This is a genomic window from Bartonella sp. AA86SXKL (assembly GCF_042196885.1).
This window is the reverse complement of sequence record NZ_JBHIRE010000011.1, coordinates 1-57671: the sequence shown is the minus strand read 5'-3', so window position 1 is coordinate 57671 and position 57671 is coordinate 1. Positions and strand designations below refer to the sequence as shown.

Genomic DNA, 57671 nt, shown 5'->3' with positions numbered 1-57671 from the left:
TTATTTAGGATGATATGAAGTTGAAGAATTTGGTGCACCCGACAGAATTCGAATCTGTGACCTCTGCCTTCGGAGGGCAGCGCTCTATCCAGCTGAGCTACGGGTGCTTCACACTGATTATTAAAATCAGTTATGGTCTTTTAACTAATCATACTCTTAGCTTCAATGCTAAATTATCATTCTAATAAAAAAATTACTCGTTTGTAATTTATCTAACAACGCATTCCTTTTACTTTTTAATGATACTTTACCTTGAAATAACTTCTCTTTATTCAATGCTCTTTTTATTATAAAAAGAGCTTTTATTACAACTTCAAAACTCTCAAAAATAAGTTACAACATAAATTATAAGTATCAGGATAATTTTTAAATGGCTACATTACCAAGTCGCTTTCATTTTATTTCCGCAGAAACTGAGGAGGCTATCAAAGCTACCCATAAATTAATTTCCGTTTATGGTCATTCTTCTCTGGAAGAAACTGATATTGTTGTTGCAATCGGTGGTGATGGGACAATGTTACAAACCGTACGAGATGTCATGAACACAGGCAAACCTATTTATGGTATGAATCAAGGTTCTGTAGGGTTTCTTATGAATGAATTTCATGAAAAAAAATTGCCCAATCGTATTGCTGCCGCACATAAAAAAGAAATCCATCCCCTGCGCATGATTGCAAAATCTGAATGTCAAGATTCTATCGAGGCGCTTGCAATTAATGAAGTATCCCTCTTTCGGCAATCTTATCAAGCGGCAAAAATTCGCATCACCATTGATAACAACGTACGCATGGAACAATTAAGTTGTGATGGTGTCCTCGTCGCTACACCAGCTGGATCAACCGCCTATAATTTATCAGCACAAGGACCTATCTTACCTCTTATGGCTCCCCTTATGGCCCTCACTCCCGTTAGCCCTTTTCGCCCTCGGCGTTGGCATGGAGCTTTGCTTCCCGATACAGTAACAGTGCGCTTTGATATGCTTGAACCTGACAAACGCCCTGTAAACGCTGCTGCAGATAATATTGAAGTTAAATCTGTCCATTCAGTTACTATTTCAATGGCAACAGAAGTAACAGCTTCAATCCTTTTTGACTCAAATCATTCATGGGATGAGCGCATTTTATCAGAACAATTTCGCTATTAATGATTGTATTATGCGTTTTATATGTATATGATTGTTATAGTTAGTTTTTTTGTGAAAACATCTTAACACTTTTAAAGAGTGTAGAATATTGGTTATAATCATCATTTAGATAGCGCAGTTAAAATCACAGAGCAGTTGATAAAAAAATGATACCATCTTTAAACAGTTTTGATGATTTAGGTCTTTCCGCAAAGGTTATTAATGCGGTGAAATCAGCGGGGTATACATCTCCGACACCTATTCAAAGTGAAACAATTCCGCATGTCCTTCAAAGAAAAGACGTTTTAGGAATCGCCCAAACGGGAACAGGTAAAACCGCCTCTTTCGTATTGCCTATGCTCACTCTCCTTGAAAAAGGTCGTGCAAGAGCACGCATGCCCCGTACGCTTATCTTAGAACCAACAAGAGAAATTGCAGCTCAAGTTGAAGAAAATTTCGATAAATACGGCATAAATCATCGTTTAAATGTTGCTCTTTTGATTGGTGGCGTTTCTTTTGAACTCCAAGATCGCAAACTTGAACGGGGAGCTGATGTTCTTATAGCAACACCAGGGCGCCTTCTTGATCATTGCGAGCGCGGTAAACTGCTCCTGATGGGCGTTGAAATCCTTGTGATTGATGAAGCTGATCGCATGTTGGATATGGGCTTTATTCCTGATATTGAACGCATCTGTAAACTAACCCCTTTTACGCGTCAAACTTTGTTCTTTTCTGCAACAATGGCGCCAGAAATTACAAAGCTAACGAAACAATTTTTACATTCTCCTGTATCTGTTGAAGTTACAAAAGCTTCCTCAACAGCTACCACAATTACACAACGGCTTGTCAAATCTGGAAATAAATCATGGGATAAAAGAGCGGTTTTACGAGAGCTGATCCAAAATGAAGGTGCAGAGCTTCAAAATGCAATCATTTTCTGTAATCGAAAGAGAGATATCTCTGAACTTTTTAGATCGCTCATCAAACATAACTTTAATGTAGGGGCACTTCATGGAGATATGGACCAATATTCGCGCATGAACACCCTAGCTGATTTTAAAAATAATAAACTTACACTTCTTGTTGCTTCTGATGTTGCTGCCCGCGGTCTCGATATTCCAGCTGTAAGTCATGTATTTAACTATGATGTTCCGACACATGCTGAAGACTATATCCATCGAATTGGTCGTACAGGGCGTGCAAATCGCAGCGGAAAAGCCTTTACAATCGTTACAAAAGCTGATCAAAAATATATCAATGCCATCGAGGAAATGAGTAATGAAAAAATTGAATGGCTCAATGGAGATCTTTCAACTTTAATAGCCGATGCTCAAACAGAAGATATTGTTGTAAAGAAAAAATCTTCAAAATCATCAAAGAAAACTGCTCCAAAAGAGCCTGTTGCTCACACTAAAAAATCTGTAGAAGAGAATAAAACAGAATATATCAAAAATGCAAATAATAAGAAGAAGCCATCTGAGCAACAACGCTCACGAAAAAATAAGAATTACACGCCCCTTGGATTTGGTGATGATATTCCTGCATTCATGCTCATAAAGACGCGTAGATAGACTCGTCCTTTACTCTCTGTAAGCATAAAGTAAATAAAAGATGCCTTTTAAAAGTTTCTCTTATTTCTTAGAGAGTCTTTCTATTACCTTTTCACGCCCTAAAAGCTGCAAAAGCTTTCCCATTTCAGGTCCATGATCCATGCCCGTAAGTGCTTGACGTAATGGCATAAATAAGAACTTTCCTTTCCGACCTGTTTTTTCTTTTAATGCTGTTGTCCAAATTTTCCAACTTTCCTCATTCAAAGCACCTTCAGGTAAGAAATCGAGTGATTGACGCACAAATACACGATCCTCTAGTGCCACTGTATCAAAATTCTGTTCATCATGAATGATTTTCCACCACAAAACAGCATCATTGACTTTATCAATATTGCGTCTTATCGCGTTCCAGAAATATTCCGCCTTATCTCCCTCAATAGAAAGTTTTTTAAGGCGCATTTTAACGTCCTCATAACTTAGTTCATGGACAAGATGACTATTCAAAGAAAGAAGATCAGCAATATCAAATTTTGCAACCGATTTTGATGTATCTTGTAAATTAAAATGCTCTAAAAGCGCTGCTTGATGGGGATAGGGATGTACATTTTGTGATGTCCCAATCAAAACGGCAAGGCATTGAACAGCTATAGATTCAAATCCTTTTTCCCGTAGAGAACGAATAGAAAGATCATTATTACGTTTTGAAAATCCTTTTCCTAAAACTGTCGCCAATAAATTGGTATGAGCAAAAACCGGTAATTCTGCATTAAGAGCTTTAAAAAGAGCAATTTGAGCGCCTGTATTTGTAATATGATCATCCCCACGAATAATATGCGTAATAGCCATATCTACATCATCAACAATAGACGGCAATGTATAAAGATAGCTTCCATCTTCACGAATAAGAACAGGATCTGAAAGAGAAGCCAAATCAATCGTCTGCTTTCCCTTTATTGCATCATTCCAGCAAACTTCTGTTCGCTTTGTTTGTAAAGGATCACTTTCAAAATTAGGAAGAAGAAAACGCCAATGGGGTTTACGACCTTGAGATTCAAAGTTTTTTTTCTCTTCTGCTGTCAATTTTAATGCTGCACGGTTATAAATAGGAGGCAATTTGCGTGAAAGCTGGATTTTACGACGCCGCTCTAATTCTTCTGCAGTCTCATAACAGGGATAAAGAAGCCCGCGTTGTTTGAGAATTTCTGCAACTTCATCATATCGATTAAATCGCTTAGATTGGTAATAAATTGAATCTGGTTGAATACCAAACCATTCAAGATCAACAGCAATAGCATCAATATATTCTTGTTTAGAACGTTCAACATCTGTATCATCATAGCGCAAAATAAATTCTCCTTTATGCGCTTGCGCATAAAGCCAATTGAAAAGCGCAATACGGATATTGCCAATATGAATATAACCTGTTGGAGAGGGAGCAAAACGAACTTTAACCATAACATAATACTCAATTTTTATCGCGAAAATGATTGACTATAGGATAGCGACGATCGCGTCCGAAATTCTTGTAACTGATTTTTACACCGGGTGCAGATTGTCGCCTTTTATATTCAGCACTATAAAGAAGCTGTTCAATTTTCTCAACAATTTCCCGTGAATACCCACGTTGAACAATATCACCAATACTCATGTCATTTTCTACAAGAGATTGCAAAATATCATCTAGAATAGGATAAGGTGGAAGTGAATCTTCATCTTTTTGATTTTCCCGCAGCTCTGCAGAAGGCGCTTTTTCTATAATATTGGATGGAATGACAATTCCTTCTGGTCCTCTCAAATTGTGCAAGTGATTTTTATTGCGCCACTCAGCTAATGCATAAACCTGCATTTTATAAATATCTTTAAGAGGATTAAACCCGCCATTCATATCCCCATACAATGTTGCATATCCCACAGCCATTTCTGACTTATTGCCTGTCGTTACCACCATTGAGCCGAATTTATTTGAAAGCGCCATTAAAAGTGTACCGCGTATACGACTTTGAAGATTTTCTTCTGTGACGTCAGAGGATAACCCTGAAAAAACAGGTGCCATTGTCTTTAAAAAAGCCTCAACAGGTTGTGCAATCGGTATGATTTCATAACAACATCCCAAAAGATCAGCACATTCTTTGGCATCTTTTAATGATTCTTGCGAAGTATAATGATAGGGCATCATAATGGTGCGAACCCTCTCAGCACCAAGAGCATCCACCGCCATTGCCGTACACAGGGCTGAATCAATTCCTCCTGAAAGACCAAGAATAACATCCTTAAAGCCGTTTTTATTAACGTAATCTTTCAAACCTAAAACACAAGCTTGATAATCGGCCGCTAATCCATTGAGAAGACTTTCTTTAGGACCTGAAATACAGTGCCATCCCGTCGTTGTTTTTTGCCAATGGCTTAAAGCAATATGGCTATCAAAGTGTTTCATTTGAAATATCTTTTTTCCTTCTCCATTCAAGGCAAAAGACCCGCCATCAAAAACGAATTCATCTTGACCACCAACTTGATTAGCATAAATAATTGGCACCCCAGATTGTAGAGCTTGCGTATGAACAACATCTATACGTCTTAAAGTTTTATTACGATAGTAGGGAGATCCGTTAGCGACAAGAATAATTTCCGCTCCTTTATCTTTAAGCTCTGTACTAAGAGAGGAATCATTCCAAATATCCTCACAAATGACTATTCCTAATTTAATTCCATGATAAACAATAGGCTGAGGACGTGGACCTGAAGAAAATAAACGCTTTTCATCAAATTCAGCATAATTAGGTAAATCAAACTTCAAACTTTCGGCAATGACTCTCCCTTCATCAAGAAGCATGACACCGTTGTAAATATTGCCATTGCGTCTTAATGGAAGTCCAATGACAATTCCTGGTCCGCCTACGGTTATCTTTGCTAATTTCTCAACAGTCTCTTCACATGTTTTTGTAAAAGCAGGTTTTAGAACAAGATCTTCCGGCGAATAAGCGCTTATAAAAAGTTCCGTGAATAAAACAAGATCTGCCCCCTCTTCTTTGGCCTTTTGATGCGCCATGACAGCTAAAGAAAAATTCCCCTCAATATCACCGACAATAGGATTTAATTGAGCAATTGATACCCGAAAATTATTTTTCATAAGCCTTTGTATCATTTCATCAGTTTAGTAACCACAACTTTATTCTTCATCATCGGAAATATCATTTTTAAAAATTCTCTTCTGCCATAATGACCTAAAAAATATTAGGCAAATTTTTGCCTACCCCCCAGCAGCAATTGCTAACGAGTCAGTCACGCGATTTTTTTTAAGGAGTTCAGCAACAAGAAAAGCCAATTCTAACGCTTGATCTGCATTTAACCGTGGATCACATTGCGTATGATAACGATCAGATAAATCGTCCACAGAAATGGCATGTGCCCCTCCTGTACATTCAGTAACATCACGACCTGTCATCTCAATATGAATGCCTCCTGGATAAGTTCCCTCTCCACGATGCACTGCAAAAAAATTCTCTACTTCTTTTAAAACATAATCAAAGGGACGCGTCTTATAACCATTGGCAGTAATTGTATTGCCATGCATTGGATCACATGACCATATAACCGCACGCTTCTCGCGTTCAACGGCACGGATGAGTTTAGGCAGATAACTTTCAACTTTATCATAACCAAAGCGCGTAATGAGAGTAAGCCGCCCCAGCTCGTTTTCAGGATTTAAAATATCAATTAATTTTAAAAGCTCATCAGACTCAATGGAAGGACCACATTTTAATCCTATAGGATTCTTAATGCCGCGACAATATTCAACGTGAGCATGGTCAATCTGACGCGTACGGTCACCAATCCATAACATATGACCAGATGTTGCATACCAATTTCCTGAAGTTGAATCAATCCGAGTCAAAGCCTCTTCATAACCAAGCAACAGTGCTTCATGACTGGTATAAAAAGATGTTTCACGCAATGAAGAATGTGTTTTGGATGTAATCCCTATAGAACGCATAAAATCAATTGCTTCAGAAATACGCTCTGCCAATAATTCATAACGTTCTCCCTGCGGACTGTTAGAAACAAAACTCAACATCCATGTGTGAACATTTTCTAAATTAGCATAGCCACCTTGTGAAAAAGCACGCAATAGATTAAGTGTTGCCGCAGATTGGCGATAAGCCATAGACATCCGTTGCGGATCTGGAATACGAGAACCTGCTTCAAATTCAATGCCATTAATAATATCCCCACGATAAGCAGGAAATTCAACTCCCTCTTTTCTTTCAATATCAGAAGAGCGAGGCTTTGCAAATTGACCAGCAATACGACCAATTTTAACAACCGGTTTAGAACTACCAAAGGTCAAAACAATCGCCATTTGCAAAAATACACGAAAAAAATCACGGATATTATCAGCTTCATGTTCTGCAAAGCTTTCGGCACAATCACCACCTTGCAATAAAAAAGCTTGTCCTTTTGCAACAGCTGCTAATTCATTTTTTAAATCACGTGCTTCACCGGCAAAAACTAAAGGAGGGTAACTTCTCAGTTTTCGTTCAACATCTTCTAACATAGACTTATCCGGATAAGTCGGAACTTGTTTAATTGGCCTTGTTCTCCAAGAGTCAGGTGCCCATTCTTTTATCATTACACTCTCTCTAAAGATTAATCTTACAGATTGGCATATCAAAAGCTTTTTACCGCAATATATGCTGTTTAACTTTCTATTTTCTTCCCATTTTCATATATATAACTTGGTTTATACATCGTTACCAATTCTTCTGCCATCGTTGGATGCACTGCCATCGTTTCATCAAAGATATCCTTCGTCAGCTTTCCTTTGAGAGCTATCCCAATAAGCTGTGCCATCTCACCAGCGTTTTCCCCTAAAATATGAGCGCCCACAACAATACGGCTTTCACCATCAACAATGAGTTTCATAAGCATTTTCTCTGAACTACCAGAAAGAACATTACGCATAGGACGAAAAACTGTACGATAAATTTCAAGACGCTTATAACGCTTTACCGCCTCCTCTTCTGAAAGACCAACCGTTCCAATCTCTGGCTGTGAAAAAACTGCTGTTGTAATTAAATCATAATCAGGTGTTGTTGGAATATTCTCAAATGCTGTCTTAACAAAACACATTGCATCATGAATCGCAACAGGTGTTAATTGAATATGACCTGTTACATCACCAACAGCCCAAATATGGGGGATATTTGTTGTCATTTTCTCATCAACAACAACTGCACCAAATTCATTCACCTTAACACCTGCCCGCTCAAGTCTTAAACCCATTGTATTTGGTACACGCCCCGTAGCCAACATAATCTGATCGGCTCTGATTATTTTCCCATTTGATAAAATAACTTCATAACAATTTTCTGCAGCCTGCACTTTAGAAATTGTTACACCATAGAGAATAGAAATCCCTTTTTCAGTCATTTCATCGCTGAGCAATTGCCGCAAATCATGATCAAAACCACGAAGGATTAAATCACCACGATGGAGCAGCGTTGTTTTTACACCTAATTCATGAAAAATATTAGCAAATTCAACACCAATATACCCTCCACCAACAATGACTATTGATTTTGGGAGTTGATCAAGGTCAAAAATCTCATTAGAAGTGAGGCAAAATCCACCGCCTTCTATGGACGTATTTGGTGCAACTTTTGCCCCTGTTGCAATCAAAATTTTTTCTGCACTGACCCGCTCACCCGTGGCAGAAAGCTCTAATGTGTTATCATCTACAAAAGTAGCACGACTTTCATAAATATGCACATTGTTATTCTCTAATCCCTTACGATACAGCCCTTCTAACCTTGATATTTCTTTATTTTTAGCTGCAACCAACTTTTCCCAACTAAAAATTGGATCCGCATATTTCCACCCAAAACCAACACTTTTCTTAAATTCTTTTACATATTGTGATGCATAAACATAAAGTTTTTTGGGAACACAGCCACGAATAACACAAGTGCCCCCTATACGATATTCCTCTGCTATAGCGACCCGCTTGCCAAGACCTCCAGCAAGCCGTGCTGCACGCACTCCACCAGAACCACTTCCAATAACAAATAAATCAAAGTCAAAAGAGCCCACGAATTATTCCTTCTTATACATCTGCAAGAGTAGGCTAAGATCTTTTATTATCAAATGAAAGTCTTTTTTTCTTTTGAAGAAGCCTTTTTTATAAAGCAGCATTCTAAAAGGACTTATTCTCATTAAAACATTTAAAACGGCGGGAAAACCGCCGCTATTTTAAAAATCAGAAATTGCCCATTGGTTGTCATGATATCAATCAAGCTATTTTTTATTTCCTGAAGATTCTGATTTTATAGGCACATTTGTAGGCATCGTAGAATTATTCAAATTAAGTGTTTCAGACATCTCTTTTCTCACATTTTCTACAAGATCCTGCATAAAAGCAGTACGCCATATATCAAATGCTGAGTAAGAATCACGTGCGATATTGGGAACTTCTGTCAAAAACTTTTTACCGGTATCAGAATTATAAAATGTTGTTATTGCATCAAGCTCTTTTTGAGTAAAATATTTTGCATATACATGAGCAATCTCTTTTTCTAGATCAGAGCGCCTTTTAATTAAAGCAAGTGCGTGCTTATCAACAATATCAGAAATATCCGCTGCCAAGTTTGGATCATCCCTCATCAGTACAGTTTTAAGATCTTCTACCGCATTTGGTAAAAAACTATCAAACTGATCCGTTGCGTGAATGGCACTTATAGCTTTTCTAGCTGAATCTAAATGTTGATCGCTCACACCTTGTGCATAAGCCATTCCAATATTCACAACAAAAACGACAACTACACCCAAATATACGACAAAACGCTGAAAAGAAAATATTATTTTCATTTAATGATTACCCCGATCGCTAATTATAATTTTAATTCGTTATTCTACCTAAAATCTTTAAGACCCTTTTTTACTGTGCTAACATATCGTCATGAAACTGTCTTCTCTAAAATCAAAAGATTCTAAAATTTTTGTTTGACCATCAGCCATAGCGACAATTGCACGTGAAGCCAACCCCAAAAAAAGTCCATGCTCAACAACACCAGGAATAGCAAGAAGTGCATCCGATAATGGTTTTGGTTGCAAAATGCAGCCCCAAAATGCATCAAGAATAAAATGGCCACCATCTGTTTCAAAAGGATTTTTTCCATTCATTCGCAATGCAATTTTTCCAGAAAGCCCTAAATCATCAGCAACTTTTTCAATGGCTCTGCATGTTGTGTGGATACCAAATGGATTAACTTCAATTGGTAGTGCAAAAGCACCAAGTCTTTTTACCACCTTTGTTTCATCCGCAATGACAAGCATTGCACGAGATGCCGACGCTACAATTTTTTCATACAACAATGCTCCCCCTCCCCCTTTAATGAGCATCATCTCAGGACCAATTTCATCTGCTCCGTCAATATCAAGATCCAGCTCAGGTATTTGTTCTAAAGTGCTAACAGGCACTCCAAACTTATGACAGAGTTGTTCAGAATATTTTGAAGTAGCAACACCAGTCACCCGCAAACCATCCGCAACACGCTCACCTAGAAGACGAATAAATTCATTGACTGTCGAACCAGATCCGATTCCAAGCCGCATACCATCTTCCACAAACTCAAGCGCTTTAATAGCTGCCATTTTTTTTAACTGCTGAACATTCATGAATGACTTTGCCTTCTATCCGTATAAGCAGCATTTATCACCCCTATTACCACCGATAATAATGATAATAAAAGATAACCTCTTGACGCAATCTATTTAAATTGACCATCATCTTTTGCTTGAAGAGATGTTACTCGTTATAGAAATATATGATAAGAATAAAATAGAATAATCAACAATTATCTTTTTTATTTCTTTGAGAATATTTGTTAGCATTTTTCTCATTCAATAAGAATTTTTGATTTATTTTGTGCTATCAATAGGATGCACAAAAATGCACATATCAATTTTTTTGAAAAAATTAAAATGATCAGATATAAAAAATCATCTATTTCTAGAAAACTGTAGATTATTATCTCATTTCAATGACGTTGATAAACTTACCAATTTAAATACCGTAAAATATTATGAGAAAAGTCTTCTGTTATTTTTTGTTTTGTCATTATCCAAATGTGAAGCAAAATATGACTGATTATATGTTTTTATGAACGCTGTCTGTGCATATTCCATGGTCTATGAAACCCTAGCGAAGACCAAATAATATCTCCACCTTTGGTCATCATAACGCTTCCTCGTGATAACAATTGTTGAGGTATAAATATTGTTTTTGCCTTCTTGTAACAAGTTGGATTATGCATCACAAATGTCTGAATGAGAATATCTGCCTCTACACATTGACCTGTTTCTCTCTGTAAAACGATCACTTTTAATCCATTATCCAATAAAGATGTACATACATGATAATCACAAATAAATTGTCCGTGCAACGAAGGACCATATTTTGTTGGTTTAATCGTTTCCTTCACACGAAATGACTTTTTCCATATGGATGTCGTGAACTTAGAAATATAGTAACGATCAATATATAACTTTTTATCATGGATAACGCCCACGAGACGCATATTATCTGCTATAATCAGTTGTACAGGTGAATGCATTACACAAATAGAAATACCTGCCAAAATAAACAAACTAAAAAAGAGCCGGATGGGTGTTTTGCAAAAAGTCAGTCCAACCAAGCCTATACTCAATAAAACTAACGCTGATAACGGCATAAAACCAGGATTCAAATCAGGAGAAATAGCCTTGATAGCATGTGCAATCTTTATTACAAGATCAACTCCAAAACCCATAATTTGAAGAGGAAGCCATTCGAATCCTCCTAACATTGCAAGAACTGCGATTAATCCAAAGGGAATGACAAAAATTGAGATGACAGGCAAAGCAAAAGCATTACTGATAATGCTCAACGATGCCATATTAGAAAAATGATAAGCAGCATAAATTCCACTTGCACTCCCTGCAACAAAGGAAGAAGCACATGTTGAAAGCATCGATAAGAAAACAAAATTTATCACTCCTCCTCCAACATAAGAGGGAGTTGTTTTTCTTTTACGAAAAAATGACCTTCCACTCCACCAATCAAAAAAAGCGATCAAAGCAGCAGTCGCAGAAAAGGACATTTGAAAGCTAGGACCTAATATTTCATGGGGTGTCATCGCTAGAGTTATCAACCCTGCAATGGAAAAATTACGCATTGTTATAGCAGAGCGATTACACAATATAGCAACCAACATAACAGCAATCATCACAAAACTTCTTTGCGCTGATATTGCTAAGCCCGACAATAACAAATAAAAAGCTGTTATCATAAAAGCAACGATAGCAGCAAATTTTTTACTGGAATAATAGGAAGAAAAAACTGGAAAAAATGCTAAAAAACTACGGATACTCAAAAGAACTATGCAGCTTAACAACGCCATATGTAAACCTGATATTGATAAAATATGAGCTAATCCAGCTGTACGTAATGCTTCATTTGTCTCATTTGAAATACCAGCACGCTGCCCTGTTATGAGGGCAGCTGCAACACTCCCCTTTTCTCCTTCAAGGGCTATACGGATTCTTTGTGTCATCTTCGTGCGTAAATTTTCAATTTTCTGTAGAATGATAGCGAATATTCCATCAGGCTGCGAAACGGATATTTTTCTTGGTTTTCCTAAATAAACGCCTTGTGCTCCAATTCTTTTAAAATAATTATGAAAACTAAAATCGTAGCCTCCTGGACGCACCGGCCCAGAGAATGCACGAATCTTAACTTTTCCATGCAATCCATCACCAATCGCTAAGCCAGATGGCAAATATCTTGCCGATAAACGAACACGATGAAGACTATGGCGTAATACGGGATTTTCTGTATTCAAAATATCCAAAACTAAACGAAATCCTCCTTTGGCACCTGACTCAATAGAAACAATTCTTCCCGTCAATGTAGTGACAATGTCACTGCTTAGCATGGGTGTTGCAATACGCCACGTTTCTATTTTTGCCGCTAAAACACCCAATATAATACAAAACAGAAACCCCACGGGAATCCATATTTTTCGATAAAAACGTGCAACATAGAATATTCCCAGAAAAATACTGACCAACGCCCCCAATTGTCCCCAACTTGGTTCCCACTCTAAATGAAAATAGAAAATGATTCCTAGGGCAAAAAAGACTAAAATCAGCGAAAAAAGGATACCAAAAGAAACTTCTTTATTAATACAATCTTCTAACCATTTGCGAAAAAAAATGATTACTTCTTTTAAGAGTGTCAATAAAAAAAGTTTTTGTTGATTATAGCTACCGTTCTTTGCATCATCATACCTAGAAAAAACACTCTGCCCTATCTGACATGGCTTTTTTCTTTCTGTAACAGATTTTTCGGATAAACCCTCTTTACTTTTATAAAACATCAGTCCCCCACTTTAACTCGCAATACGGCTATTGCACGCCCCATCACTTATGCTAACATGACTTTTCTATAAAATTCCATAAGTAATATCTTAGTTTAAAGGAAAATATTCGTGTCTGTTATTACTCGTTTTGCCCCTTCACCCACTGGCTTCCTTCACATTGGTGGTGCTCGTACTGCTCTTTTTAATTGGCTTTATGCAAAACATACCGGTGGAAAAATGCTTTTACGAATTGAAGATACAGACCGAGAGCGTTCAACAGAAGCAGCTGTAAAAGCCATTATAGATGGCTTGCACTGGATGGGTCTTAGTTATGATGGCGCCCCTATTTCGCAATTCGAACGTGCAGAACGTCACCGCCAAATCGCTGAACAGTTGGTCAAGAATGGCAAAGCATATTATTGTTATGCTTCACCTGAGGAGTTAGCTGAAATGCGTGAAAAAGCCCGTACAGAAAGGCGCCCACCCCGTTATGATGGACGTTGGCGGGACCGTGATAGTTCTGAAGCTCCTAAAGGTGTTAAGCCTGTTATTCGCATCAAAGCCCCTCAAGATGGAGAAACGATCATACATGACCGTGTTCAAGGTGATGTCCGTTTTCCTAATAAAGATCTCGATGACTTTGTTATTTTACGTTCTGATGGTTCGCCTACCTATATGCATGCTGTTGTCGTTGATGATCATGATATGGGCATCACACATATTATACGTGGTGACGATCATCTTACCAACGCAGCCCGACAAACGATTATCTTTAAAGCAATGGGATGGGACATTCCTGTTATGGCCCATATTCCTCTTATCCATGGTGAAAACGGTGCAAAATTATCAAAGCGACATGGTGCGCTCGGTGTTGATGCCTACCGAACAATGGGATATCTTCCTGCTGCTTTGCGCAATTACCTTGTCCGTTTAGGTTGGAGTCATGGTGATGACGAACTGATGTCACTTAAAGATATGATTTCTTGGTTTGATATTGAGGATATTAACAAAGGTGCTGCTCGTTTTGATCTCAAAAAACTCGATTCCATCAACGGACACTATATGCGTATGAGTAATGATCAAGAACTTTTTGATGCCGCTCTTAATATTCTACCAGAAACCGATAGGGGAGCACAAATTATTGAAAGACTTGATGAAAAACGCCGTGTTCAATTTTTAAAAGCAATCCCGCATTTGAAAGAACGTTCAAAAACACTGTGCGAACTGATTGACAATGCCTCCTTCATTTTTACGCAACGACCTTTACAACTTAATGAAAAAGCTCAAATACTCTTAGATAAAAATGGACGAACCATTTTAAACGATCTTTATCTTGCTCTGAAAGCTTGCCCCTCTTGGGATACAAAAACTCTAGATGAAACACTTCGCTCTTGTGTACAAACACAGAATCTCAAATTTGGATCTATCGCCCAACCACTTCGCGCAGCTCTTACAGGATGTGCAACATCACCAGGTGTTTTGGATGTTCTTATTTTATTAGGACGCGATGAATCCCTTCATCGCATCAAGGACCAACTTATCACAACAATATGCCCATGATGGACACTGAGTATATTTCCTCAAATAAGGATCTATACAGATATCTCAACGTGCCCTAAAAGAGTTTTTTATGTTATATCATTGAAATACATTTCTTATTGAGTAATAATGATCAATAAGGAAATATTTTTAGATTGCATGTACTCACTTTTAGAGGCAATCTACCCTTAAATAAGTAAGAAAAGCTTCAGTTATACATCCCCCACTCTGATGAAGCAGAGTCTTAATTTTTAGAAGTGAAGGATCTGAAAGGAATACCGAATGTCTGAGAATAACGCATATATTATTGTGAATGATAAAAAAGTAGAGCTTCCCTTGCGTAAAGGCACGAGTGGACCTGAAGTCATTGAAATTGCTTCTCTCTATAAAAAAACCGATATTTTTACTTATGATCCTGGTTTTACTTCAACAGCTTCTTGTGAATCAAAAATTACTTATATCGATGGTGATAAAGGCATATTGCTTTATCGTGGTTATCCTATTGATCAATTGGCTGAAAAAGGAGACTTTCTCGAAAGTTGTTATCTTTTACTTTATGGTGAACTCCCAACACAGCAAGAAAAAAATGAATTTGATCGATGTATTATGCAGCATACCATGGTCCACGAACAATTTGCACGCTTCTTCCATGGCTTCCGTCGTGATTCTCATCCTATGGCCGTCATGGTTGCCTGCCTTGGCGCTATGTCTGCGTTCTATCACGACTCTATTGATATTACAGATCCTCAGCAGAGAATGATTGCTTCTGTTCGTCTTATCTCAAAAGTTCCAACGCTTGCTGCTATGGCCTATAAATACAGTATTGGACAAGCATTTGTTTATCCACGTAATGATCTTAGTTATGCTGCAAATTTCCTCCATATGTGCTTTGCTGTTCCTTGTGAAGAATATAAAACAAACCCTGTGCTTGCTCGGGCGATGGATCAAATCTTTACCCTTCATGCAGATCATGAACAAAATGCTTCTACATCTACGGTACGTCTTGCTGGATCCTCAGGTGCTAATCCGTTTGCCTGTATTGCAGCAGGTGTTGCATGCCTTTGGGGACCAGCACATGGTGGTGCCAATGAAGCATGCCTAAAAATGCTACAAGAAATAGGTTCTATTAAAAGAATTCCTGAATTTATTGCACGTGCAAAAGATAAAAATGATCCTTTCCGCCTTATGGGCTTTGGGCACCGTGTCTATAAAAATTATGATCCACGTGCAAAAATCATGCAAAAAACCTGTCATGAAGTTTTAAAAGAACTCAACATTCAAGATGACCCTCTTCTTGATATTGCAATAGAGCTTGAAAAAATTGCCTTAAGTGATGAATATTTTATTGAGAAAAAGCTTTATCCCAATGTTGATTTCTATTCCGGCATTACATTAAAAGCTCTAGGTTTTCCAACTGAAATGTTTACTGTCCTTTTTGCATTGGCGCGCAGTGTCGGGTGGGTGGCACAATGGAAAGAAATGATTGAAGACCCTGCACAAAAAATTGGTCGTCCTCGACAACTCTACACAGGCTATGCTATGCGTGACTATGTTCCTATAGATGAACGTGCAAATTAAAAAAAGAAATCAATAAAGCTTCAATTTACTGAAGCTTTATTGAGAGTAATCAAAAAACATCCTTTAAGAATTTTTATAAAACGTGATTTTAAAACTCTTTCTACAGAGATAACATCATCATAAAAATTTACTAAAAAATTCTAAGTTTTAGCTCTGTAAAGAAATTGAGAATACTCTTCTGCGAATTAGCCAAACATTTAGCAAAAAGAAATTGAAAATTTTACCTTATAATCCTTATTATCTTTAATGGAAATGTATTCCCTATTATTCCCCCATGTTTAAAAGCCTTATTACATATTAAAATCTAGCAATGTCAGAATTTTTCTTTCTATCTTCTTCAGATAAAATTGCAAAAAGCTTACATTAAGTGCTTCTCTAGTTAGAATAAAAACACTTTACATTTTGTCCTGTTAAAAGCTGAAATTTTCTTTGTATTTAAGTTGATAGTTTTTCTTTTAAAGATAAATTATTGATTTTTAAATAAAATTATTAAAAATCACCCTATAACCAATAAGAGGTGACTTTCTTTCCTATATTTTTTATTCCCATACTTTATAAAAAGAAATTATTTTTTTGATAATGATATTCAGCATAATGATAGCAAAATGAACACAGATAAATTTTTTACATTGCTCCAAAAGAGCTTACAGATTATAAAAATTCATGATGGTTTCATATTTGCCAGCTTATCTAATAGGAGAACATAATGAAATTATTAGCAGGAGCTCTTATAATAAGCGCGACACTATTTACCCTATCGGCCAATTCTCAAACGCTGAAAATTGCAAGCGATGCTTCTTATCCGCCATTTAGTTATATTGACTCAAATAACAAACTGCAAGGGTTTGATATTGATATATCTTATGCGCTTTGTAAAAAAATGAATGTTGAATGTACTATTGTCACACAAGACTTTGAGGGGATGATTCCCGGTCTTCTTGCCAAAAAATATGATGCTATCGTTTCTTCCCTTTCTCCTACAAAAGAGCGCTTACAAAAAATTGATTTTACAGATCCTTACTACAACACAGCACTCGCTGTTATCGTTACCAAAAATTCGGAAATTAAAGAAATCTCAACACAAGCCTTTAGAGGTAAAAACCTTGGTGTACAATCAAATACAACACAAGCTGCATATGCGGAAGATCATTATGCCTCTGAAGGAGTTAATATCAAACTTTATCCTACAGCAACAGAAGTTAATCGTGATCTTTTAAGCCATCGGCTTGATATCATCATCTTTGATAAATTAAAAGCATTAAATTGGCTTGAAAATGAAGGAAAAGACTGCTGTCTCCTCTTGGGAACTCTAGAAGAAACAAATTTTCCTATTGCAATTGCACTCCGTCAAAATAATAATGATCTTAAAAACAGTTTTAATAAAGCAATAGAAGAAATCCGCGCCGATGGAACCTATGAGAAAATTATGAGAAAATATTTTACTTTCGATATCAATTAGATAGTACTATGAATTAAAACTCAATCTGTATATTTAAGGGGTATCTTTAACTCTTTATTGAACATGCAGGTATAATTGGAAATTCGGCATTTTTATAAGAAAATTTACATTTATCAAAATAACTTTTAATTGCTCCTTGAGATCTAAACATTTTGTAGAATCTAATGACAACAATAAGGTTGTATTTTTACCGTATCAAAATCTAATTTTTTTATGTTCAAATTTAATAGCCTTATTTTCAAGAAAAATCCTCAGTTTTTACTCATGAAATGATTCAAATCAATCATTTCGTGAAAATTAAGCTATCATACAAGCAATAAGATATTTATTCTTTTTTTATCAATAATGCCCAACATAATGATCTAAAATAAACATCAATAAATTTTTGAATTGCTCCCAAAAAGCTTACGGATTATAAAAACATAATGATTTCATATTGCCCGCTTATCCAATAGGAGAACATCATGAAACTATTAGCAGGAGCTCTTATAATAAGCGCCGCACTATTCACCCAATTGGCTGATGCGAAAACATTAAAAATTGCGAGTGAAGGCACCTATCCTCCCTTCAGTTATATTGACTCAAATAATAAATTGCAGGGACTTGATATTGATATATCTTATGCACTCTGTAAAAAAATGAATGTTGATTGTACTATTGTTACACAAGACTTCGAGGGAATGATCCCTGGACTTATTGCAAAAAAATATGATGCTATCATTGCTTCCCTCTCTCTCACACAAGAGCGTTTACAAAAAATTGACTTTACAGATCCTTACTACGATACAGCACTGGCTGTTATTGTTACCAAAGCTTCGGGAATTAAAGAAATCTCGACAAAAGACTTTAGAGGTAAAAATCTTGGTGTGCAATCAAATACAACACAAGCTTTCTATGCAGAAGATCATTTTGCCTCTGAAGAGGTGAAAATAAAACTCTATCCTTCCACAATAGAAGTGAATCGTGATCTTTTAAATCATCGACTTGATGTGATTATTGTTGATAAATTACAAGCATTAAATTGGCTTAAAAATGAAGGAAAAGATTGTTGTCTCCTCTTGGGAACTCTAGAAGAAACAAGATTTCCTGTTGCAATTGCAGTCCGTCAAAATAATAATGATCTTAAAAATAAGTTCAATGAAGCAATAAAAGAAATCCGTTTGGATGGAACTTATGAAAAAATTATGAGAAAATATTTTACAAGTGATGTTTATTAAATATCAATATGATATTTAATAAAACCCGTTGGTTATTGCTAAAAAATATTATCTAACTCTTTCATGAGGAATATAAGAATGATTGAAAATTTAGCATTGCTATCATTTAGCAATGGTGGATGGGGAGCAGTTATACTTTCCAGTGCAGGAATGACTTTGTCATTGGCATTATGTTGTGGACTTCTAGGATTTCCTCTAGGACTTCTCAATGCAGTGATGATTCGATCCAATATTAAGATGGCCAAAGCTATGGCACGCCTCTTTTCAACGATATTTCGTGGGCTACCAGAGCTTTTAACTTTGTTTTTAGTTTACTACGGATTACAAAGCCTTATTCAAAATTTATTTGACTATTTTAGTTTTGAAATCATGTTCAGTATCAATGCTTTTGTTGCTGGTGTTCTTGCCCTTAGTATGGTTCTTGCAGCTTTTTCTTGTGAAGTTTGGCTTGGAGCATTTAATATTTTTGATAAAGGTCAATATGAAGCAGCTAAAGCTTTAGGGCTTTCACGGTCAACCACATTTTTTCGTATTGTCTTCCCTCAGCTCATCCGAAATGCCTTGCCAGGACTTTCTAATAATTGGCTTACTTTACTGAAAGATACATCCCTTGTTTCTACCATCGCGCTTGTTGACCTCATGCGACAAACGAATCTAGCTGTCGCTGCTACCAATAAACCCATGCTATTTTATTTTGTAGCATGCTTACTCTATTTGTTATTTTCAGCGGTTTTTACTGCAATCTTACGCTATTTGGAAACATACACTCAAATAGGCTATAAAAAGGTGCTAGGTCAATGATTCCTGAGTGGCTTTATTTTCTTTTTAATCCTGATCTTTTAAGTCATTATGGACCAAAATTTATTAATGGCTTTATTGTTACTGTTGAACTTGTTTCTATTTCTTGTTCTCTAGGACTTTTTCTTGGTATGCTTATCGCTTTTGCACGTCTATCAGAGAATACATTTTTACAATATTTTGCAAATGCTTATGTCTATTTTTTCCGTGGCTCTCCTTTATTAGCTCAACTCTTTCTTTTTTATTATGGGCTTGGTTCAATGAACAGTTTTTGGCAACAAGTGGGGCTATGGTGGTTTTTTCAAAACGCGTGGTATTGTTGTCTTTTTATTTTTACACTCAATTCTGCTGCCTATCAATCTGAGATCTTTAAAGGAAGTTTTCTATCCGTAACAACTGGACAACGCGAAGCATCAAAAGCTTTAGGTTTAAGCAACTCTGTCACATTTTTTAGAGTTATTCTTCCACAAGCAATGATTGTAGCATTACGCCCCCTAGGAAATGAGTTGATTTTAATGATTAAATCCAGTGCTGTTGCCTCACTTATTACTGTTTATGATTTAATGGGGGTTGCTAAACTCGCTTATTCACGGACTTTCGATTTTCAAGTTTACGTTTGGGCTGCTCTTATCTATCTCTTTATCGTTGAACTCATTCATCGTTTTATTGTTTTTATCGAGCAGCGCCTCACTCGATATTTACGGTAAATAAAATGATCATAAAAAACTTTACCAAACCAAAATGTTGAATTAATCAAGTTCTTCATCAATGAAAGAATAAAATAAGATGAATTTGAAAAATAATAAATCGATCTCTCCCAGTAAAAAACCAGTGATCTCTATTCGAAATCTAAATAAATGGTATGGAAACTTTCAGGTCCTACATGATATCAACTTTAATGTTCAAGCTGGTGAACATATCGTTATTTGTGGACCATCCGGATCAGGAAAATCAACGTTAATTCGTTGCATTAATCAATTAGAACAAGCACAAAAAGGTTCAATCTGTATCCATAACGTTGATATCCATACTGCACCTATACAACAGCAAAAAAATGTTCTTCGTAAGATAGGAATGGTCTTTCAGAACTTTAATTTATTTCCCCACATGAGCGTTATACAAAATTGTATTTTAGCACCTATGACAGTTCAGGGACTTTCCAAACAACAAGCAAAAGAACGGGCAATTCGTTACTTAACGCATGTTGGTATTGAAAAACACTGTGAAAAATATCCTTTACAACTTTCTGGTGGGCAACAACAACGTGTTGCGATTGCCCGTGCACTTTGTATGGAACCTGAAGTCATGCTTTTTGATGAACCAACCTCTGCTCTTGATCCAGAAAGTGTGGGAGAAGTTTTGGAAGTGATGGCTCGATTGGCCGATACAGGGATCACAATGCTTTGTGTTACCCATGAAATGGGCTTCGCACGTAAAGTCTCAGAAAGAATACTCTTTCTAGAAAATGGAAAAATTGTTGAAGATGCAGCCTCTGAAGAATTTTTTACCAATCCTAAAAGCCAACGTGCTTGTAATTTTCTTGCTAAAATTAAATATTAATCATTAAAATATTGCTTTATTTATACAATTTTATTCCTGCTTTTTAAAATAGTGATAATTGTTTGTGCGCCAACAACCCCCGATGGTACTTCAGTTTTCATTTTCTGTTCTACCATCTCAAAGGAATCAAGTTGTGCCTGTCGCAATAAAGGATTAGCCAAAAGTTGTTCTACCTGTCTTGCTAACATGCCAGGACGGATTAATTCATTCAAATATTCCGAAACAATAGGCTTATCAGCAATAATATTTGGAAGAGCAGCACTCCATAACATCATTTTAGGAAAAATAAATAATTTAGAAAAGAAATCAAGTTTATAGCAAAGAACCATAGGAACTTTTGCTAAGGCTAATTCAAGTGAAACAGTTCCATGTGCAGCAAGAGCAACATCTGCTTGTGCAAAAGCACGCCATTTTTCATCTTCACCAACTACAATTTCTATCTTGCTTTTCCAGCCCTGCACAAAGTCCCGGATTCTATCTACCAAATGAGGTAAGGTTGGTAAAATAATACGTAAATGAGGAATACGTTGTACAAGAATCTCTACTGTTTCTCGAAAAATAGGCATTAAGGAACGAATTTCTGAATTGCGTGATCCTGGCAAAATAACTAATGTAGGCGATAATGTTTGTGTATCGATCAAATTTCTTTGTTCTAATTGGCTTTTTTTTTCTGACTGAATTCTCAAAAGGGGAGGATATGTCAAAAGACGATGTCCAACATAAGTCGTGGCAGGGCCTCCCAAATCTTGCATAATCTTTTCTTCAAAAGGAAAAACCGCTAAAACATGATCAACAAATCCACACATAGCTTTTGCACGCTCTGGCCTCCATGCCCAAACGGTTGGTGCAATATATTTAATGATAGGAATAGAAGGCGCTAAAGCACGTACCTTTTTTGCAATACGATGCGTGAAATCAGGACTATCAATAATAATTAAACAATCAGGTTGTTCTTGTGCAATAAATTTGGATAAATTGCGAATATGTAGCAACAACAATGGTAGTTTTTTCAACACCTCCTTTAAACCTATTAAAGCAATATCATGGGAATCAAAAAAGCTTTTTAAGCCTAATGCCTTTAAATGGCTCCCCCCAACACCAATCAAATGAATATTGCATCCTATCTGTTGTAATAAACAAGAAATTAGATCGGCCCCAAGTAAATCACCAGATTCCTCACCTGAAACCACTGCAATCTTTAAGAAACAATTATTCATGACCAAACTTTTCAAATGTCTCTATAAATAAAGAATATTTGTTGGCTTTTTCTATTGTTGTTTTCACCGATAATATTAGACTTCTATTTGCCTCCACCGCAACACCAGATAAACCACTCTTTGCAATATTCATTATTGTCGCGGGCCCAATTGATGGCAAATCAACGCGATTATCCTGTTGTGGTTTTGCGCATTTTACAAGAATGCCACCTTTAAGGGGAATTTGCCCTCTTTCTCGCATTTCACAAATACGCCACAACATATTATCAGTTCCCTCAGCGCCCTCTAGAGCAACCACCCTTCCTTGAACAACGACAACGGCTTGCCCGATATCTAATTGACCTAAAAGCTTTGCTGCTTCTACTGCTAAAAAAATATCTTTTTTCTCTTTTGGAGTAGCGCGCCGTACTGTTAAATTAAATTCTATGGGAGCTAAAAGATCTGGGACTATTTCGTGAGCACCGATAACACAAAAACCGTGTGCTTCAATAACCCGTATAAAAGCTTTTAATAACGCATCGTCTCCCCTCTTCAAAGCTCCGATTAAATTAGGAAGAGCTAAAAATGTTGTCCAGTCCAGTCGCAATTGTTTAAGAAGTGGACGCTTTTTCACACCACCTGCCAAAACAACATTATATACACCAGCCTCTTTTAAAATTTTAACGAGTCGTGCTAACTCTACAATTGATAGCTCGCAATGCTCATAGCGATAAAGAACAGAATCTGCCTCACCATGCAAAAGCACAAGAAAAGGATTTTCTCCATTCTTCTCAAGAGTCTGCGCAACAGTAATCGGTAGAACACCATTTCCTGCTATAATAGCAGTACGGCCGGAAAGAAAACTTCTGGCTCCCCAAATAGGCATTTTTAATCCTTATGTTCTTTTATTCTAACACCTTCAAATTTTGGTGTACAATAAAAACGCTTTCCTTCTTCTTTAATAAAATTAACAACTTCAGAAACAGACTGAGAAGAAGAATAGAAAGAAGCAACATCACTGACACGCTCTTTAAATGGTTTGCTATGATCAAAAAGCATAGCAACCGCATGACGGAGTGCATGAATATCTTGACGCTCAAGTCCTGCACGCTTCATACCAATAATATTGAGTCCAGCAAGTTTTGCCTGCACACCAACAGCTGTTCCATAAGGTATCAGATCACCAACCAGTGCAGATACGCCGCCGATAAATGCATGATGTCCAACACGAACAAATTGATGAACAGCAGCACCACCACCAATAATCACATAATCACCAATAGTAACATGACCAGCAATCATTGCGTTATTGGCAAATGTTACATGATTGCCTACATAACAATCGTGAGCGATATGCGCATAACAAAAAAATTGGCAATTATCACCAACAACTGTCATTCCTACACTCGAATCGGAGCCCCTATGCATTGTTACACCTTCACGAATCGTACAATTCTTACCAATAAAAAGAGTTGTAGCCCCTCCTTTATGTTTATTATTTTGCGGATCTGCCCCCAAAACGGCATGAGAAAATACTTTACTCTTGGCTCCTAACGTTGTCTTTCCCATTATTACAACATGACTTGTCAAACTACATTCATCACCAATAACAGCCTCTGAACTAATATGGCAAAATGGTCCAACGCGTACATTCTCACCAAGCTGCGCTCCCTTCTCAACAAGAGCAGTTGGATGGATTTTCGTACCGGACATTTTTAAATTCCCATCAAATATCGTTTATTCTTCTTCGACAATCATCGCAGCAATTTCTGCTTCAGCGACGCGGACATCTTCTACTTTTGCAACACATGAAAAACGTCTCATACCAGATCTTTTTTTCAAAAGCTGAACATGAATCTTGAGCTGATCACCAGGCATAACCGGCTTACGAAATTTCGCATTATCAACCGTCATAAGGTAAACTAAATTTGTTTGCTTATTGCCTAAATTTAAAAGCGCTATTGCTCCTGCCGTTTGTGCCATAGCTTCTAAAATCAAAACTCCAGGCATAACAGGCTTTGAGGGAAAATGTCCCATAAAATGTGGCTCGTTAATCGTTATATTTTTAATACCAATCGCTTCTTGTTCACCATCAATATCAATTATACGATCAATTAATAAAAATGGATAACGGTGCGGTAATATTGATAATAGTTTTTCAATATCGACAGTCTCTAAGTTTTTAGTTTTTTCACTGCTGATCATATCAGCGTTTCTCCTTTTTAACTTTTCCCATACTGCGCAAGGCCGCTACTTCACGAAACCATTGTTTAAATGGTCGCGCTGGACTACCTCCCCATTTTTCGCCATCCGGAATGTCATTCATAACACCACTACGAGCAGCAATCTGAACAGATTTACCTATTATGATGTGATCAGCTACTCCCACACTTCCGCCAAGCTGAGACATATCCCCTATAGATGTACTTCCCGCAATGCCACATTGAGCGGCAATAAGACAATAGCGGCCAATTTTTACATTGTGGGCAATTTGTACAAGATTATCAATCTTGCTTCCTTCACCAATAACAGTATCTTGAAATGTCCCACGATCAATTGTCGTGTTCGCACCAACTTCTACACCATCCTCAATAATAACGCGACCAAGCTGTGGAATTTTCTCGATTCCAGAAACGCCCCCAACATAACCAAAACCATCTTGCCCAATGCAAACACCAGGATAAAGCTGAACCTTATCACCTATTATAGAACACTGAACTGTTACCTTAGGAGCAATATAGCAGTCACATCCAATACGGCAATTTTCACCGATAACAGCTGTGGATGAAATAAGAGTTCCTGCTCCAATCTCAACATTTTTACCAATAACAGCTCCCGCTTCAATACACACATCATGTGCCAACTTAGCCGTTGGATGAATATGCGCATGCGATGAAATCCCCTTCTGCCCCAACCAAGGCATTGGCTTGACAGAATCTGGAAACAAAATACGACCAATCTGAGCAAAGTCACGCTGTGGTGTGGATGTCACCAAAATTGCCATAGTCTCGGGAACTTTAAAAACAATCTCATTCGTACACAAAACAGCAACAGCAGAACTGTCCAGTAAAGCATCAGAAAACTTCCGATGCTCTACAAAAACAAGCGAACCTTCCACAGCACTCTCAAGTGAAGAAAGAGTATTGATAACTTTATGAGAAAACTCTGGATTAAGAAGCTTTGCACCCGTCAACTCAGCAGCATTTGCAACTGTCAATCGTCGGGACGGCGTAAAAAAAAATGTATCCGCCATCAAAACACTTTCTCTCCCAGCTTAAGCTATTCTCTTCAAGTTTTTCCTTCTTAAAATCGCTCAAATCAGAACTTCGTAGAAATACCAAAGTTCAATTGTTGCAAACGATCACCTTCCTGCTTCGTTATTGGCCAAGCATAATCAAAACGCAAAGGACCAAACGGAGAATCCCACATCAAACTCACACCTGCAGATGAACGCCAAGCACTTTTTGTATTGGTAACAGACGGTTCACCCTTAAAAACGGCTTTATAATTATTGCCATAAAGCGTGGCAATATCCGCAAATAAAGCACCGCGCAACCCAAATCCTTCAGGCACGACAGGGATAGGGAACTGTACTTCAGCAGTCGCATTCATATATGTCGTTCCCCCCAAGAAATAAACCTCACCCTTACTGGAAACCTGACGCGGACCTATTCCATTATATTTGAACCCTCGAATCATATCAGAATTTACTTTAAACATATCGAAAATACGAACACCATCTCGGCCCATTCCGTGGATATAACCACCCCCAAAGGAAAGCAAACCAACGATATCCTTCTGGTCAGAAAGAGTCTTGTACATCATCGCCTTACCCGTGGTCTTCAAGAACTTTGCACTCCCACCAAGCCCTGCATATTCCTGAAGCAGATGCACGTACCACCCATCATGAGGGGATCTCACATCATCAATCGTATTATAGGTGAAACCATAACTAATTGATGAACGTTTCCAAGGGCTGTGTTTTGCAGCTTGAACAATCGCACCAGAATATTTCCCATATAATTCTATTATGTCACTCTCTTTGTCAAAATCATACTCTCCGCCAAAATCATATTCTTCCTGCACATAAGAATAAGCTACATTAGCAGATAATTGATTATTAATAGGTAACGAAAACCGCAGCGACCCACCTGTCTGCCGTACATCATAGGCTTTATCAGCACGATAAGTACTACGAAAAACATCAACGCCAGCAGATAAACGATACCCTAAGAAATAAGGATCAACAAATGATAAATTATAATTACGAGATTTTTCTTGCCCCGCACCTAATCCTAAACGAACATATTGACCACGTCCCCCAAGATTACGTTCAGTAACAGAAACTTCAAGTGACATACCAGGACTTGTTCCCCCTGTTGTATACCCTCCAGAAAGAGAGAGATCTCCTGTTGAAGCTTCAACGACATCTATTACCAAAACAACTTGGTCAGATTGATCTGTAGGAACCATTGAAATATTAACGGCTTTGAAGAAACCTAAACTTTCTAGACGACGTTTTGCCCGCTGTAATAAAGTTTGATTGTAAGCATCTCCTTCGTTTAAATCAATCTCACGGCGAATGACGTAATCACGCGTTTTCTCATTGCCACGTATATCAATACGTTGAATATAAGCACGTGTACCCTGTTCAATATTATATAAAATTGAAATTGTATGATTTGCTAAATTACGATTTCCCCGCGGTTCAACTTTAGCAAAAGCATATCCCGAATCAGCAACTTTGTTATTAATAGTTGCAACAGACTGTTCAATATCTTCTGCACTATAAACATTACCTGGCTGGGTTTTAAGTATCCTTTTCACAGATTGAACGTCAATTCCATCAACATCACTTTCAACCTGAATATCGCTAATTTTATAGAGTGCACCCTCATCAAGAACGAAAGAAATTTTATACGTATTGCTTGCTGCATCAAAAGTTGCTTTAGAAGAGACTACACGAAAATCTGCATAACCACGGTTATAATAAAAGCGACGTAAAGCTTCTTCATCAACAGCGAGGCGCTCTTCACTGTAAACATCACCTCCCAACAACTTCGAAAAAATTCCTGAAGTTTTTGTTGAAATCACATCACGCAAACGGCGACTTCCAAAGACACTATTGCCCTTAAAAGTGATATCACCAATCTTTGTTTTTTTCCCTTCAACGACATTAAATACCACATTAACCCGCCCTTTTCCAAGGTTAATCGTTTGAACGTTAACAGTGATATTATTACGACCAAGAGTTTTATAAGCCTCACGAATTGTATTTATATCAGCAGAAAGCTTCGCAGAATTAAAAGGCTCATTCGGTTTTAAAGAAATAAACCGCTTAAGATCTGGGTCTTTAAAAGATTTATTTCCTTGAAACAATATTTGATTGACAACCTCATATTCTTTTACGAATACAACCAATTTATCACCCACCGGATTTATTTTAACATCATAAAATAAACCCAATTCGAAAAGGTTCTTCACAGCACTATCAACATCACCACTGGAAACACCTTGCCCAACCTTAATCCCCATATTGTCTCGAATCGCCTGAGAACTTACAAACTTATTCCCACGAACCTCAATAGAGCGGACTACAGACGCTTGTATTTCTCCGACCGCAGCAATTGACATAAAAACCGTTGCTGGGGCAATCATCCCCATCTTTAACACCAATACAGATGCTGCATTTAAAAACTTTGAATTCGTAGTCATTGGCTTTTTTACCTTACTCTCGTTCCTTAGACATGATGCCTTAAAAAGCTAACTGCCATAACAACCTTTTTACAGCGAGACTTTTCATTCCTTAATTACTCATTATAATGTACAATGCCACAACATTTTGTAGACATGGTAAACAACCTTCAATTTGTTTTTGCTATTATTACTTAATTTATAAAGCGTTTTCCATAATTTAATTAGCTAAACCAACAAAAATAATCATTAAAAAAGACAAAGATCATAAAAAGGAAAAGAATGGAAAAACCTAAACGAAAAACGATTCCCTGAATTTTAGCAGATATTTTCCTCCCAGTAATGACCTCAATGACATGCAATAAAAGATGCCCACCGTCAAGCGGTAGAATCGGAAAAAGGTTAATAAGCCCAACACTTATTGAAAGAAAAGCTGCTAAATTCAATAAAGAGATAAAACCTGTCTCGCTCACTTTCCAAGCAATTTTAACGGTTTTAGAAGGTCCACTTAGCCGACAACGATCCTCTTTGCCTCCTATTAAACGACTCATAAAAAGAACGGTTTGAGTGGCGATAAACACAGTACGGTCTGACGCTTTTCTTACAGCTGTTACAAAACCATAGCGAATATGTTTTATATAAGTTGGATCTAAACGTGCAGGATTATTTAAATCAACAGGAACACCTACACCTATCATAGCACTTCGTGTTCGATTACCAAATCCATCATCTCGCTCAACGACTTTCGGGGTAATCATCGTTGTAAAGAATCGCCCCATGCGTTCTATTTTAAACTCTATGGGTTCTCTTCCGTGAAAAGCTACATAATTCATCAAATCTTCAAAGCTTTCAACCCGTCGCCCATCCATTTCAACAAAACGATCACCTAATTCCAAACCGGATTGAAGAGCAGGGCTATCTTTTACCAAAGAACCAACAACGGGCTCAATGGCTACACGACCATAGATAAAGAAAAAAAATGTTAGAATAACAACAGTAAAAAGGGCATTGAAGAAAGGACCGGCAAAAACAGTTGCTGCTTTTTTCCAAGCATGCGCACTAGCAAATGAACCATCAACAATCAGAGATGATTGGGATGATTCCGTATCGATTTTTTCCTCATCCCCAACAAATTTTACATAACCTCCTAAGGGGATAAGTGCTAAACGCCACTTCGTGCCATGCTTATCTGTACAACTCGCTATTTCTGGTCCAAATCCAAGCGAAAAAATTAACGCCTTAATACCACACCACCGACCAATGAGATAGTGCCCAAATTCGTGTACAAAAATGATAATCATAATGATGAAAAGAATACTCAAACTTCTTAAAAGAAAATCACCCATAGTGACGATATGATTTAAAAGTTCCAAACTATCTTCTCCCAATTAGATCATACTAAAAAGATTAAAAGGCGCATCCATATCAGACATAAATGAACCAATTAAATAAAGAAGAAAAGCTGCCCCTACCAATCCATCTATACGATCCATAAAACCACCATGTCCAGGCAATAAAGAACTAGAATCTTTAACAGAAAACCGTCTTTTGAGCCATGATTGCCCTAAATCACTCAATTGTGAAACAATTGACAAAACAAGTGTAAGGAGTGGCACAAAAAAACTGGCTAAATTTATATCAAAAAATCCAAAAGCAACCCATATACCACCGAAAACTCCGACAAATGTACCACCAAGTGCTCCTGACCATGTTTTATTAGGAGAAAATTGTGGTGCTAATTTAGGTCCCCCTAATGCACGTCCGATAAAATAACCACCAATATCTGTTCCCCACACTATCGTAAATAAGAAAATAACAACTTGGAACCCCAACATTTCATGATCCCGTAGAAAGCATAAAGCAACAACAGGAAAAGATGCATATAAAAAACCACAAAAAACCCAACCACTTTTTTTTATAGATATAATAGCTAATACTGTAGCTAAAACGATTAAAACACAAAAAATCAATGAAGCAGATACACTCAACACTAAAAAAAAGCCAAAGATTAAATAAAAGATACTTGCTAATATTTTTTGTAAAATACACCATTTCTCTTTAGTAATACTCATCCACTCATAAAGAACAAAACCGCCAATACACCATACAAATAAAAAAAAGAAGTTTCCTCCCAACCATGTTAGATACAACGCAATAATGCCAAAAACAAAAGCTGTCAGAATACGATAAACCAAATTAGACAAAACAACATCCAAACAATAAAAATAGAAAATACAAGCTCTAAAATTAACGCAAGAAAAACTCCCCTACGCAGTATTTTTATCTCATACCTGTATAATTTCTCTTATAATTTATCATAAATAATTCAGTCTACTAAGATAGCGCTTATGAAACTAATAATCAATGAAAACAGCTTCAAAAATCTCCGTCAAAATTATAAAATATTTTTTTAATATTTTCTCAAATATAAAATGAAAAAGCAGTTACCTCTGCCCCATACAAATTAACTAATAGAGGTTTCGTATAAAAACACTTTTCTATCAACTATTCGTCATTAAAAAACGAATTACGCCACATAACATCTGCTTGATCAATTATACTCACATGTTTTATAATGAGAAATAAGAGAAAGGTTAGGCTTGTTTTTTGCATTATATTCTTTCCCCAACCTTCATCTTAGAATATTTGAATAATTTCTAAATGCATTTTAACAAAGACGTGCTCAACTAAAAAACCGCACCATGCTGTTAAATAGTGTCTCCCAGCAAAGCGCATGATTTATCACGCAGACTAAAAAATTAAAACATCTGCCCTTTCAAATCAGTCTCTCCCATATCAAAATGATAGAATACCTTCCTGCATCACACCTTGCTACCACAGAGCACACCACTCCCTACAATTATCCCTAGAAACAATTTACAGGCTGGGAGTATAACATCCTTTTTCTAGCGACAAAATCGTCTTAAACGTGCATAATCTCAGATTCTTTTACGACTAAAATTTTATCAATATCAGCAATAGTTTCATCTGTGAGTTTTTGAACTTTTTCAGACAAACTATGGGCTTCATCTTGTCCAATTTCACCATCTTTTTCTAACTTTTTCAAATTGTCCAGACCATCCCGACGAACATGACGTGTAGCAACACGCGCTTGCTCTGCATAGTGATGCGCAATTTTTACAAGTTCTTTACGGCGCTCTTCATTCAACTCAGGCAAAGGAATACGTAAATTCGTACCATCAGTTATGGGATTTAAACCAAGACCAGAATCGCGAATAGCGCGCTCTACAGCTCCGACCATCGTTTTATCCCATACAGAAACAGAAAGCATCCGAGGTTCAGGAACAGAAATATTAGCAACCTGATTTATATGAACAACAGAACCATAAGATTCAACGGTCAACGGTTCTAATAAACTGGCCGATGCACGTCCAGTCCGCAAACCACCTAACTCATGTTTAAAAGCCGTAATGGCACCATCCATGCGACGTTTCAGATCATCCATAATTGATGTAACATTCATATTTCTGTCTCCTTCAATTGTCCTTTGAAGCTTACCCTTATTCCGATACTATTGTAAAGCGTCCTGTTCCATTCAAGACCTTAGCCAAACCGCCTTTTTCATGAATGGAGTACACAATAATCGGTACATTGTTCTCACGTGCTAAAGTGACCGCCGTTGAATCCATAACAGATAATCCCCATTGCAAAACTTCAACATGTGTTAATTGGTCAAAACGCTTAGCCGTAGGGTCTATTTTTGGATCTGCTGAATAAATACCATCAACTTGTGTTCCTTTAAGAAGGACATCCGCACCAATTTCTGCTGCACGTAAAGTAGCAGCAGAATCAGTGGTAAAAAATGGATTTCCTGTACCACCTGCAAAAATAACAACTTTTCCCTGATTCATATAAGCTATTGCTTTACGTTGCGAAAAACTTTCACAAATTTGTGGCATAGCAATCGCAGAGAGTACAACAGTTTCAACCCCTAATTTTGTCAAAGATGTTCGCAATGCTAAAGAGTTAATAGCAGTTGCAAGCATTCCCATATGATCACCTGTCACTCGGTCCCCACCATGCGAAGCAACAGCAACGCCACGAAAAATATTTCCCCCACCGATAACAACCGCAACTTCTATCCCCATTGTGCGCACTTCTGCAATATCAGCGGCAATACGGTCTACAACAGAAACATCAATGCCAAAATTCTGCCCTCCCATAAGAGCTTCACCAGAAGCCTTTAAAAGAATCCGTTTATACGGAAGTGCTAATGCCATTAATAATCTCCCCAAAAGCCCATTTACTTTTTGCTTTTGACATCACGAAGGGCACCACTTTTTTCACGTGACGCCCTCTCAACAATTACATTTTTCCCCTCAGAGATTCTACAACCAATGATATGACTTTAAATCTCTGATCAAGAGTTTGCAATAACTAGCCTTTTACAGCAGCAGCAACCTCTGCTGCAAAATCAGACTCCTCTTTTTCCACACCTTCACCTAATGCAAAACGAATAAAGCCTATAATTTTTGCTGGAGCACCTATTGATTTCTCAGCATCCTTTAAAGCAGCCTCAACAGTTATATCAGGATTCATAACAAAAGCTTGAGAAAGCAAAACAACCTCTTCAAAAAACTTACGCATACGCCCTTCTACCATTTTTTCAATGATATTTTCAGGTTTTCCAGACTGACGCGCTTGATCTGAAAAAATTGCTTTTTCTCGCTCAACAGCAGCAGCATCAACATCTTGTGCTGTAAGTGCTAATGGATTGGTTGCCGCAATATGCATCGCGACCTGCCGACCAAAAGCAAGAGCAGCCTCTTTATTTCCTGTTGTTTCAATCGCAACCAAAACACCAAGTTTTCCAAGCCCATCAGCCACACTATTGTGTATATAAGTCGCAACAACACCATTCTCAACGGACAATTTAGCGGAACGACGAAATGTTATATTTTCGCCAATTGTACCAATTGCATCTTTAATTGTAAGCTCTACAGTCTTCTCAGAACCTGGATAAAGAGAAACAGAAACAGATTCAACATCCCCTGACGTATCTAAGGCAGCAGTTGCTACTTTACGCACGATGTCTTGGAATCCATCATTGCGTGCAACAAAATCTGTTTCAGAATTAATCTCAACCAAAACTGCATGTGAATCTTTTGATACGACTCCGATTAATCCCTCAGCTGCTGTACGACCAGCCTTTTTATCTGCTTTAGCTATTCCTTTTTTACGAAGCCAATCAACAGCAGCTTCCATATCACCATTGGTCTCTGCTAGGGCGGCTTTACAGTCCATCATACCAGCGCCAGATAGTTCTCGAAGTTCTTTTACTTGTGCAGCAGTAATGCTCATATTTGCCTCTTTATTTTGTAACAGTGAAAGCGTGCAAAATCCCTCTGCACGCCTATAACTTCTTCTTTAGACAATAAAAGTACCTTAATTAGGCATTTTATATTATTCAGAAACTTCTGAAACTGCATTTTCTTCCAAAATAGGCTCCACAGGTGCATCAACTTGAGCTCCTAAATCGATACCCATTGCTCCTTGCTGGCGTGCAATACCATCAAGAGCAGCACGGGCAAAAAGATCGCAATAAAGAGAAATTGCACGTGAAGCATCGTCATTACCTGGTATTGGATGTGTTACGTCATCGGGATCACAATTGGTATCAATAATAGCAATCACTGGAATACCTAAACGTTTTGCTTCTTGGAGTGCAATATTTTCTTTATTCGTATCGATAACAAAGATAAGATCTGGAACAGAACCCATATCTTTAATACCACCAAGCGCACGATTAAGCTTTTCACGATCACGTTCAAGATTTAAACGTTCCTTTTTAGTAAAGCCTTGCGCTTCAGCAGCAAGAATTTTATCAAGCTTCCGCAAACGATGGATCGAATTGGAAATCGTTTTCCAGTTTGTGAGCATGCCGCCAAGCCAACGTGCATTAACGTAATACTGAGCGGAACGATTCGCCGCATCTGCGATAATGTCAGATGCTTGCCGTTTCGTACCAACAAAGAGAATACGACCACCACGCGCTACAGTATCTGAAACAAGTTTAAGTGCTTGGTGTAAAAGTGGAACGGTCTGAGCAAGGTCAATAATATGGATATTATTACGCTGACCATAAATATAGGGAGTCATTTTGGGATTCCAGCGATGAGTCTGGTGACCAAAATGCACACCAGCTTCTAAAAGCTGGTGCATAGTAAAATCGGGTAGTGCCATAAATCTTATCCTTTCCGGTTCAACCTCCGCGGAAAAAGCAGGAAGACCTGCTACCGGCGGATGCTTGCTAGAAGTTTCTCACAGATCATTTGCAAACACCCAGACTCCGCGTGTGGAATAGCGCAAACATACTAATATTTGATTCTTTTTCAAGTTATTTTCTTTAATCATTTAATATTTGCATTTTCACATTGATTAAGATCTTTTCCAAGTTCCAAGAATTCGAGACTGTTCAATTTTGCACGCACTGAAAAAGTTCCATAATCTATATGAAGATCACGCATGACACCATTCTCATGTAAGAGAAAACGGCTACGATAAACCGGCAAACCATCTTTATTTTCTCCATCATCAAAATAAGAAATTGTAACAGGCCAATATTCTTCTTCATCCAATTTTCTTACTTTTTCCGTTTCGCTATCAGATAAAAGCGTCTTCTTTTCCCCTATGACGATACTTTCTTTTATAACTTTATCTGCTTTATTTGTCCCATCAAATACAGTAACATTGTAAAAATGATCTCCTGCTTTTGCATGGCGGATAATATTTTTTAGTTGCATCATTGGAAATTCAGCCATTGCAAGCTTATACTCTTTTTCCTTTGGCTTTTTTAAGGTAACTGTAATACCATCTTGCGTACGCTCCGCAACTCCCTCGGCACGATGCACAACCTCTTCTCCCTCTTGATCTGTAATATTAAAACGAAATGTACGGCTGTCTCCTGTTTCATAACTCGTCGTCTGTTGATCCGTCAAACGTACTGGCATATCTTCAATGTAAACACGGCTAATGAAACGAAAACGTGTGCTATAGCCTTGGCATGCCGAACCAGCAAGCTCGTAAACCATTCGTCCTGACATCGCAGAAATTGTCATTTCATGAGAAACACTATCGAGATGAAAATCATAAATTGCTCGATGAGGCACAATAAAAATGGGCTCTTCAGCTCTCGCAGTACATAAAAAAACAATATATAAAACTATTATAAATAATGATCTAATCATTCCCAACTTCCGAACTTTATCCCCGTTGCATAACATCATACAATAAGGCAAAAAAGGCTAATTTCTCAATTAACCACACATTTTCTTAAATCAAAAAATAGATTATGCAATGAATATATTATAAAGCAGCTATGGAGTTAAAATTATGACCAATATGATTGAAAAAAACTTAGAAAAATTCGGGATCACTCTTCCTGAAGTAATCTCCCCCCTTGCCAATTACATCACCACTTCACAAAGTGGCAATCAACTCTTTATTTCTGGGCAACTTCCTCTTATTAATGGAAAACCAATAGCCATCGGTAAAGTTGGTGCAACTGTGAATACCGAACAAGCCCAAAAAGCATCTGAAGCTTGCGCTCTCAATATTCTCGCGCAACTCAAGGCAACTCTGGGTGACTTAAATAAAATAAAACGTGTGGTCAAAATTACTGTTTTTGTGGCTGTAGATTCTCATTTTACCGATATTCCTTTTGTTGCCAATGGAGCTTCTAATTTATTCGTCAATATCCTTGGTGAAATTGGAAAACACGCCCGTTCTGCTATTGGTGTTGCCTCTCTTCCTATGGATGTTCCTGTAGAAGTTGAAGCCATCATAGAAATCTAAACCTTCATTAAGACAGTGCATTATCCTAAATATAACTGAAGTCAAAATACTTCTTTGTCTTACACTCTGATAAACCTTGCATTTTTTCGTTTTTAAATTAGAATCTTAAACTTACGATAAAAGGAAATATTTGTATGAAACAAGCTTATGACAATAACAATATTTTTGCTAAATTGATTCGCAATGAAATCCCTTCTGTTCGTGTCTACGAAGATGATGATGTTATTGGATTTATGGATATCATGCCACAGGCACAAGGTCATACGCTGGTCATTCCTAAAAAAGGCTCTAGAAACTTACTTGATGCAGATCCTGAAACATTATTTCCTGTTATTAAAGCTGTTCAAAAAATTGCAAATGCTGTCAAAAAAGCCTTTCAAGCAGATGGCATAACTGTCATGCAATTTAATGAAGCAGCTAGTCAACAAACCGTCTATCACCTTCATTTTCATATTATACCACGTATGGAGGGAATAGAGCTTACCCCTCATAATGATATGGTAACGCCTCCAGAAATACTTGAAGAGAATGCAAAAAAAATCCGTGCAGCTTTATAACACACTCTTAAGTTGTTGTGCTTTTTTTCCTACACGTTTTTTTTGTAAAGTTTTCCATTTTACTTTTCTTTGAACTTACAGATATATCGGAAGATGAAATTTCTAACTGTAAGCTTTCTTTTTTACCATTTGATTTTTGTGTCAATACGCGAACGGTACCGCCATTGCGTAACTTTCCAAATAAAATTTCATCAGCTAATGGCTTTTTAATATATTCTTGTATAACACGCCCTAATGGGCGTGCTCCCATCTGAGAATCATATCCTTTATTAGAAAGCCATAAAGTTGCAGAAGGGCTTAATTCAAAACAAATTCCCCGATCAGCTAATTGTGCTTCAAGCTGAAAAATAAATTTTTGCACTATCTGATTGATGATTAAATGAGATAAAGGTGCAAACGGAATAATTGCATCTAACCGATTACGAAATTCTGGTGTAAATAACCGATTGATTGCTTCTATATCCTCACCATCACGATGTACTTTCCCAAATCCAATAGCTGATTTTGCCATATCTGAAGCACCAGCATTGGTTGTCATAATCAAAATAACATTGCGGAAATCAATTTTCTTACCATTATGGTCTGTTAATCTACCATAATCCATTACCTGCAATAAAATATTAAATAACTCTGGGTGCGCTTTCTCAATCTCATCTAGCAATAGAACTGCGTGAGGTTTCTGATCAACGGCATCTGTAAGGAGACCTCCTTGATCAAACCCTATATAACCTGGAGGTGCTCCGATTAAACGTGCTATCGTATGCCGTTCCATATATTCTGACATATCAAAACGCAATAATTCAATGCCTAAAGATGATGCAAGCTGTTTTGCAACTTCAGTTTTTCCTACACCTGTTGGTCCTGAAAATAAATAACTTCCTATTGGTTTATCCGGTTCGCGTAAACCTGCTCGCGCCAATTTTATGGATGAAACTAAGACGGAAATTGCCTGATCTTGACCATAAACAACATGTTTGAGTTCTCTTTCAAGCTTACTCAGTATCTTCTGATCATTCCGGGAAACTGTTTTTGGTGGAATTCTTGCAATTGTAGCAACAGTCGCTTCAATTTCTTTAACACCTATACTCTTCTTGCGTTGTTTTTGTGGCAAAAGCTTTTGCGCTGCGCCACTTTCATCAATAATATCAATTGCTTTGTCAGGTAACCTACGGTCAATTATATAACGTGAAGATAATTCTACAGATGCCTTCATCGCCTGATCTGTATATTTAATCTGATGAAAATCTTCAAAGTAAGGCTTCATCCCCTGCAAAATTTTAATCGCATCTGTAACAGAAGGTTCATTAATATCAATCTTCTGAAAACGACGCTCTAAAGCACGATCTTGTTCAAAGAATTTGCGATATTCTCTGTAAGTCGTCGAACCAATACATCGCATAGTTCCAGAAGATAACACAGGTTTCAAAAGATTTGCTGCATCCATATTTCCCCCTAATGTTGCTCCTGCTCCAATTAAGGTATGGATTTCATCAATAAATAAAATAGCATCTGGATACAGCTCAAACTCTTTAATAACTTGCTTTAAGCGTTCTTCAAAATCACCGCGATAACGTGTACCTGCAACAAGTCCCCCCATATCAAGAGAAAATATTGTTGCATTTGATAAAACTTCAGGCACTTGCCCATCAACAATGCGCTTTGCCAATCCCTCAATTATAGCTGTTTTCCCTACTCCAGGATCACCAACCAAAAGCGGATTGTTTTTTGACCTTCGACATAAAATCTGAATCATGCGTGAAATTTCTATTTCACGGCCAATTAATAAATCAATTTTTCCATTACGTGCTTTACAATTGAGATCAACACAATAATTCGTTAAAGCACTTGTTCCTCTTTCACCATTATCCGAAATCTGCTGATCTAATTGCTCTTCAAGTCCTTCAAGTAACATGGATAACCCATCATCACGCGTGACACCCTGTGAAATAAAACGTACAGCATCATAGCGTGTCATTCCCATCTCTTGAAGAAAATATGCTGCATGGCTTTCACGTTCAGAAAAAATTGCAACAAGAACATTTGCCCCCGATACTTCATCTTTTCCAGCTGATTGTGCATGAATCACCGCACGTTGGATAACACGCTGGAAAAAAGCTGTAGGCTTTGTATCCTCATCAGCTCTAATCTGTTCATCTAACTCTGAGCGAAGATAATTGGTTAAGCGCTCTCGCAATTCCTCCACATCTACTTGGCAAGCCTGAATAACGGAATTTGCATCGGCATCATCTAACAGCGCAAGTAGAAGATGCTCTAGTGTTGCATATTCATGCCGTGCTTGAGTAGCAATTGTTAATGCACGATGCAAAACCTCTTCAAGACTAGGTGTAAAAGATGGCATAGCTCCTCACTTCCATTCCATTACACATTGTAACGGATGTTCATTTTGACGCGCACATTCCCTCACTTGTAATATTTTCATTTCAGCGACTTCATAAGTATAAGTCCCACATTCTCCTATCCCATTGTGATGAACATTTAACATTATCCGCGTTGCCTCTTCGAAACTTTTTTTAAAAAAGTTCTTCAAAACGAAAACAACAAAATCCATAGGTGTGTAATCATCATTAAGCAAAAAAACTCGACATAATTTAGGTTTTTCGAGTTTTTCTCTAGCCTTAGGCATTATAACCGCACCATGCCTACCTTCATCCCAATTCTTGCCCTTTTCATTATGCATAATATGAGCTATAGAGTTTATTATGAGCGTCTGTCCCATTATCGTTTTCCATGCAACACATTTTTTATTAATTTTAAATTCTTTCATAACTATTGCAATACCTGTTTGTATTAGAAAAAAATCTCCCTCTATGGTTAGACTTCAATCACTCACTCATAAAATAACTTCTGTAAACAAATTAGTAATACCATTCGCCTAAACTGCATCAACAAATTACAGAAAAGGAAGCTTTATAGAAGTTTTTCAGGATAAATGGAGAAATAGGATACTGCAAGTGTATATTAATTATCAAAAAATTATGCGCTACTGTAAAACAATAGCAATTTCTTTTGTTATGTTAGCTTTTTCTTACTGTTGGGCATCAGCCACACCTCAAGGCGCCTATCCTGATAAGTATGCGGCTATTGTTATAGATGCTACTACGGGAAAAACTCTATTTCAAGCCAATGCAACACTGAAACGTTATCCTGCTTCTTTAACAAAAATGATGACATTGTACTTACTCTTTGAAGCTATGCAGATGCGTCGTGTGACACCAAATACACCAATTCCTGTTTCTCATTATGCAGCAATGCGTCCACCAACAAAAATTGGATTTAAAGCAGGCCAAACAATTTCTGCAGAATCAGCAGCTAAAGCACTCATTACAAGATCCGCAAATGATGTTGCTGCTGCCATTGCAGAATATCTTGGAGGTAGTGAAAAAAAATTCGCTCAAATGATGACAATAAAAGCTCGTAAACTTGGCATGAAACATACACATTTTGCAAATGCTTCAGGACTTCCGGATGTGCACAATTATTCTACAGCACGAGATATAGCGACTTTGTCATTAGCTTTACGTAAACATTTTCCCAAACAATATAAATTGTTCAAAACAAAAAGTTTTAATTTCCGTGGACATAAAATTAACAGCCACAATAAACTTGTTAAAATAATGAAAGGTGTCGATGGAATTAAAACAGGCTACACACAAATGTCAGGTTCTAATTTAGCAACTTCGATGCGTCTTGAGGGGCGCTCTGTTGTCGCTGTTGTTATGGGAGGTAAATCATCTACTGCGCGTGACGAGCATATGGCTAGCCTATTGAAACAATATTTGCCCAAAGCAAGCCAAATGAAAAGTGGTGAACGTTTAATGGCTTCTGTACGCTATCACTTACCGACTGGCGCCAATACTCCTATACCGACCATTAAAGCTGATTCAAGTAATTTTGACGATGAAATTTCGACTATGTTGACAGCATTTGCAGAACAACCTAAAAACTCCAATATCGCAATAACGGCTGTAAATAAGGTAATTATACCAATACCGAATCCTCAAAAAACTATACCGGCTGAGACTCATAAAATTGTAACAGTCTCTTTGTCCGAAAATGCCGGATGGGCTATCCAAATTGGTTCTCTTCCTAGTGAAGAACAAGCAAAAACTCTACTTTTAAAAGCAAAAAATATAGCTTTTTCTATTTTAAAACACGCATCTTCACACATGCAACTGTTTGAAAAAAATGGGCGGCGTTATTACCGAGCGCGCTTTACAGGGTTTCAATCAAAAAAAGCTGCATTTGATGCTTGCTCTACATTAAAGAAAGCAAATTTTAACTGCTATACTGTAGCCTACTAAAAAATTTTGAATTCTGCGTTAAGGATAGTATTATGACAGATAATGCTTTTGCTTCATTCCATAAAAAAGAAATTTTATTGAAGCAATCATCCCTCCTTTCATTGCGTTCTCTTCACGATGCTGCCGCAAAACTTACTGGTTTAAAATATAATTCGACTGCATTAGATACACAATCTCTTGTTCACCTTCTCATTTGCCAAACAATACGCAACCGTCGTCTCATAATGCCTCCTGTACGCATTCATTTACGCGTTGCGAGCCAAACTGGTAATGTGCCTATTAAAATCCGTTTAGGAGCAACAAATATTTAATTTCTCTAAAAAATTATTTTATTATTAACCATTATCTACAGCCTTAGAAAACCCTTTGATAAACATACTTTTTTCTTAAATTGTTGAATTTTTCTGACAGCTTTTCCAACTATCCAATATCTCCAAGCTTTCAATAAAAACATTGTTAAGGACATAAAAATACCCAATATTTTTCCACTTTTGGATTTAATATAAAAAATTATCCTTGATATCTTTCTGGAAAAAATGAATAGCTTCATTAGATGAAAGCTTATCATTTGATGGGATTATTGTAAAAGTTCAATAAAGAAAGTCCCTCTTAATAACGCTCCCCATACAACATAAACGCTGAAAAAACATAAGCTTTATCAGAAAATACGATCTCTCTCCCAAAAGTCCAGTTATGGATTGAAAAATGTTCCAGCTCTTAACAAGATATCACATTGACTGCAAGACCACCTTTACTTGTCTCTTTATAGCGTTCACTCATATCATGACCAGTCTGGCGCATTGTTTCTATACAAGCATCAAGAGAAACAAAATGATCTCCATTACCATATAATGCAAGAGAAGAAGCCGTTACCGCCTTAACAGCTCCCATTGCATTACGCTCAATACAAGGAACTTGTACAAGACCTGCAACAGGATCACATGTCATTCCCAAGTGATGTTCAAGCGCAATTTCTGCCGCATTTTCAATTTGAGCTGGTGTTCCACCTAACGCTGCGGTCAACCCTGCTGCGGCCATTGAAGATGCCGTTCCAACTTCACCTTGACACCCAACTTCTGCACCAGAAATAGAGGCATTATGTTTGATAACACCGCCTATAGCTGCTGCCGTTAATAGAAAATTATGTATTCCCTCTCGATCTGAATCATCATTAAATTGAAGATAATAACGCAAAACGGCTGGGACGACACCGGCTGCTCCATTTGTTGGTGCTGTAACAACACGACCACCTGCTGCATTTTCCTCATTGACGGCTATAGCATATACCGAAAGCCAATCATTTGCCCAAAGTGGATAATTGTAATTTTTCTTTTGTTTTTCCAAAAGCGTTTCATGCAGCTTTTTAGCGCGCCTTAGAACACGCAATCCACCAGGCAACTCACCTTCTTGTGAAAGACCTCTATCAATGCAATTTGTCATCGCTGAAAAAATTTCATCAAGCCCTACATCAAGAGAAGAACGCTCTATCTTTGTTTCTTCATTTAAGCGCTTCATTTCAGCAATTGAAAGTCCTGATTTTTCTGCCATTGATAACATTGTACAAGCAGAATCGAATGGATATGGTACCTCAAATGCTTCTGGTTGTATATTATCATTCATATGGCTTAATTCATCCTCAGTCACAACAAAGCCACCACCGATAGAATAATAAATCTGCCGCAACAGAACATTCCCATCAGTATCAAGTCCTTCAAAGGCTAGTCCATTTGTATGTCCAGGGAGGATTTGCTTTCGTTCAAAAATAAGATCACGTTGCACATCAAACTGATAAGCGGGATGACCTACTGGTTGCACTTTTTTTTCACGTATAACTTTTTCTAACAGAAACCCCATGCTATCAGGATCAACAGTAGAAGCTTTTTCTCCTAAAAGTCCTAATATGATAGCTCTATCTGTTGCATGACCAATACCCGTGAAAGCTAAAGAACCATAAAGATAAACACGTATACGAGAAACTTGAACATCAGACGACTGAGAAAAATCTCCTATCTTTTGCAAAAACATATTAGCAGCTGTCATTGGTCCCATCGTATGTGAGCTAGAAGGACCAATCCCAATTTTAAAAAGTTCAAAAACAGATAGAAACACGTATCACCTTAAACTATAGTACAGCTTGAGCATATATGCTTTTTCATAACGTTTCTTCCGTTTAAAATCAAATTGCGAGATAAACTAAAAAAATGACAACAATAAACACGAATGTCGCTCGTCTTGCTACCACCCAACACTTTCTTTCTATAGTGTTTTCCATTAGCCAACCTTTAAAACGGACAATGCCCCTAGAGTCACAACTCCTAATGTTTGAAGCGTAGTAAAATAAGTGTTAATATGCAATATTAAAATTCAATAAGGATGAGAAATCTTATCGGAAATATTTTTCATAATGCACTAAGTTCTTCAAAACGTATGCTTAATTTTATAAAATATTTTATGGATATGTTTCAATGAAACGTACAAATTTTTCTAACGATTCTCGTTCTGTCTCAAAATTGTTTTCTGGAGCACTCATATCGCGATAACCAAGTGCCATACCACAGATAATATGGCGATCAGAAGGAATAGATAAAAGCGTACGAATCTGTTTATGATAATCAGCAAAAGCAGCTTGAGGACAGGTATCTAATCCAAATCCACGTGCAGCTAACATAATGGTCTGCATAAACATACCCAAATCAAGCCAACTCCCCATTTCCATGTCGTGATCCATTGTAAATAAGAGTCCTACAGGTGCATCAAAAAATAAAAAATTTCGCGCCTTTTGATGAAGTACTTTTTCTTCATCATCTTTTTGAATTCCAAGACTCTGATAAAGATCCAAACCAACTTTTCGACGCCTTGAAATATAAGGCTCACGCCACTGACGTGGATAATAACTATATTCACGCTCTCCTTTTACACCTGAAAGCACAAGTTGTGAAAGCTCTTGCCCTACTTTCTGTAATACACTTCCTGTAAGCACAATTACTTGCCATGGCTGAATATTTGTTCCAGATGGTGCACGTGCTGCAAGTTTTAAGATTTCTTTGATTGTTTCCAAACTAACTGGCTGATCAGTAAAAGCGCGAATTGACTTTCGTGACAAAATAGATTGAAAAACACTCATAGGAGAAACTGTCATTGTTTTTACTTTCTTTATGAAAAATAGTTTTTTCTTATCAAGGATAATATACTGCGAAAATACCTTTGCAGCTTTTTCAAACACTCTATTTCTTTAAATGACTTACACATTTCACGCAGTGGTAAATATTCCCCTTAGAGATAGTATAATCTATCTCTTTTAAGAGAAAGAAATTTGTCTAAAAGAAGACAAAATAAATTTATAATCAATGACTAACCCCCAACTCCGCTAAGCTCTCAAAAAAACTCTCTTCAATTCGTTCTAAATCCTGTAGAAGATCATCAACATCATGCTGCATCTGCTTTAAATCAGTTCGTTTTTTATGAATTCCTGCAATTAATTTCTTAAGCTTTTTCTCATCATCAGGTGGTTTTCCAACCATTGTCAACATATCAGATATTTCAGACAACGAAAATTTTACTCTGTTAGCATACAGGATTTGTTTTAACTTATGACGATCCGTTTATGTATAAAGCCGTGTACTTCCACACCGAAAAGGGATAAGAAGTCCCTCTTCTTCATAGCAAAGTTCGAGCTATTATTGAAAACTCACGTGTTAATTTTCCAATTGAATAATATTCGTACATTTTATTATTCTGTCTGCATAGATCACATTGTTATAAGAAATATGTCTATTTTTTATAAAACTTAGTGAGCACCTTAATCTCTACTTTTCTGCATTTTAATTTAGAAGAAAATACATTCATAAACATTGTATAGTAGAAAATCAATTATTTTTAGATTACAGAAAGACTATTGATCTTTCATTATAAATCCTTTTAAATCTCTATAGAAGATATCAATTAAAAATTTTCCTAAAGTTTAAAATCAATCATTATTTGATTTGTAAATAATCAACTCTTTTCCTTGAATATGATTTTTGAGTTTCACATATTTGGGAAAAAACTTTCTATACTGCCTGCAGAAATTAAGAAACTTTAAAATGAAACAACAAGAAAGATAAGCATCATTACAAAACAATAAGCTACTAAAGATGTTTAAAATAACTATCGCCTTATAATTTTTGATATTTTTCAAGAAAATATACAACTTCTGCATTTCGAAATAAAAAACGTCTGAACTTTCTATTCAGACGTTTTTATATTATGTGGTGTTGTATTTAAATTATTCAGCAACGGCCCCGGTTGTCATATTTGTCAACATAGCCTTAGCCACTTCGTTATTACTAGACTTACGCTGCTCATCTACAATCAAATCATCACGAACTGCAGCAATACGACGGATTTGAGAAATTGTACCACCCGTACCTGCTGGAATAAGACGACCGACAATAACGTTCTCTTTAAGTCCTTGCAAAGTATCAATTTTACCAGAAACTGCTGCTTCAGTAAGAACACGTGTTGTTTCCTGAAACGATGCCGCCGAAATGAAAGAAGGCGTTTGAAGAGAAGCTTTTGTAATTCCAAGAAGAATGGGATTACCAGATGCAGGTTTCTTCCCTTCTGCAATCAAATTATCATTGATTTCATCAAGTTCAATACGATCAACATTATCACCTGGAATATAACCAGAATCTCCAGATTCTGTAATTTCAACTTTTTGCAACATTTGACGAACAATCACTTCAATGTGCTTATCATTAATAAGAACTCCCTGCAAACGATAAACCTCCTGAATCTCATTAACAAGATAAGATGCCAAAGCTTCAACCCCCTTAATCGCCAAGATGTCATGAGGTGCTGGATTACCATCAAGGATATAATCTCCCTTTTCAATTTGATCGCCTTCTTGGAAATGGAACAACTTACCTTTTGGAATCAAGTATTCTACTGCCTCAAGAGTTTCATCATTTGGTTCAATAATGATACGACGTTTATTCTTATAACCACGGCCGAATCGAATCGTGCCACTAACTTCAGCAATAATCGCATGATCCTTTGGACGACGCGCTTCAAAAAGCTCAGCCACACGAGGAAGACCACCCGTAATATCTTTCGTCTTGGCACTTTCCATTGGCAAACGAGCAATAACATCACCAGCCTTAACATGAGCACCAAGCTCAACAGAAAGAATAGTTTCCACTGACATCATATAACGGGCTTCACCTCCCTTATACAATTTAGCAATGGATTCACCTTCTTTATCCGTGTGAATAATAATAGCTGGTTTAAGATCCGCACCACGTGGATTAGCGCGCCAATCAATCACCAAACGCTTCGTAATACCCGTAGATTCATCAGCTGTTTCAGTGACAGATAAACCATCAATCATATCTTCAAAACCCACATAGCCTTCAACTTCCGTTAAAATTGGACGTGTATAAGGATCCCATTCTGCTATACGTTGGCCACGTTTAACCACATCACCATCATCAACAAAAATATGAGCACCATAGCTAACACGATGTACAACGCGCTCTTTTCCTAACTCATCCTTGATAAGGATAGCCATATTACGCCCCATAACAACCAAATGGCCTTCAGAGTTACGAACCACATTACGATTACGAATCTCCACCTTACCTTCATAAGATGCCTCTAAATACGATGAATCAACAACCTGCGCAGTTCCTCCTAAGTGGAAAGTACGCATAGTAAGCTGTGTTCCCGGCTCACCAATGGATTGAGCAGCAATAACACCAACGGCTTCTCCCTGATTAACAGGTGTTCCACGCGCCAAATCACGACCATAGCATTTTGCACAAACACCAAGACGTGTTTCACATGTTAATGCAGAACGAATTTGAACAGATTGAATTCCAGCTGCTTCAATCTTCGCGACATCAGCTTCCTCAATCATTGCTCCACCTTCAAGGATAACCTCTCCAGAGACAGGATGTAGAATATCAACAAGCGCTGTACGACCAAGAATTCTTTGCCCAAGGGAGGCAACAATTTGTCCTGCATCAACAATCGGCTGCATGGTAAGCCCTTTTGCGGTACCACAATCAACTGCTGAAATAATAGCATCCTGTGCAACATCAACAAGACGCCGTGTTAAATAACCAGAGTTCGCCGTCTTTAACGCAGTATCAGCAAGTCCTTTACGTGCACCATGCGTGGAATTGAAGTATTCATTAACAGTTAGACCTTCTTTAAAATTGGAAATAATGGGTGTTTCAATAATTTCACCCGATGGTTTTGCCATTAATCCACGCATACCGGCCAATTGTCTCATCTGGTTAGCAGAACCACGAGCACCAGAGTGCGACATCATATAGATAGAGTTCATCGGCCGTTGACGACCTGTTTTAGGATCAAAATCGACGGCTTGAATACGTTTCATCATTTCATCTGCAACGCGATCTGTACATTTACCCCAAGCATCTACAACCTTATTGTATTTTTCACCTTGTGTAATCAAACCATCATTATATTGCTGTTCGTACTCCTTAGCCAAAGCTTCTGTTTCTGCGACTAAACGCGACTTACTATCAGGAATAACCATATCGTCCTTACCGAATGAAATTCCTGCACGACAAGCATAAGAAAAGCCAAGCTGCATAATACGGTCACAAAAAATAACCGTCTCTTTTTGTCCACAGTGCCGATAAACATGATCAATCATTTTAGAAATGTTCTTTTTCGTCATCTCTTGATTGACAATATCAAATGAGATATCCGCACTTCTTGGCAAAAGCTCACCGATAATCAAACGACCAGGTGTCGTATCATAAAGTTTAGAGACTTCTTTTCCATCCTTCCCCATATTCTTAACACGGCCTTTAATCTTCGTATGAAGCGTTATAACCTTATTTTCCAAGGCATAATGAAGCTCACCTATATCAGAAAAGGCCATTCCTTCACCTGGTTCTTTTTCAGAAACAATTGAAAGATAATAAAGACCAAGAACCATATCCTGTGAGGGAACAATAATGGGAGCACCATTGGCCGGATGAAGAATATTATTGGTGGACATCATCAAAACACGGGCTTCAAGCTGTGCTTCAAGAGAAAGCGGCACGTGAACCGCCATCTGATCACCATCAAAATCTGCATTAAAAGCAGTACACACCAGTGGATGAAGTTGAATAGCTTTGCCTTCAATTAAGATAGGTTCAAAAGCCTGAATCCCCAAACGGTGCAATGTTGGCGCACGGTTGAGTAAAACAGGGTGTTCACGAATAACCTCATCCAAGATATCCCAAACTTCTGGATGTTCTTTTTCAACAAGCTTCTTTGCCTGCTTTACCGTTGATGAATAGCCTTTTGCATCAAGCCGCGCATAAATAAAAGGCTTAAATAATTCAAGAGCCATTTTTTTGGGAAGACCACATTGATGCAATTTTAATTCAGGACCCGTCACGATAACAGAACGCCCCGAGTAATCAACACGCTTCCCAAGTAAGTTCTGACGAAAACGTCCTTGCTTGCCCTTCAACATATCTGATAAAGACTTAAGAGGACGTTTATTGGCTCCAGTAATCACACGCCCACGCCGTCCATTATCAAACAATGCATCAACAGCTTCTTGTACCATACGCTTTTCATTGCGTACGATAATTCCAGGAGCACGCAATTCAATCAGCCGTTTCAAGCGGTTATTACGATTAATAACACGCCGATAAAGATCATTCAGATCTGATGTCGCAAAACGCCCACCATCAAGCGGAACCAATGGACGCAAATCCGGTGGAATAACCGGAATTGTTTTCATAATCATCCACTCTGGCTTATTTCCAGATTCAAGAAAATTTTCAACGATTTTAAGTCGTTTAATCAATTTTTTCTGCTTTAACTCTGAAGTTGTTTCAGCTAATTCAAGACGCAAATCATTAGCGATTTTATCTAACTCCATACTAGCTAAAAGCTCGTAAATAGCTTCAGCGCCAATCATAGCTGTAAACTGATCTTCTCCAAATTCATCAATAGCAAGCATATATTCTTCTTCAGAAAGAAGCTGATGGAGCTTAAGAGACGTCAATCCTGGTTCGGTTACAATATAATTCTCAAAATAAAGAACCCGTTCAATATCTTTTAAAGTTAAATCTAAAAGTGTAGAAATACGACCTGGTAATGATTTAAGAAACCATATATGCGCAACGGGTGCCGCAAGTTCAATATGCCCCATACGCTCACGACGTACGCGGGAAAGAGTAACCTCTACACCACATTTTTCACAAATAATACCCTTATACTTCATGCGTTTATATTTGCCACATAGACATTCATAGTCCTTAATAGGGCCAAATATACGTGCACAAAAAAGACCATCACGCTCTGGTTTAAAAGTCCGATAATTAATCGTCTCAGGCTTCTTAATCTCACCATACGACCAGGACAAAATTTTCTCAGGACTCGCAATAGAAATACGAATAGAGTCAAATGTCTGCGCTGGCGCTTGAGGATTGAAAAGATTCATGACCTCGTGGTTCATGCTGTTCTCCTTCAAAGATTCTTAGAACCTGTTGTAATATCTCATCTATTTTATAACAGATCTTCTTTAAAAGACATTTACTTTTAAAAATGACCTGTATAGCCTTAATAAGGTTATTGAGCCTCTTAAAGTAATAAGAGCGCACCTTTTTCTAGTGCGCTCCTTGAATTATTATTCTGCCGTATCAGACAATGCCCGCTGTGCAATAAGTTCACGCGCATCATCAAGCTCCACATTAAGAGCAAGTGAGCGCATTTCTTTTACCAACACATTAAAGCTTTCGGGTATACCTGCCTCAAATGTATCATCACCACGCACAATTGCCTCATAGACTTTTGTTCGACCAGCCACATCATCTGATTTTACTGTTAGCATCTCCTGCAAAGTGTATGCAGCACCATAAGCTTCAAGTGCCCAAACCTCCATTTCACCAAAACGCTGACCACCAAATTGTGCCTTACCTCCTAATGGCTGCTGCGTAACAAGTGAATAGGGACCAATAGAACGTGCATGAATCTTATCATCAACAAGGTGATGCAATTTCAACATGTAAATATATCCCACCGTTACTGGACGATCAAAAGGCTCCCCAGTACGACCATCATAAAGCGTAACCTGCCCTGAACTATCTAAGCCTGCGTCTTCCAGCATCATGTTAATATCAGACTCATGTGCTCCATCAAAAACAGGCGTTGCAATTGAAACCCCTTTCTTCATCTGCAATGCCAATTTGTAAAGGCTTTCATTATCATACTGACGAACTGGTTCATTATGATTATCATCAGGCATAAGATTTTCAATACGCTGACGCAACGGCAATATATCCCCAGTCTCTTGATATAACTCTAACAAAGCACCAATCTTCTTGCCCATCCCCGCACATGCCCAACCAAGATGCGTTTCAAGAATTTGTCCAACATTCATACGACTAGGCACACCAAGCGGATTCAAGACGATATCAGCATGGGTCCCATCTTCAAGAAATGGCATATCTTCTACGGGAAGAATACGTGAAACAACACCCTTATTCCCGTGACGTCCCGCCATCTTGTCACCTGGTTGGATTTTGCGCTTCACAGCCACAAAAACCTTCACCATTTTCATGACACCAGGAGGCATTTCATCACCTCTTTGGACCTTTTCAACCTTATCCATAAAGCGACGTTGTAATGCTTCTTTTGATTCATCATATTGCTTGCGCAAAGCTTCAATTTCATTTTGAAGCTTTTCATCCTCAACAGCAAATTGCCACCACTGGGATCGTGGATAATGCCCCATTACTGTACTATCAAGCTTTTTGCTGCCCGAAAAGCCTTTCGGACCTTCTACAGCAACTTTACCTGTCAACATATCGGTGAGGCGCGCATAAACATTGCGATCAAGAATAGACTGTTCATCATCACGGTCTTTTGCTAAACGCTCAATTTCTTCACGCTCAATTGCCATCGCACGTTCATCTTTTTCCACGCCATGGCGATTAAAAACGCGAACTTCAACAACAGTACCAAAAGTCCCAGGAGGCATACGCATAGAAGTATCACGAACATCGGATGCCTTTTCCCCAAAAATTGCACGCAGAAGCTTTTCTTCCGGCGTCATGGGACTTTCACCTTTCGGGGTAATCTTTCCAACTAAAATATCACCTGGTTGAACTTCAGCACCAATATAAATAATGCCAGCTTCATCAAGATTTCTTAACGCTTCTTCCGCAACATTAGGAATGTCGCGCGTAATTTCCTCAGGTCCAAGTTTTGTATCGCGTGCCGCAACTTCAAATTCCTCAATATGAATTGAAGTAAACACATCATCAGCAACAATGCGCTCGGATAACAAAATAGAATCTTCATAATTGTATCCATTCCAAGGCATAAAGGCTACGAGAACATTCCGCCCAAGAGCCAAATCACCAAGATCCGTGGATGGACCATCTGCAATGATATCACCTTTCTCTACCCTATCACCGACATGTACAAGAGGACGCTGATTAATACAAGTGGACTGATTAGAACGCTGAAATTTCTGTAAGCGGTAAATATCAACGCCTGATTTTGAAGGATCTAAATCTTCTGTTGCACGGATAACAATACGGGTAGCATCGACTTGATCAACAACACCACTACGTTTTGCACTTACAGCAGCTCCTGAATCGCGCGCAACAATAGATTCCATTCCCGTCCCAACAAATGGCGCTTCAGCGCGTACAAGAGGAACTGCTTGACGCTGCATGTTCGATCCCATAAGCGCACGATTCGCATCATCATTTTCCAAAAAAGGAATAAGCGCTGCTGCAACTGAAACCAACTGTTTTGGTGAAACATCCATCAAATCAACATGATCACGCGGCGCCATTAAAACTTCACCAGCATGACGGCAAACAACAAACTCTTCTATAAAACGACCTTCGTTATCTAATGAAGAATTAGCCTGAGCGACATAATGCTTTGCTTCTTCCATCGCTGAAAGATAAATAACTTCTTTTGTGACTTTCCCATCAATAATTTTTCGATATGGGCTTTCAATAAAGCCATATTTGTTAACTCGCGCAAATGTTGCTAAGGAGTTAATCAGACCAATATTGGGGCCTTCTGGTGTTTCAATCGGACAAATACGACCATAATGCGTAGGATGTACGTCACGGACTTCAAAACCCGCACGTTCACGAGTCAAACCACCTGGACCAAGAGCAGAAAGACGGCGCTTATGGGTAATTTCTGACAATGGATTGGTTTGATCCATAAACTGCGACAATTGTGAAGACCCAAAAAATTCACGGACCGCTGCTGCCGCAGGCTTTGCATTGATTAAATCCTGTGGCATAACTGTATCAATTTCAACCGATGACATACGCTCTTTTATCGCACGCTCCATACGAAGAAGACCAATGCGATATTGATTTTCCATCAACTCCCCAACGGAACGAACGCGACGGTTGCCAAGATTATCAATATCATCAATTTCACCACGTCCATCACGCAATTCAACCAACATCTTAACAACAGCAAGAATATCCTCTTGGCGTAAAATACGAACTGTGTCTGGACAATCAAGATCCATACGTAAATTCATCTTAACACGCCCGACAGCTGAAAGATCATAACGCTCTGGATCAAAAAACAATGAATGGAACATTGCTTCTGCTGTATCGATTGTTGGAGGTTCACCTGGACGCATCACCCGGTAAATATCAAATAACGCATCCTGCCGACTTTCATTTTTATCCACCTTCAAAGTATTGCGGATGTAAGCGCCAATATTCATGTGATCAATATCAAGAATATTGACTTGATCAGCACTAACATCGAGCAGAATTTTTAATACTTTTTCGTCAATTTCATCACCAGCTTCAAGGTAGATTTCACCTGTTTCGTAATTGACGATATCTTCGGCTAGATAACAACCTAATAAATCATCTTCACTAACTTTAACCGCTTTAAGTCCTTTTTCTACCAAAGACTTCGCAGTACGAACTGTTAATTTTTTACCAGCCTCCGCAACGACTTCACCACTATCTGCATCTATAAGGTCAGAAATGAGCTTCATTCCTTTAAAGCGATCCACAGAATAAGGAACTCGCCATCCTTCTCCATCACGCTCATAAGTCACTTTATCATAAAACGTCGATAAAATATCCGACGCATCCATACCTAATGCCATCAAAAGACTAGTAACAGGAATCTTGCGCCGTCGATCAATACGCGCATAAATGATGTCCTTAGCATCAAACTCAATATCAAGCCAAGAACCTCGATACGGAATAACACGAGCAGCAAAAAGAAGCTTTCCTGATGAATGGGACTTTCCTTTATCATGGTCAAAAAAGACACCAGGAGAACGATGCATCTGAGAAACAATAACACGCTCCGTACCATTAACAATAAAGGTACCATTCGTCGTCATTAAAGGCATATCACCCATATAAACGCCTTGCTCTTTAATGTCTTTGATATCTTTGGAGCCAGTATCCTCATCAACATCAAAAACAATCAAACGCAATATGACCTTTAATGGGGCAGCATAAGTTAAATCACGTTGACGGCACTCTTCAACATCAAATTTTGGTAAATCAAATTCATAACCTACAAACTCAAGCATAGCTGTACCGGAAAAATCTGAAATAGGAAAAACCGATTTAAAAACAGCTTGCAAACCTTCATCTGGTCGTCCACCTTTCGGTTCCTCAACCATGAGAAATTGATCGTATGAGGCTTTTTGAACCTCAATAAGATTCGGCATTTCTGCTACTTCAGGAATCTTACCAAAAAATTTCCGTACGCGCTTACGACCATTGAATTGAGACATCATTGCGTGAGTCTGAGCCATCGTCGCTCCTTGATCTTTACTCTTCAAGGTAGACCAACCTTGAAAGCCTTATACCATTAACCTGCATATGCAGACCAGTTCACTTGACACTCAATAATGAGCATCATTAACTTTCCCCACCAACATAAGCCATTTATCTCTTTGACTCTATGATGAAGGGGTAAGTAATCCAAACCTATCCCATTCCTGTTACGAAACCATTGGGAAAAGGTTTTTTACTCATTATTTTCCCTCTTTGTATTAAGAGAAAGAAAATCGGCGAACATAAATGCCCGCCGATAAAATTAAATTTACTTAAGTTCCACCTTAGCACCGGCAGCTTCAAGTTGAGATTTAATTTTTTCTGCTTCTTCTTTAGAAGCAGCCTCTTTAATAGGCTTAGGTGCACCTTCAACCAGATCTTTAGCTTCTTTAAGACCAAGTCCAGTAAGAGCACGAACTTCCTTAATAACATTAATTTTTTGTGCGCCACCTTCAACAAGAATAACATCAAATTCTGTTTTTTCTTCAGCAGCTGGAGCAGCAGCACCAGCAACAGCAGCGACAGCTACAGGAGCAGCAGCCGAAACTCCCCACTTTTCTTCAAGTAACTTAGAAAGCTCAGCGGCTTCCAAAAGGGTTAGATTAGAAAGGTCTTCTACGATCTTCTCTAGATCAGCCATTTTTAAATTCCTTCAATTAAAAGATTTTAACCATTATTAAATCTTATTCAAAAAAACAGAAAAGCATTAAAGCTCTTCCATAAACGTGAATACAAACAGCCTTAAGCCGCCTTATCCTCCTGAGCATATGCTCCAATGACACGTGCAACCTGACCAGCAGGGGCATTAACAACCTGTGCAATACGGGTCGCAGGGGTAGAAATCATACCCACAAGTTTTGCACGCAACTCGTTTAATGAAGGCAATGAAGCCAATGACTTCACAGCATCTACAGTTAAACTTGTTGCACCCATTGAACCGCCAAGTATGACAAATTTGTCATTGCTTTTCGCAAAATCAACAGCAACTTTCGGTGCTGTGATTGGATCTTCTGAATAAGCAATAAGTGTTTGTCCAGTAAACAAACCCACTATCGATTCAGATTCCGTGCCCTGAAGAGCGATTTTAGCAAGACGGTTTTTGGCGACCTTAACGGCACCGCCAGCTTCACCCATTTTCGAACGCAAATCATTCATCTGTGAAACTGTCAGACCGGAATAATGTGCAACAACAACAGAACCAGACTTCCGAAAAGCCTCGTTAAGCCATGTAACAAATTCGCGTTTTTCCGCTCTATTCACTGTCTCTCTCCATTTAACAGATTTGCTTAAAACAAACCTGTTGGTTACCTTTGATAACATAAAACACTTCATGTCACCGATGAGGATCCTGTCCCCTTTTTCACGCACAGCGTTCAAAGGCAACCTTGGCTCAAACCCTTTAAGTCTTTTAACTCTCAGTTTTTACCCCAGTCTCATGCAGGTTTTTTTTGATTAAGATACTTAAAAGCATCACCTACAATCTCGGACAGGATATTCCGGAATTTCTCCCGGTACAACCTAAGCCCTATAAAGCTTAGATAGCGAGCTGATCAAAATCAGCATTTTAAATACAATTTTGATATTCCCATACCCCAAAACAAAATTATAAATCAGCTTATACTAGCTCTGAACGAACCGTTGCTGGATCAACTTTAACACCAATTCCCATAGTCGACGAAACAGCAACGCGCTTAATATACTCACCTTTTGCACCTTGTGGTTTGGCTTTAATAACTGCACTTGCAAAGGCTTTTATATTTTCTACGATTTTTTCAACACCAAAAGAAGCCTTACCAATACCAGCATGCACAATACCAGCTTTTTCCACACGAAACTCAACAGCACCACCTTTAGAAGCTTTGACAGCACCGGCGACATCAAGTGTTACAGTACCAACTTTCGGATTCGGCATCAAACTCCGTGGACCAAGAATCTTACCAAGACGACCAACAAGAGGCATCATGTCTGGCGTTGCAATACAACGATCAAAATCTATAGTCCCTCTATTAACGCTTTCAAATAAATCTTCGGCACCCACAATATCAGCTCCTGCCGCCTTAGCTTCCTCAGCCTTATCCCCACGAGCAAAAACGGCAACACGAATATTTCTCCCTGTTCCATTAGGCAAATGAGCAACGCCTCGAACCATTTGATCAGCATGACGAGGATCAACACCCAAGTTCATTGAAATTTCGATTGTTTCATCAAACTTAGCAACAGCACGCTCCTTAACCATTGAAACGGCATCTTTTAAAGCGTAAAGTTCATTAAAATCAATATCTTTTCGGATATTTTTTATTCTTTTTGCTACTTTTGCCATAATATTAGCCCACCACTTCCAAGCCCATCGAGCGAGCAGAACCTTCAACCATACGCATTGCTGCCTCAATGTCATTCGCATTAAGATCTTTCATCTTTGATTCCGCAATCGAACGAATTTTATCGCGAGAAATGCTTCCTACAGACACTTTACCAGGCTCTTTTGAGCCAGATTTCAGGTTTGCTTCCTTCTTTAAAAAGAATGATACAGGAGGCGTCTTGAGAGAAAATGTGAAAGATTTATCTTGGTAATACGTAATAACAACTGGAATCGGTGCCCCCTTTTCCATTTCTTGTGTCGCTGCATTAAACGCCTTACAAAATTCCATGATATTAATACCACGCTGCCCAAGAGCTGGACCAATCGGTGGAGATGGAGTAGCAGCTCCTGCAGGGACCTGCAACTTAAGCTGACCTATACTTTTTTTTGCCATAACAATCTGCCTTTAATTTTACTGGTATACTGACAATTCATCTTGCCCGTTACCCGCTTGCAGTCACGTGGTTCGGATCATTAAGCCGACAAAAGCTATAAATCACCTCCCACTCCTTCCTTAAAGTAATTAAAACTACTCTAAGTTTAATCAGAGTTTTTCAACCTGACTAAATTCCAAATCAACAGGCGTAGGACGCCCAAAAATAAGCACTTCAACCTTAAGACGAGAGCGCTCTTCTTCAACCTCTTGAACAATTCCATTAAACGAAACAAAAGGACCATCAGCAACGCGAACTTGCTCTCCAACCTCAAACAATACAGAAGACTTTGGAGACTCAACCCTTTCCTGAACTTGTTTGAGAATTTGCTCAACCTCTCGATCAGAAATGGGAACAGGACGCGCATCTGATCCTAAAAAACCTGTCACTTTAGGCGTATTCTTAATAAGATGATAAACTTCATCTGTTAACTCAGCACGAACAAGAACATAACCAGGAAAAAATTTTCGCTCAGTATCAACTTTGCGTCCACGACGAACCTCTACAACACGCTCTGTTGGAACAAAAATCTTTTCAAAAAGATGATCAAGTCCCTTTTGCTTTGCCTCCTTATCAATAGCTTCCGCTACTTTCTTTTCAAAGTTTGAATATGCCTGAACAATATACCAACGAGCTGCCACAGTCACACTTCCTTACATTCTCAACTAAAAAGATATTTCAGAAGATCAATAACCCGCCAAACACCAAAATGCATAACCTGATCCACAATAAAAAAGAAAGCTGAAGCCAATGCAGTTACCAACAAAACCATAATAGTAGAAATAACCGTCTCACGACGTGTAGGCCATTTCACTTTAATTGTTTCTGCATAAACCTGCTTCAAAAAGGTAATCGGATTGGTTTTAGATGCCATCGTCACACTATACTCTCTCTAGTCCTATTGTGTTTTATAGAATAAAATAAACAGGAAAAAAATGCAAAAGCCAACTTTCAGACTTATGCAATTTCCTTACTTTCTATTCAATACCGTTTCACACACAAAAAAACAAGCCCCATATCAAAAAAAGCGAAAAAGGCAGCAAAATCCACTCCCTTATATGTACCCCCTTTGGCAGGGGCAGCAGGACTTGAACCCGCGACCTGCGGTTTTGGAGACCGCCGCTCTACCAACTGAGCTATACCCCTAACTCTCAAAACTAAAACACTTTTAACACCCCTTTAACAAGCATTATTTATTCAATGATCTTAGAGACGATACCGGCACCAACAGTACGACCACCTTCACGAATAGCAAAAC

Annotated in this window: 46 protein-coding genes and 2 tRNA genes; 13 read left to right on the top strand and 35 right to left on the bottom strand. The window is 37.9% G+C overall.

What is annotated here, in order from left to right; translation table 11 throughout:
* Positions 1-30: 30 nt before the first annotated feature.
* A tRNA-Arg gene (locus tag ACFIO5_RS06260) sits at positions 31-107 on the bottom strand.
* A 263-nt stretch (positions 108-370) separates the two neighbouring features.
* Here ACFIO5_RS06260 and ACFIO5_RS06255 point away from each other — a divergent pair.
* Together ACFIO5_RS06255 and ACFIO5_RS06250 are read left to right on the top strand one after the other, a co-directional pair.
* Positions 371-1144 (top strand): NAD kinase, encoded by a 774-nt coding sequence (locus ACFIO5_RS06255; RefSeq protein WP_375612145.1) that lies wholly within the window; start codon positions 371-373, stop codon positions 1142-1144.
* Between the two features lie 146 nt (positions 1145-1290).
* The gene (locus ACFIO5_RS06250) at positions 1291-2694 is read left to right on the top strand and encodes a DEAD/DEAH box helicase (RefSeq protein ID WP_375705157.1); all 1404 of its coding nucleotides are present in this window, start codon (positions 1291-1293) and stop codon (positions 2692-2694) included.
* Positions 2695-2754: 60 nt separating this feature from the next.
* On the opposite strand, the gene gltX (ACFIO5_RS06245) is transcribed toward ACFIO5_RS06250, so the two are convergent.
* The 7 genes from gltX (ACFIO5_RS06245) to ACFIO5_RS06215 all read right to left on the bottom strand — a co-directional run bounded on the left by gltX (ACFIO5_RS06245) (position 2755) and on the right by ACFIO5_RS06215 (position 13085).
* Entirely contained in the window at positions 2755-4128 is a 1374-nt protein-coding gene (gene gltX, locus ACFIO5_RS06245; protein ID WP_375632804.1) for a glutamate--tRNA ligase, read from the bottom strand.
* Between the two features lie 10 nt (positions 4129-4138).
* Positions 4139-5800, bottom strand: a complete 1662-nt coding sequence (locus ACFIO5_RS06240; RefSeq protein ID WP_375634724.1) for an NAD+ synthase — start codon at positions 5798-5800, stop codon at positions 4139-4141.
* A 120-nt stretch (positions 5801-5920) separates the two neighbouring features.
* Positions 5921-7300 carry a class II 3-deoxy-7-phosphoheptulonate synthase gene (locus tag ACFIO5_RS06235; RefSeq protein ID WP_375618353.1) on the bottom strand — a complete coding sequence of 460 codons (1380 nt, stop codon included), beginning with the start codon at positions 7298-7300 and terminating at the stop codon, positions 5921-5923.
* A 68-nt stretch (positions 7301-7368) separates the two neighbouring features.
* Positions 7369-8760 (bottom strand): glutathione-disulfide reductase, encoded by a 1392-nt coding sequence (gene gor, locus ACFIO5_RS06230; RefSeq protein WP_375636875.1) that lies wholly within the window; start codon positions 8758-8760, stop codon positions 7369-7371.
* A 204-nt stretch (positions 8761-8964) separates the two neighbouring features.
* On the bottom strand, positions 8965-9534 hold the full coding sequence (locus tag ACFIO5_RS06225) for a DUF2059 domain-containing protein (RefSeq protein ID WP_375634725.1): 570 nt from the start codon (positions 9532-9534) through the stop codon (positions 8965-8967).
* A 78-nt stretch (positions 9535-9612) separates the two neighbouring features.
* Positions 9613-10344, bottom strand: coding sequence for a ribose-5-phosphate isomerase RpiA (gene rpiA / locus ACFIO5_RS06220; protein WP_375618356.1), 732 nt, complete (start codon positions 10342-10344; stop codon positions 9613-9615).
* Between the two features lie 482 nt (positions 10345-10826).
* The gene (locus ACFIO5_RS06215) at positions 10827-13085 is read right to left on the bottom strand and encodes a ComEC/Rec2 family competence protein (protein ID WP_375636877.1); all 2259 of its coding nucleotides are present in this window, start codon (positions 13083-13085) and stop codon (positions 10827-10829) included.
* A gap of 111 nt (positions 13086-13196) precedes the next feature.
* Here ACFIO5_RS06215 and gltX (ACFIO5_RS06210) point away from each other — a divergent pair, with 111 nt between their 5' ends.
* The 7 genes from gltX (ACFIO5_RS06210) to ACFIO5_RS06180 all read left to right on the top strand — a co-directional run bounded on the left by gltX (ACFIO5_RS06210) (position 13197) and on the right by ACFIO5_RS06180 (position 21218).
* A complete protein-coding gene (gltX, locus tag ACFIO5_RS06210) occupies positions 13197-14627 on the top strand; it encodes a glutamate--tRNA ligase (RefSeq protein WP_375634727.1) in 1431 nt (476 codons plus the stop codon).
* A 261-nt stretch (positions 14628-14888) separates the two neighbouring features.
* Positions 14889-16184: a citrate synthase gene (gene gltA / locus ACFIO5_RS06205; protein WP_375634728.1), complete on the top strand. Its 1296-nt coding sequence runs from the start codon at positions 14889-14891 to the stop codon at positions 16182-16184.
* 706 nt (positions 16185-16890) lie between these two features.
* Positions 16891-17643 carry a transporter substrate-binding domain-containing protein gene (locus ACFIO5_RS06200; protein ID WP_375612135.1) on the top strand — a complete coding sequence of 251 codons (753 nt, stop codon included), beginning with the start codon at positions 16891-16893 and terminating at the stop codon, positions 17641-17643.
* A gap of 464 nt (positions 17644-18107) precedes the next feature.
* On the top strand, positions 18108-18860 hold the full coding sequence (locus ACFIO5_RS06195) for a transporter substrate-binding domain-containing protein (RefSeq protein ID WP_375632791.1): 753 nt from the start codon (positions 18108-18110) through the stop codon (positions 18858-18860).
* A 78-nt stretch (positions 18861-18938) separates the two neighbouring features.
* Complete coding sequence (locus ACFIO5_RS06190) at positions 18939-19661, top strand: ABC transporter permease (RefSeq protein WP_375632790.1); 723 nt, start codon at positions 18939-18941, stop codon at positions 19659-19661.
* Complete coding sequence (locus ACFIO5_RS06185) at positions 19658-20365, top strand: ABC transporter permease (protein ID WP_375632788.1); 708 nt, start codon at positions 19658-19660, stop codon at positions 20363-20365. The genes ACFIO5_RS06190 and ACFIO5_RS06185 overlap by 4 nt, the downstream gene beginning before the upstream one ends.
* 79 nt (positions 20366-20444) lie before the next feature.
* On the top strand, positions 20445-21218 hold the full coding sequence (locus tag ACFIO5_RS06180; RefSeq protein WP_375634730.1) for an amino acid ABC transporter ATP-binding protein: 774 nt from the start codon (positions 20445-20447) through the stop codon (positions 21216-21218).
* Between the two features lie 20 nt (positions 21219-21238).
* Here the strand turns inward: ACFIO5_RS06180 and lpxB are convergent, their stop codons facing one another.
* The 13 genes from lpxB to ACFIO5_RS06115 all read right to left on the bottom strand — a co-directional run bounded on the left by lpxB (position 21239) and on the right by ACFIO5_RS06115 (position 35316).
* Positions 21239-22435, bottom strand: coding sequence for a lipid-A-disaccharide synthase (gene lpxB, locus ACFIO5_RS06175; protein WP_375634731.1), 1197 nt, complete (start codon positions 22433-22435; stop codon positions 21239-21241).
* The gene (locus ACFIO5_RS06170; protein WP_375632782.1) at positions 22428-23300 is read right to left on the bottom strand and encodes an LpxI family protein; all 873 of its coding nucleotides are present in this window, start codon (positions 23298-23300) and stop codon (positions 22428-22430) included. The genes lpxB and ACFIO5_RS06170 overlap by 8 nt, the downstream gene beginning before the upstream one ends.
* A gap of 2 nt (positions 23301-23302) precedes the next feature.
* Positions 23303-24127, bottom strand: a complete 825-nt coding sequence (gene lpxA / locus ACFIO5_RS06165; RefSeq protein WP_375609506.1) for an acyl-ACP--UDP-N-acetylglucosamine O-acyltransferase — start codon at positions 24125-24127, stop codon at positions 23303-23305.
* 24 nt (positions 24128-24151) lie between these two features.
* A complete protein-coding gene (gene fabZ / locus ACFIO5_RS06160) occupies positions 24152-24619 on the bottom strand; it encodes a 3-hydroxyacyl-ACP dehydratase FabZ (protein WP_375618367.1) in 468 nt (155 codons plus the stop codon).
* Between the two features lies 1 nt (position 24620).
* A complete protein-coding gene (gene lpxD / locus ACFIO5_RS06155; RefSeq protein WP_375612127.1) occupies positions 24621-25667 on the bottom strand; it encodes a UDP-3-O-(3-hydroxymyristoyl)glucosamine N-acyltransferase in 1047 nt (348 codons plus the stop codon).
* Positions 25668-25732: 65 nt separating this feature from the next.
* Entirely contained in the window at positions 25733-28129 is a 2397-nt protein-coding gene (bamA, locus tag ACFIO5_RS06150; protein WP_375632780.1) for an outer membrane protein assembly factor BamA, read from the bottom strand.
* A 203-nt stretch (positions 28130-28332) separates the two neighbouring features.
* Complete coding sequence (locus ACFIO5_RS06145) at positions 28333-29481, bottom strand: M50 family metallopeptidase (RefSeq protein WP_375634732.1); 1149 nt, start codon at positions 29479-29481, stop codon at positions 28333-28335.
* A gap of 15 nt (positions 29482-29496) precedes the next feature.
* Complete coding sequence (locus ACFIO5_RS06140; RefSeq protein WP_375613469.1) at positions 29497-30312, bottom strand: phosphatidate cytidylyltransferase; 816 nt, start codon at positions 30310-30312, stop codon at positions 29497-29499.
* Between the two features lie 719 nt (positions 30313-31031).
* Positions 31032-31592: a ribosome recycling factor gene (gene frr / locus ACFIO5_RS06135; RefSeq protein WP_375632774.1), complete on the bottom strand. Its 561-nt coding sequence runs from the start codon at positions 31590-31592 to the stop codon at positions 31032-31034.
* A 37-nt stretch (positions 31593-31629) separates the two neighbouring features.
* Positions 31630-32349, bottom strand: a complete 720-nt coding sequence (gene pyrH / locus ACFIO5_RS06130; RefSeq protein WP_273790666.1) for a UMP kinase — start codon at positions 32347-32349, stop codon at positions 31630-31632.
* A 157-nt stretch (positions 32350-32506) separates the two neighbouring features.
* Positions 32507-33430 carry a translation elongation factor Ts gene (gene tsf / locus ACFIO5_RS06125; RefSeq protein ID WP_375632772.1) on the bottom strand — a complete coding sequence of 308 codons (924 nt, stop codon included), beginning with the start codon at positions 33428-33430 and terminating at the stop codon, positions 32507-32509.
* A gap of 102 nt (positions 33431-33532) precedes the next feature.
* On the bottom strand, positions 33533-34312 hold the full coding sequence (rpsB, locus tag ACFIO5_RS06120) for a 30S ribosomal protein S2 (protein WP_273788135.1): 780 nt from the start codon (positions 34310-34312) through the stop codon (positions 33533-33535).
* Positions 34313-34479: 167 nt separating this feature from the next.
* Positions 34480-35316 (bottom strand): cell envelope integrity EipB family protein, encoded by an 837-nt coding sequence (locus tag ACFIO5_RS06115; protein WP_375643166.1) that lies wholly within the window; start codon positions 35314-35316, stop codon positions 34480-34482.
* Between the two features lie 145 nt (positions 35317-35461).
* Between ACFIO5_RS06115 and ACFIO5_RS06110 the strand changes: the two genes are divergently transcribed.
* On the top strand, positions 35462-35923 hold the full coding sequence (locus ACFIO5_RS06110; RefSeq protein WP_375607219.1) for a RidA family protein: 462 nt from the start codon (positions 35462-35464) through the stop codon (positions 35921-35923).
* Between the two features lie 134 nt (positions 35924-36057).
* A complete protein-coding gene (locus ACFIO5_RS06105) occupies positions 36058-36480 on the top strand; it encodes an HIT family protein (RefSeq protein WP_375632769.1) in 423 nt (140 codons plus the stop codon).
* A 7-nt stretch (positions 36481-36487) separates the two neighbouring features.
* Here ACFIO5_RS06105 and clpA read toward each other — a convergent pair whose 3' ends face one another.
* Both clpA and clpS read right to left on the bottom strand, forming a co-directional pair.
* Positions 36488-38839 (bottom strand): ATP-dependent Clp protease ATP-binding subunit ClpA, encoded by a 2352-nt coding sequence (gene clpA / locus ACFIO5_RS06100; RefSeq protein WP_375632768.1) that lies wholly within the window; start codon positions 38837-38839, stop codon positions 36488-36490.
* A gap of 6 nt (positions 38840-38845) precedes the next feature.
* Complete coding sequence (gene clpS / locus ACFIO5_RS06095) at positions 38846-39217, bottom strand: ATP-dependent Clp protease adapter ClpS (protein ID WP_273790742.1); 372 nt, start codon at positions 39215-39217, stop codon at positions 38846-38848.
* 235 nt (positions 39218-39452) lie between these two features.
* Here clpS and ACFIO5_RS06090 point away from each other — a divergent pair, with 235 nt between their 5' ends.
* Complete coding sequence (locus tag ACFIO5_RS06090) at positions 39453-40802, top strand: D-alanyl-D-alanine carboxypeptidase (protein ID WP_375632766.1); 1350 nt, start codon at positions 39453-39455, stop codon at positions 40800-40802.
* A gap of 32 nt (positions 40803-40834) precedes the next feature.
* On the top strand, positions 40835-41113 hold the full coding sequence (locus ACFIO5_RS06085) for a hypothetical protein (protein ID WP_375618379.1): 279 nt from the start codon (positions 40835-40837) through the stop codon (positions 41111-41113).
* Positions 41114-41519: 406 nt separating this feature from the next.
* Here the strand turns inward: ACFIO5_RS06085 and ACFIO5_RS06080 are convergent, their stop codons facing one another.
* From ACFIO5_RS06080 to ACFIO5_RS06025, 12 genes are all read right to left on the bottom strand, one after another.
* Positions 41520-42911: an L-serine ammonia-lyase gene (locus tag ACFIO5_RS06080; RefSeq protein WP_375632764.1), complete on the bottom strand. Its 1392-nt coding sequence runs from the start codon at positions 42909-42911 to the stop codon at positions 41520-41522.
* A gap of 340 nt (positions 42912-43251) precedes the next feature.
* Complete coding sequence (locus tag ACFIO5_RS06075; RefSeq protein ID WP_375618388.1) at positions 43252-43941, bottom strand: nitroreductase; 690 nt, start codon at positions 43939-43941, stop codon at positions 43252-43254.
* Between the two features lie 205 nt (positions 43942-44146).
* Positions 44147-44350 carry a hypothetical protein gene (locus tag ACFIO5_RS06070; RefSeq protein WP_375618381.1) on the bottom strand — a complete coding sequence of 68 codons (204 nt, stop codon included), beginning with the start codon at positions 44348-44350 and terminating at the stop codon, positions 44147-44149.
* Positions 44351-45066: 716 nt separating this feature from the next.
* On the bottom strand, positions 45067-49278 hold the full coding sequence (gene rpoC, locus ACFIO5_RS06065; RefSeq protein ID WP_375632761.1) for a DNA-directed RNA polymerase subunit beta': 4212 nt from the start codon (positions 49276-49278) through the stop codon (positions 45067-45069).
* Positions 49279-49449: 171 nt separating this feature from the next.
* Positions 49450-53598 carry a DNA-directed RNA polymerase subunit beta gene (rpoB, locus tag ACFIO5_RS06060; RefSeq protein ID WP_375632759.1) on the bottom strand — a complete coding sequence of 1383 codons (4149 nt, stop codon included), beginning with the start codon at positions 53596-53598 and terminating at the stop codon, positions 49450-49452.
* A 290-nt stretch (positions 53599-53888) separates the two neighbouring features.
* Positions 53889-54260: a 50S ribosomal protein L7/L12 gene (rplL, locus tag ACFIO5_RS06055; RefSeq protein ID WP_273790654.1), complete on the bottom strand. Its 372-nt coding sequence runs from the start codon at positions 54258-54260 to the stop codon at positions 53889-53891.
* Between the two features lie 101 nt (positions 54261-54361).
* Positions 54362-54880 carry a 50S ribosomal protein L10 gene (rplJ, locus tag ACFIO5_RS06050; protein WP_012755027.1) on the bottom strand — a complete coding sequence of 173 codons (519 nt, stop codon included), beginning with the start codon at positions 54878-54880 and terminating at the stop codon, positions 54362-54364.
* Positions 54881-55235: 355 nt separating this feature from the next.
* Entirely contained in the window at positions 55236-55940 is a 705-nt protein-coding gene (rplA, locus tag ACFIO5_RS06045; RefSeq protein ID WP_375613460.1) for a 50S ribosomal protein L1, read from the bottom strand.
* Between the two features lie 4 nt (positions 55941-55944).
* Positions 55945-56373 (bottom strand): 50S ribosomal protein L11, encoded by a 429-nt coding sequence (gene rplK, locus ACFIO5_RS06040; RefSeq protein WP_273723157.1) that lies wholly within the window; start codon positions 56371-56373, stop codon positions 55945-55947.
* A gap of 150 nt (positions 56374-56523) precedes the next feature.
* The gene (gene nusG, locus ACFIO5_RS06035; RefSeq protein WP_375632755.1) at positions 56524-57054 is read right to left on the bottom strand and encodes a transcription termination/antitermination protein NusG; all 531 of its coding nucleotides are present in this window, start codon (positions 57052-57054) and stop codon (positions 56524-56526) included.
* Between the two features lie 20 nt (positions 57055-57074).
* The gene (secE, locus tag ACFIO5_RS06030) at positions 57075-57287 is read right to left on the bottom strand and encodes a preprotein translocase subunit SecE (protein ID WP_273790652.1); all 213 of its coding nucleotides are present in this window, start codon (positions 57285-57287) and stop codon (positions 57075-57077) included.
* A gap of 196 nt (positions 57288-57483) precedes the next feature.
* A tRNA-Trp gene (locus tag ACFIO5_RS06025) sits at positions 57484-57559 on the bottom strand.
* Positions 57560-57671: the final 112 nt, after the last annotated feature.

Bases quoted from the DNA above. Each gene is read 5' to 3' on its own strand.
- ACFIO5_RS06255 (WP_375612145.1), top strand. From the start codon at position 371: ATGGCTACATTACCAAGTCGCTTTCATTTTATTTCCGCAGAAACTGAG.
- ACFIO5_RS06250 (WP_375705157.1), top strand. From the start codon at position 1,291: ATGATACCATCTTTAAACAGTTTTGATGATTTAGGTCTTTCCGCAAAG.
- gltX (WP_375632804.1), bottom strand. From the start codon at position 4,128: ATGGTTAAAGTTCGTTTTGCTCCCTCTCCAACAGGTTATATTCATATT.
- ACFIO5_RS06240 (WP_375634724.1), bottom strand. From the start codon at position 5,800: ATGAAAAATAATTTTCGGGTATCAATTGCTCAATTAAATCCTATTGTC.
- ACFIO5_RS06235 (WP_375618353.1), bottom strand. From the start codon at position 7,300: ATGATAAAAGAATGGGCACCTGACTCTTGGAGAACAAGGCCAATTAAA.
- ACFIO5_RS06225 (WP_375634725.1), bottom strand. From the start codon at position 9,534: ATGAAAATAATATTTTCTTTTCAGCGTTTTGTCGTATATTTGGGTGTA.
- rpiA (WP_375618356.1), bottom strand. From the start codon at position 10,344: ATGAATGTTCAGCAGTTAAAAAAAATGGCAGCTATTAAAGCGCTTGAG.
- ACFIO5_RS06215 (WP_375636877.1), bottom strand. From the start codon at position 13,085: ATGTTTTATAAAAGTAAAGAGGGTTTATCCGAAAAATCTGTTACAGAA.
- gltA (WP_375634728.1), top strand. From the start codon at position 14,889: ATGTCTGAGAATAACGCATATATTATTGTGAATGATAAAAAAGTAGAG.
- ACFIO5_RS06200 (WP_375612135.1), top strand. From the start codon at position 16,891: ATGAAATTATTAGCAGGAGCTCTTATAATAAGCGCGACACTATTTACC.
- ACFIO5_RS06195 (WP_375632791.1), top strand. From the start codon at position 18,108: ATGAAACTATTAGCAGGAGCTCTTATAATAAGCGCCGCACTATTCACC.
- ACFIO5_RS06190 (WP_375632790.1), top strand. From the start codon at position 18,939: ATGATTGAAAATTTAGCATTGCTATCATTTAGCAATGGTGGATGGGGA.
- ACFIO5_RS06185 (WP_375632788.1), top strand. From the start codon at position 19,658: ATGATTCCTGAGTGGCTTTATTTTCTTTTTAATCCTGATCTTTTAAGT.
- ACFIO5_RS06180 (WP_375634730.1), top strand. From the start codon at position 20,445: ATGAATTTGAAAAATAATAAATCGATCTCTCCCAGTAAAAAACCAGTG.
- lpxB (WP_375634731.1), bottom strand. From the start codon at position 22,435: ATGAATAATTGTTTCTTAAAGATTGCAGTGGTTTCAGGTGAGGAATCT.
- ACFIO5_RS06170 (WP_375632782.1), bottom strand. From the start codon at position 23,300: ATGCCTATTTGGGGAGCCAGAAGTTTTCTTTCCGGCCGTACTGCTATT.
- lpxA (WP_375609506.1), bottom strand. From the start codon at position 24,127: ATGTCCGGTACGAAAATCCATCCAACTGCTCTTGTTGAGAAGGGAGCG.
- fabZ (WP_375618367.1), bottom strand. From the start codon at position 24,619: ATGATCAGCAGTGAAAAAACTAAAAACTTAGAGACTGTCGATATTGAA.
- lpxD (WP_375612127.1), bottom strand. From the start codon at position 25,667: ATGGCGGATACATTTTTTTTTACGCCGTCCCGACGATTGACAGTTGCA.
- bamA (WP_375632780.1), bottom strand. From the start codon at position 28,129: ATGACTACGAATTCAAAGTTTTTAAATGCAGCATCTGTATTGGTGTTA.
- frr (WP_375632774.1), bottom strand. From the start codon at position 31,592: ATGAATGTTACATCAATTATGGATGATCTGAAACGTCGCATGGATGGT.
- pyrH (WP_273790666.1), bottom strand. From the start codon at position 32,349: ATGGCATTAGCACTTCCGTATAAACGGATTCTTTTAAAGGCTTCTGGT.
- tsf (WP_375632772.1), bottom strand. From the start codon at position 33,430: ATGAGCATTACTGCTGCACAAGTAAAAGAACTTCGAGAACTATCTGGC.
- rpsB (WP_273788135.1), bottom strand. From the start codon at position 34,312: ATGGCACTACCCGATTTTACTATGCACCAGCTTTTAGAAGCTGGTGTG.
- ACFIO5_RS06115 (WP_375643166.1), bottom strand. From the start codon at position 35,316: ATGATTAGATCATTATTTATAATAGTTTTATATATTGTTTTTTTATGT.
- ACFIO5_RS06110 (WP_375607219.1), top strand. From the start codon at position 35,462: ATGACCAATATGATTGAAAAAAACTTAGAAAAATTCGGGATCACTCTT.
- ACFIO5_RS06105 (WP_375632769.1), top strand. From the start codon at position 36,058: ATGAAACAAGCTTATGACAATAACAATATTTTTGCTAAATTGATTCGC.
- clpA (WP_375632768.1), bottom strand. From the start codon at position 38,839: ATGCCATCTTTTACACCTAGTCTTGAAGAGGTTTTGCATCGTGCATTA.
- clpS (WP_273790742.1), bottom strand. From the start codon at position 39,217: ATGGGACAGACGCTCATAATAAACTCTATAGCTCATATTATGCATAAT.
- ACFIO5_RS06085 (WP_375618379.1), top strand. From the start codon at position 40,835: ATGACAGATAATGCTTTTGCTTCATTCCATAAAAAAGAAATTTTATTG.
- ACFIO5_RS06075 (WP_375618388.1), bottom strand. From the start codon at position 43,941: ATGACAGTTTCTCCTATGAGTGTTTTTCAATCTATTTTGTCACGAAAG.
- rpoC (WP_375632761.1), bottom strand. From the start codon at position 49,278: ATGAACCACGAGGTCATGAATCTTTTCAATCCTCAAGCGCCAGCGCAG.
- rpoB (WP_375632759.1), bottom strand. From the start codon at position 53,598: ATGGCTCAGACTCACGCAATGATGTCTCAATTCAATGGTCGTAAGCGC.
- rplL (WP_273790654.1), bottom strand. From the start codon at position 54,260: ATGGCTGATCTAGAGAAGATCGTAGAAGACCTTTCTAATCTAACCCTT.
- rplA (WP_375613460.1), bottom strand. From the start codon at position 55,940: ATGGCAAAAGTAGCAAAAAGAATAAAAAATATCCGAAAAGATATTGAT.
- rplK (WP_273723157.1), bottom strand. From the start codon at position 56,373: ATGGCAAAAAAAAGTATAGGTCAGCTTAAGTTGCAGGTCCCTGCAGGA.
- secE (WP_273790652.1), bottom strand. From the start codon at position 57,287: ATGGCATCTAAAACCAATCCGATTACCTTTTTGAAGCAGGTTTATGCA.